This is a genomic window from Yoonia sp. (assembly GCF_017854565.1).
GTDB lineage: Bacteria > Pseudomonadota > Alphaproteobacteria > Rhodobacterales > Rhodobacteraceae > Yoonia.
The window spans coordinates 111,346-162,285 of the sequence record NZ_JAFMHJ010000003.1; the positions used below are offsets into that span (position 1 = coordinate 111,346).

Consider the following 50,940-nt stretch of genomic DNA (forward strand, 5'->3'; position numbering starts at 1 on the left):
GATCCGCGTGATTGCAGGTGCGGCCACACTTTGGGCGCTGGTTCTTGCGCGACAGGGTGCCCGCCCTGTGATCTGGAACCGCCAACGATTGGCGGGCGCGACCGCGTTGGCGGTCTATATGATTGGGTTCTCCTGGGCTTATATCAGCCTTGGGGCGGGTCTTGGGGCGCTGATCCTGTTTGGCGTGCTTCAGGTGGCCATCTTTGGCTGGGCTGTGTGGGAGCAGCAAAAAGTACCCGTTTTGCGCTGGCTGGGTGCGGTCATCGCGCTGATCGGGCTTTGCGTTCTGCTCTGGCCGACAGGTGCTGCGGCGGTGCCGCTTGGCGGTACAATCGCGATGATTGCCGCCGCCGTTGGCTGGGCTGTGTATACGCTGCTGGGCAGGGCCGAAACAGATGCATTGGGCGCAACGGCGGTTAATTTCCTGCTCTGTGTGCCATTTTGGTGGGCGGCGCGGTCGCGCTGGCGGGTGGTGGGGGCATCACGACAATGGGCACGCTGACGGCAATCGTTGCGGGTGCGGTTACATCAGGGCTGGGCTATGCGCTTTGGTATCGGGTGCTGCCCGGGCTTGCGTCCACCACCGCAGGTATTGCCCAGCTCAGCGTGCCGGTTATCGCCGTCGCCGCCGGGGTGCTGGCACTGGGCGAGCCGCTGAGCCTGCGGATGCTGACAGCCGGGGGGCTGGTTCTTGGGGGGATCGCCGTATCGCTTTTGGCCCGCCGCTGATTTTCTGCACGTCGGGGCTTTTGTTGCTGCCCGGCGGTGCTATATATGATCAATGAAAATTATTTATGCGACACTTTTTGCACTTTGGGGGACAGCTGGCATTGCACAGGACTGTATCGTGATGCTGCATGGCCTTGCGCGGACAGAAATATCGTTCACACCGATGCAACTGGTACTGGAAAACGCGGGCTATAAGGTCATTAATCGCGGGTATCCATCTACCGAGGCGACGATCCAGACGCTGGTTGATGACTATCTGGCCGAAGATGTTGCGGCCTGTGGCGATGCGCGCGTACATTTCGTCACCCATTCGATGGGCGGCATCCTTGCCCGCGCATGGCTGACCAATCACCGCCCCAAGGTCATGGGACGCGTCGTGATGTTGGGCCCACCCAACGGCGGGTCCGAATTGGTCGATATTTTCGGTGATTTTGAGCCGTTTCAATGGGTCAACGGCCCTGCCGGCCTGCAACTTGGCACCGGCGATGACAGCCTGCCCAACACACTTGGCCTGCCCGCCTATGAGGTTGGGATCATTGCCGGGACGCGGTCCCTGAACCCCGTCTATTCGGCCCTGATCGAGGGACCGGATGATGGCAAAGTGTCGGTAGAATCAACCCGGCTGGAGGGGATGCGCGACCACATCATGCTGCCTGTCACCCATACATTCATGGCGAACAATCCGCTGGTGATGGCAGAGGTCCAGGCATTTTTGCGAGACGGCCATTTCGATCCAAGCCTGAGCCTGACCGATGTGATATTCGGGACAGAGTAAAAATATTCTGGCCTCCGGCGGGGATATTTCCACTCGGAAGACGCTAGGGCGTTTTGATGATCCGGTTGATGTGACCCATTTTGCGACCCTGTTTCACCTCGGCCTTGCCGTAGAGGTGAATGGCTGCATTGGTCCTGGCAAGCTGTGGCAGCCGGTTCATGTCATCGCCGATCAGGTTTTCCATCACAACATCCGCATGGCGTGATCCGTCGCCCAAGGGCCAGCCGGCAATGGCACGGATATGCTGTTCGAACTGGCAGATCGTGCAGCCGTTTTGGGTCCAGTGGCCAGAATTATGCACACGCGGTGCGAATTCATTGACGATCAGCCCGCCGGCGGTCACGAACAGTTCGACCCCCATCACACCGACATAGTCCAGTGCATTCAGTATCCGCGCGGCGATGAGCACGGCGTCGGTCCGTTGTCCGGGCGTCAATTTCGCGGGAACAGTGGTGGTGCGCAATATTCCGTCATCGTGTACGTTTTCACCCGGGTCATAGCAGGCCACCGACCCATCAAGGCCACGCGCGCCGATCACCGACACCTCGTGACTGAAGTCGATAAAGCCTTCGATGATCGCAGGCGCCCCGGCCATGTCGGCAAATGCAGCGTGCGCATCATCTGGCGCCATGATCCGCGCCTGCCCCTTGCCGTCATAGCCCATACGGCGGGTTTTCATGATGGCCGGTGTGCCGATGGTCGCAATCGCCGCAGTCAGATCAGCCATGCTGCCGACGTCCGCAAAAGGCGCGGTTTGCAGGCCGAGGCCGCGCAGGAATGTCTTTTCGGCAAGTCGGTCCTGACTGGTTGCCAGAGCTTGTCTGCCGGGGTGGATCGGCGCAAGGGATTCCAACAAATCAAGGGCGCTGGTGGGGACGTTCTCAAATTCATAGGTGATCACATCAACCGACCGCCCAAAGGCGGCAAGGGCGGCGGCGTCATCATAGCGCGCCGTGGTCACGGCATGGGCGACATCGCCGGCGGGCGGGTGGGCACCCGGTTCAAAAATATGGGTTTTCAGACCCAGACGCGCCGCTGCGACAGACAGCATCCTGCCCAGTTGACCGCCACCAAGAATGCCGATTGTCGCACCTATGGGTAAGGGATTATTCATCGCTGGGTTCATCCGGAATTGAGGCCGACAGGGCAGCACGCCATTGATCCAGACGTTCGGCAAGACCCACGTCTTGCAGCGCCAGAATGCCCGCCGCCATCAGCCCTGCATTGGCCGCACCGGCAGCCCCGATGGCCATGGTCGCCACAGGAAATCCGCGCGGCATCTGCAAGATGGAATAGAGACTGTCAACGCCCGACAGCGCCTTGGTCTGGACCGGCACGCCGATCACCGGCACCCGGGTTTTCGACGCCATCATGCCCGGCAAATGCGCCGCCCCGCCAGCGCCTGCGATAATCACCTGCAAGCCGCGATCGACGGCCGTCTTGCCATAGGCCCACAACCGATCCGGCGTGCGGTGGGCCGAGACGATTTTCGTCTCATAGGTCACGCCAAGCTGATCAAGCATATCAGCTGCTTCACGCATGGTGGGCCAGTCCGACTGACTGCCCATAATAATGCCGACCAAAGGTTGGGTCATGTTAACGCCCTATATCAAAAGGAAGCGGCACTATAGCCAAGGGCACAGCACCTGCAACGCCCTATCAGGCGATAATATCGGGCAAAATCCGATCTTCGAGTGTGACGATCTGGTCTTTCAGTGCCAGCTTTTGCTTTTTCAGACGCTTGATCGTCAGCATATCCGCAGACCCGCGCGTCTGAAGGGCGTCAATCGCCTCGTCCAGATCACGGTGTTCGCGCTTGAGAACGGCAAGCTTGACACGCAGGACATCGACCTGTTCCATTTTTGCGGATGAATTCATCGGCAGCGACCCAATTTGTAGCACATTTCAGGGGTGTAGTTATCCGTTTATCACGAAACATCCTAATACTTCCTCTTGATCAATGACATATACAGCCCCATATTTTTTCCAAGGGTCGCCGCAATCGGGGCCACAACTGACAGTCGCTTATACGAAGGGCATGTCTTATGACGAAATTGGCGTTGGGAACGCATCCGTTCCTTTTGGGCTTTGAACAGCTGGAACGGCTGGTCGAACGTACCGCAAAAAGCGGGAATGACGGCTACCCGCCGTACAATATCGAACAGACATCGGAAAATACCTATCGCATCACGCTGGCCGTTGCCGGTTTTGCGCAAGGCGATCTGGCGATCACCGTCGAAGATAGCTCTTTGATCATTCGTGGCCGTCAAGGTGACGACAGCGACGGGCGTATCTATCTGCATCGGGGTATCGCGGCCCGACAGTTCCAGCGATCTTTTGTACTGGCAGACGGTGTCGATGTCGGCGAGGCGGTGATGGAAAACGGTTTGCTGCATGTGGATCTGACCCGTGCGGTCCCTGATCGCGTAGTGCAAACCATCAACATTCGGAAAGGGTAAGCCATGAATACGAAATTTGATCTCAAGGATCTCGACCGGGATATCGTCTATGTTAAACCAGTGCAGGTCGCTGATCTACCTGACGACATGAAGGAACAAGTGGGCGATCTTGTCACGTTGTTCGCCGTTCATAACGTGGATGGTGAACAGTTGGCGCTGGTCGCCAATCGCAAGCTGGCATTTCACCTTGCCCGTGAAAACGACATGCAGCCGTTCGCCGTTCACTGACCGACAAGGCAACGTAAGGTGGGTCTTGACCCACCCTACTGGTCACGTCAGCCTTTGATCAGGCCCAAGCTTTCGAGCTTCAAAATCACTTGATGGGCGCAGTTATCGACAGGGACACTTTCGGTTTCCAGCGACAGCTCGGGGTGCGTTGGCACATCATACGGGTCTGAAATTCCTGTGAATTCCTTGATTTTGCCTTCGCGGGCCAGCTTATACAGCCCCTTGCGGTCTCGCCGTTCACATTCTTCGATGGTCGTGGCCACATGCACCTCGAGGAAAGCGCCGAACTGTTCGACCTCTTCGCGCACGGCCCGCCGGGTTGACGCATAGGGCGCAATCGGCGCGCAAATCGCGATGCCACCGTTTTTCGTGATCTCGGACGCGACATAGCCGATCCGCCGAATATTCAGGTCACGGTGCTCTTTGCTGAAACCCAGCTCGGATGACAGGTTCTTGCGCACGATATCACCATCCAGCAGGGTCACCGGGCGGCCCCCCATTTCCATCAGCTTGACCATCAGCGCATTGGCGATTGTGGATTTCCCAGAACCGGAAAACCCCGTGAAGAACACTGTAAAACCTTGTTCGGCCCGTGGTGGGCGGGTCTTGCGCAGCTCATTGACGACTGCGGGGAAACTGAACCATTCGGGTATCTCAAGCCCCTCAGACAAGCGCCGCCGCAGTTCCGTCCCCGAAATATTCAGAATCGTCACATTTTCCTTGTCGTGGATTTCGTCGGCGGGTTCGTATTGGGCGCGGTCCTGCACATAGACCATGTGCTTGAAGTCAATCATTTCAATGCCCATCTCTTCCTGATGTTCGCGGAACAGATCCTGCGCATCATAGGGGCCGTAAAAATCCTCGCCTTTGGAATTATTGCCCGGGCCAGCATGGTCGCGGCCCACGATAAAGTGGGTGCAGCCGTGGTTTTTGCGGATCAGCCCATGCCATACCGCCTCGCGTGGGCCAGCCATGCGCATGGCAAGGTTCAGCAGGCTCATCGTGGTCGTAGCGGATGGGTATTGGTCCAGAACGGCTTCGTAGCAGCGTACGCGGGTGAAATGGTCGATGTCGCCGGGTTTGGTCATGCCGACGACCGGATGGATCAGCAGGTTGGCCTGGGCTTCGCGCGCGGCGCGGAACGTCAGCTCCTGATGCGCGCGGTGCAGCGGATTGCGGGTCTGGAAGGCGACAACCTTGCGCCAGCCCAATTTACGGAAATACGCGCGCAGTTCGTTGGGCGTGTCACGGCGACCACGGAAATCATAGTGCACGGGCTGCTGAATCCCGATAACGGGGCCGCCCAAATACACCTTGCCCGCCGTATTGTGCAGATAGTTCACGGCGGGATGCGCGCTGTCGTCGGCGCCAAAGACCATTTGCGCCTCGTGCGCCTTGTCGGGCACCCATTTGTCGGTGACGGTCATGGTGGCAAGGATCACGCCTTCCTGATCACGCAGCGCAATGTCCTGCCCGATGGTCACCGTTTCCGCGAATTTTTCAGAGACATCCAAGTTGATCGGCATCGGCCAAAGGGCGCCATCGGCCAGCCGCATATGATCGACAACGCTGTTATAGTCGGCCTCGGACAGGAACCCTTTGAGGGGGTTGAACCCGCCGTTCATCATCAGTTCCAGATCGCATATCTGACGTGGCGTCAGATCGTGACTGTTCAGGTCACCCGCCTCCAGTTTCATTTTCTGCGCGCTCTCGTGAGAGACGTAAAGTTCGGGGATCGGGGCCAAATCTTGGGGCATGTGCATTCTCTGACAATTATGGGGCGACGTTGCAGCGGGGCATAGACCCGCGCCACGGGCGATGTCTAGCGAGCGGCGACAAAAAAGACCGATATTCGCGGCCGCACCGGGCCAATGGAACCGGTCACCGCATTATCGCGGGATCAGGCGAACAGGCAGCCCGCCTTTTGGGGATGGGATGGGCATGCGTTTCCACACAACTGGGGTTCCTTGTGCCAGCTCCACGCGAAAACGGCGCAAAAGCAGCGCCATGAACACTTTGACCTGCATCGTGGCAAAGTGCAGGCCGATGCACTTGTGCGCGCCACCACCGAACGGCGCCCAGGCATAGCGGTGGCTTTGGTCCTCGGCGCGGTTGGGCGAAAAGCGGTCGGGGTCAAAGCTGTCGGGGTCGGTCCAGTGTACTGACGACATCATCACCATCCCTGCCATGGCGGTGACCCATGTGCCGCCCGGCACATCAACGCCGTTAAAAGTGAAATCGCGCGTGGCGCGGCGCGGGATGAACGGCACCGGGGGCAATAGCCGCAACGCCTCGCGCAAGACCCTGTCGGTGACGTCCATCGCAGCAAGAGCGGCGTCATCCAGTGGGGCATCGCCCAGCGCGTCTACCTCGGCGATCATGCGATCCTGCCATTCGGGAAAGGTGGCCATCGCCCAGATCATCTTGGTCAGGGTGGCCGCTGTGGTGTCATGCGCTGCCATCAGCAAAAAGTTGAAGTGGTCGATGATTTCGTCATCGCTCCAGCAGTTGCCATCATCATCGCGGGCCAGACACATTTGGCTGAAAAAATCGTCACCACCGGCCGCGCGGCGTTCTGGGATCAATGCGCGGAACGTGTCGCGCAGATACGCGCGCGCCTTGACCCCACGACGGATTTTCGTAAACGGCAACGCCGCCCGAACCACCCCCATCGACGCCGCGACCTCATCAATAAACGCTTGGTTCAACTTGGGCACCCGTGGATCATCGACGGGCAGACCCATGAACACAGCGGCCCCCATTTGCAGGGTCATCGTCTTGATTTCAGGGAAAAAAGCAAAGGGTTCATGCGCGGGCCACCGGGCAATCAACGGGTCCAGCGCTGCGGCCATTCGCGTGCGGTACAGGTCCAGCACCGGTTTGCGAAACGCTGCCTGCATGATGCGGCGATGCGCGCGGTGATCACCAAAGTCGCGCAACATCAGGCCGCCACCGAACAGCACATCCAGCATTTCCCAGCCACCCGCGCTGGAAAACAGATTGTCGGTATCGCCAAGGATGAATTCGAGCGCATCGGCGCCGCCAAGGGACACGCGCCACTTGCCCAACAGCTTGATCTTGTAGACCGGACCAAAGGCCGCCGCTGATCGCCGGTGCAGGCCGTAGCTGTCGTTGAGCACATCCAGCGTGTGCCCGACGATTGGTTTTGCAGGCAGGGCGGGGATATGCGCGAGCGGTGATGGCATGGTTGCCTCCTTGGCGGGTTTGGGGGGCGCTGCCACAGGTTGAGCAGGCCAGAGGACGCCGCCGCCCCCAAGGCATTTCCCGCGTTTAATCTTCCTGACCGGCCAGAAACTTTTCCGCGTCCAGTGCTGCCATGCAGCCCATTCCGGCGCTGGTCACGGCCTGCCGATAGACGTGATCGGTCAAATCGCCCGCCGCAAAAACGCCGGGAATGGCGGTGTGGGTCGTGCCGGGGGCAACTTTGACATAGCCGCCGTTGTGGGTTTCGAGCTGATCCTTAACCAGTTCAGACGCTGGCGCGTGGCCGATGGCAATGAACACGCCTTTGGCCGGAATGTCGGTGATTTCGCCGGTCTTGACGTGCTTCACCTTGATGCCTTCGACGCCCAGCGGGCTGTCGGTGCCATAGATTTCCTCAAGCTGGTGAAACCAGAGCGTTTCGATCTTGGGGTTCTTAAGCAACCGATCTTGCAGGATTTTTTCCGCCCGAAGTTCATCACGGCGATGGATCAGCGTGACCTTGGAGGCGAAGTTTGTCAAAAACAGCGCCTCTTCTACGGCCGTATTGCCGCCGCCCACGACGACGATTTCCTGACCACGGTAAAAGAACCCGTCGCAGGTTGCACAGGCGGATACGCCGAAGCCTTTGAACTTTTCCTCGGTGGGCAGGCCAAGCCATTTGGCGCGCGCGCCGGTACACAAGATCACGGCGTCTGCGGTATAGACCGTGCCGCTGTCCGATTGGGCCGTGAACGGGCGCTGGGACAGATCAAGGGATGTGATGATGTCGCCGACGATATCGCAGCCCATGGCGCGGGCGTGGGCCTCCATCCGGATCATCAGGTCGGGACCTTGCACTTCCGTGTCGCCGGGCCAGTTTTCGACCTCGGTTGTGGTGGTCAGCTGGCCGCCGGGTTCGATGCCTTGCACAAGCACGGGCTCCAGCATAGCACGCGCCGCATAAACACCGGCTGTGTAGCCAGCGGGGCCGGAGCCGATGATCAGAACTTTGGTATGGCGGGTCGCGGACATGTCAGGCCTCATTCACTGGTGTCCTGCTGATATAGCGGTGGTGGCGCTGGGTTGAAAGGCCGGGAAACGCTGTTTAACTTTGTACTTTTGTTGCCGAGACGTGAAATATTATTGCGCACGACACCGCAGTCACGTACTATTTGAAAAACTTATTGGAGTTGGGAATGGCCGGACCGAAACTTGATGACATCGACCGTATGATTCTTGCGGAATTGCAGGCCGATGGGCGGATGACCAATGTGGAACTGGCCAAGCGCGTCGGCATTTCCGCGCCCCCCTGTCTGCGCCGCGTGCGCACCTTGGAAGAGCAGGGATTTATTGAAGGATATCATGCAGTTGTCAACGCCCGTTCGCTAGGGTTCGAGGTGCAGGTGTTTGCCATGGTCGGCCTTGTCAGCCAAGCCGAAGCCGACCTGACGGCGTTTGAGAAGAAGTGCCTGGGCTGGCCGCTGGTCCGCGAGTGTCACATGTTGAATGGCGAGGTGGATTTCATCCTGAAATGCGTGGCGCCTGATTTGCGCACATTTCAGCGGTTCTTGACCGAGGAACTGACGAGTGCGCCGAATGTCGCCAGCGTGAAGACATCGCTGGTTATTCGCGGTGCCAAGGATGATCCCGGCGTGCCGTTTGACGTGCTTGAGGCGCGGCTGGCGCTGGAGGCGTAGGCAACGCGCGGTGAGGTCTGGCCACAGATTTCGGACCGGCCCCCCGCGAATTGCCATTAACGGTGGGTTTTGCTGCGAAATTCACGGGACAGATGGCGTGCAGACCCCGTACAGACGGCGTATGTACACGGTGGGCCGATCCGGCCCGCTAACGCGGCGTGCGGTGGATATCTTAACACGGTGTTCAGGATTTGGGCAGGCGGGGCAAAGCGCGCCATAAGACGGAAAAAGGCGCCCGACGATGCGGGCGCCCTTCCCTTCACTTTGGTCGGACCCATGCGCGAACAGGTCGGTCCGACCGCGTGATCCCTATTCGCCGCCACCAAGCTGGTGAACGTAGGCGGCCACCGCCTGCACCTCGGCGTCGGTCAGCCGTTCGCCCCATGGCGGCATCACACCAAACCGGGCGTAGCGCACAGTCTGTTCCAGCGTCGCGGCGTCCCCGCCGTAAAGCCAGATCGCGTCGGTCAGATCGGGCGCACCAAGATCGCGGTTGCCCATCGCGTCGTCACCGTGGCAGGCGGCGCAATTATCCATGAAAACGCTGGCCCCTTCGGCGGCAAGGGCCGCGTCGTGGTCCTGGTTCGAGAGGGCGCGCACATGTTGGACGACCGCGTCTATTTCTGCGTTGCTGAGAATCTCATCAAAGGCCGTCATCTGGGAATAACGGGCGTCGAAATCCTCTTCGTTGCGGATGCCGTGGCGGATCGTGTAGCTGATGTTTTCGAAATCACCGCCCCACAGCCAGTCGTCATCCAACAGGTTGGGATAGCCTTTGGCCCCCGCCGCCCCCGACCCGTGGCATTGCGAGCAGTTGTTGCGGAAAACGGCCCCGCCGGCAGAGGTGGCAAAGCGCATCAGCTCTTCGTTCTGGGACAGTGTGGTCAGATCAGCCGCCGCCAGTTGCGCCGAGATTTCGGCGTTCGCGGCTTCGAACTTGGCGATGTCAGCTGCGACTTCGCCACGGGTGGAATAGCCCAGAACGCCCGCGGACGCCTTGGAGATCATCGGCCATGCAGGATACATGATCGAATAGCCAACAGCCCAGATGATGCACAGATACAATGTGTACAACCACCAACGCGGCAGCGGGTTGTTCAGTTCCTTGATGCCGTCCCAGCTGTGACCGGTCGTGTCGGTGCCGGTGACTTCATCAATGTCTTTTTTACCGCCGCTCATAATTGCTGCTCCTTGAGTTTGGCGCAGGCGCAGTCGGGACAGTTTTTGGTGCAGGCCGGCTTGTCTTCGTTGCGAAAGGGGATGTTGGCGGTATCGGCGTGGGTTTTCCGGCTACCGGGGCGGAAGGCCCACCCGATGACGCCAAGAAAGAACAGCGCCATGGCCAACAGCACCCAGCTGTCGGCAATTTCGCGCATGAGGGAATAGGTGTCCATCTGGTGTCTCCTTAGCGGCTGGCGTCTGGGGTGAAGGTCGAGAAGTCGACCATCGTGCCCAGCACTTGCAAATAGGCGATGAGCGCGTCCATTTCCGACACCCCCGGCGCCCCGTCGAAATTGCGGATCTGCGCGCCGGGGTAACGTGCGAGCAGCGCATCGTAGTCATCGCTGTCGGGGTCAACCTGCGTGCGCACGTCCGCCGCCGCGACGGCGATCATTTCGTCGGTATAGGGCACCCCGACAAAGCGGTGGGTTGCGACCAGATCGGCGACATATTCGGCGTTCACGAAGCTTTCTGTCAGGTAGGCATAGCCCGGCATGATCGATTCCGGCACCACCGAGCGCGGCGCGCTGAGGTGATCAAGGTGCCATGCATCCGAGTATTTGCCCCCGACCCGCGCCACGTCAGGCCCGGTCCGTTTGGAGCCCCACTGGAACGGGTGGTCATACATCGATTCCGCCGCCAGCGAATAATGCCCGTAGCGTTCGACTTCGTCACGCATGGGGCGGATCATCTGGCTGTGGCAGACATAGCAACCTTCGCGGATGTAAATGTCGCGCCCCGCCAGTTCGAGTGGGCTGTAGGGGCGCACGCCTTCGACCTTTTCGATCGTGTTTTCAAGGTAGAAAAGCGGTGCGATTTCCACAATCCCGCCAATCGTCACCACCCCGAAAGAGCAAAGAAACAGCAAGGTCGGGCTGCGTTCCAGGATCGCATGGCGGGCCAGGAAACCTTTGGGTTTTTGTGTTGTGTCGGTCATTTTTCCTGATCCTTATTCTGCGGCGACGCCGACGGGGGCCGTTTGGCTTTCGCCAGCCCGGATTGTCATCCACATGTTCCAAACCATGATCACTGCGCCGCTCAGGTACATCACGCCTCCCAGGGCACGCACGACATACATCGGGAACTTGGCGCTGACGGTGTCGGCAAAGCTGTTGACGAGGAAGCCGTTGGCGTCAACTTCGCGCCACATCAGGCCTTCCATGATCCCGGTGACCCACATCGAGGCCGCGTAGAGGATGATGCCTATCGTGGCGAGCCAGAAGTGCCAGCTGATCGCGGACATGGAGTGCATCTGCGCCCGGCCCCAAAGCCGTGGTGTGAGAAAGTAAAGAGCCGAGAACGTGATCATGCCGTTCCAGCCCAGCGCGCCGGAGTGGACGTGACCGATGGTCCAGTCGGTGTAGTGGCTGAGGCTGTTGACCGCACGGATCGACATCATCGGGCCTTCGAATGTGGACATGCCGTAGAACGCGAGGCTGATCACCATCATCCGCAGGATCGGGTCGGTCCGCAGTTTGTCCCACGCCCCTTGCAGGGTCATCAGGCCGTTGATCATACCGCCCCAGCTGGGCATCCAAAGCACAATCGAGAACACCATGCCAAGCGTCGACGCCCAATCGGGCAGCGCGGTATAGTGCAGGTGGTGTGGACCCGCCCAGATATACAAGAAGATCAGTGCCCAGAAGTGAATGATCGACAGCTTATAGCTATAGATCGGGCGTCCGGCCTGTTTGGGAACGAAATAGTACATCATGCCCAGAAAGCCCGCCGTCAGGAAGAAGCCCACCGCGTTGTGGCCGTACCACCACTGGGTCATCGCATCCTGAACGCCGCTGAACACCTGCACGGATTTACTGCCCCAGATGCTGACCGGGATCGACAGGTTGTTGATGATATGCAGCATGGCCACGGTCACGATAAACGACAGCAGGAACCAGTTGGCGACGTAGATGTGTTTTTCCCGGCGCCGAAAGATCGTGCCAAGGAACACCACAAGGAACGCGACCCAGACGATAGTGAGCCAGATATCAATGTACCATTCAGGTTCGGCATATTCTTTGGATTGCGTGGCGCCCAGCAGATACCCGGTCGCGGCCAGCACGATAAACAGGTTGTAGCCCCAGAACACAAACCACGCCAGATTGCCGCCCCACAGCCGCGCGCCGGATGTCCGCTGCACGATATAGAACGACGACATGATCAAGGCGTTGCCGCCAAACGCAAAAATCACCGCACTTGTGTGCAGTGGCCGCAGACGCCCGAAATTGCCAAAGGGCTGCAGAAATTCGAAGTTCAGCGCCGGAAAGGCGAGCTGAAACGCGATAATCACCCCCACGAGGAAGCCGACAACGCCCCAGAACCCGGTGGCGATGACCCCCGCACGCACGACATCATCCATATAGCCATCGGCCTGCGCGCGGATCGGTTCATCTGTCTGGCGCAGCACGCGCAGAAACATGAAACCGGCAACCAGCAGGATGATGATCGCGTGGACGATATACGCAGCGTCGCGTCCCCAGTTGGCAGCCACGGCGGCAAAGAGCATGATCACCCCCAGCACCGCGAGCTTGATATAGTTCCCCATGAAGTATCCCCTTCTTGTGCCGGCCCAAAACAACGGGCCGGTGGCATCTTGTGATGCCGTTTTGATCACATTCACGCGATGGGTCCTTGATGTGGATCAAGACACCGTGCCGCAACTTTCGGCATCTTTCCCCCAAGGAGCGGTTTTGCGCGAACGACTGCACCCCAACGAGGTAAACCTATGAGGGGAAGGCCGGAGCGATGACGTACAAGATTATTGCCACCATTCTGACCGATATTGCTGCCGCAACCCAAGGGCTGGACGCGGCGATTGCGCTGGCCGGTCGGATGGATGCGCATCTGGATATCTATGTGGTGACAATCAGCCACACGGAAACGAATAATTACTACATCGGTGCAGAGGCGCTGATGATGGCCGAACAGACCCGCTCTGCCATGGCGCAGCGCGAAAAGCTGGACCGCTGGCTGACCGACCGGATGCAGGGCGAGGTGCTGAGCTGGGCGATGCAATCGGCCACGGTACAGGGTCCGGCCCTGACCGGGTATCTGGCACGCAAGCTGCGGTTTTCCGATCTGGTGGTGCTGCCACGCCCCTATCAGGACAACCCGGAGGCTGAATTGCTGGTCGAGGCCTGTCTGTTTGCCGCAGAACGCCCGGTGCTGATGATCCCCAAAGGCTGCACGGCACCCGACGCGGGGGGGCATGTGCTGATGGGGTGGAACGACGGCGCGGAGGCATTATCGGCCGTGCGTGCCGCCATGCCCCTGCTGCAAGAGGCGCAGACCGCCGACATCTGCATCATCGACCCGCCCGCGCATGGCGCCGAACGATCCGACCCCGGCGGTGCAATGGCACAATATCTGATGCGGCATGGCGCCAGACCGGACGTGGCCGTAATTGCCAAGACCGGGCCGCATGTGGGTGAAGTCCTGTTGGAGCGCGCGCGCGATTTGGGGGCGCAGTTGATCGTGTCGGGGGCCTATGGCCATTCGCGCCTGCGCGAGGCGGTCTTTGGCGGGGCGACCCGCAGCCTGCTGGAAATGGCGGACCGGCCGATCCTGATGTCGCGTTAGGGGCGATGTATCTTGTCGCTTTGGCCCCGTTTTTGGCCGTTGCATTCCCGGTTCGTCCCGCGTGGAAAAGGGGCGCGCGCGCCCCTTTTCATGATTTAGCTTGCCGCGAAATGGCTGATCTTCTGGCCACGGGTCAGTTCACTGACCGACTGGACCAGCGATTGCGCATCAATCCGGAAATGGCTGTACAGATCGGCAATCGTGCCGGTCTGGCCGAAATGTTCGACGCCGTGCGGCACGGTCTGGTGACCCTGCACCGCGCCAAGCCATGACAGCGTGGCCGGGTGGCCGTCGATCACTGTCACAATCACGCAATTGCGCGGCAGATCACCCAGCAGGGTTTCGACGTGCGACCGCGCGCCCGCCACGCCGCCGGACCGCATCCGCTGCGCCGCAGTCCAGCCCGCATTCAGCCGATCCGCCGATGTGACCGCCAGAACGCCGACACCACGGCGACCTTCGGCAATCAGGCCCGCCGCTTTGATCGCTTCGGGGGCGACGGCACCCTGATACGCAATCACGATTTCGCACGACGGGCCGGGCTTGCGCAGCCAATAGGCCCCATCAATCGCGCCTTGGCGAAAATCGTCATCGACACGCTTGCCGGGTTGTTCGATGGGATTGGTGGTCAGGCGCAGATAGACGGAACCGCCGGTTTCATCGCGCAGCCATGTGCGTTCGTCCGGGTCGCCTTCGCCATCTTTTTGCAAATAGGCAAAGGCCCATTGCATGATCACGGCCAATTCATCGGCAAAGGCGGGTTCAAACGCGGCCAGCCCGTCTTGCGACATGCCGATCAGCGGTGCGGCGATGGATTGATGGGCACCACCTTCGGGGGCCAGCGTGACGCCGGACGGGGTGCCCACGATCATAAAGCGCGCGTCCTGATAACAGGCATAGTTCAGCGCATCGAGACCGCGCGACACAAACGGATCGTAGACCGTGCCAATCGGGATCAGGCGTTTGCCAAACAGCGCATGCGACAGGCCGGCAGCGGCCAGCAGCAAGAACAGGTTCATTTCGGCGATGCCAAGTTCGATGTGCTGCCCGTCGGGGGTAAAGTCCCATTTCGCGGTCGAGGGGATGTTTTCGGCCTTGAACGTATCCGCGCGCGGCGTCCGCGCGAACAGTTTGCGCCGGTTGACCCATGGCCCAAGGTTCGTCGTGCCGGTTACATCCGGCGAGGTCGTCACGATGCGTTCGGCCAGCAGGCTGTCGCCTTTGGACAGATCATCGAGGATCTTGCCAAAGGCCATCTGCGTTGAAATTTCACGGTCCGTCGCGATGGATATCGCAGGCACCGCGATGTTGTCATCGTGATACCGGCGCGGGCCATTCGCAAAAAACGGCGTTTGCATCAGCTTTTCTTCGAAGGCGGCCGGGTCGGCGATGGTCGCGAACTTGTCCCATTCCTGGCCCGCAGGCACCCCCATGAATGTCTGCCATGCGGCCATCTGGGTCTTGTTCATCAGGCCGCCGTGGTTGTCCTTGTGACCGGCGATGGGTGTTCCCCACCCTTTGATCGTATAGGCCAGAAAGCACACCGGCCGGTCGTGGTCGATCGCCGCAAAGGTATCGGCCATGGTCTGCACGCAGTTTCCGCCAAGGTTTTCCATCAGCGCGGCAAGGTCATCGTCACTGCGCCGTGCGATCAGCGCGGTCACGTCACCCTGATCGCCCAAGGCATCCATCAGGCGCGACCGCCAGACCGCGCCGCCCATAAAGGTCAGCGCCGCGTAAAGCTGATTGGGGCAGTCATCAATCCACTGGCGCAGCTTGTCACCGCCGGGTTCATCGAACGCGGCCCGTTGCAAATGCCCGTATTTGACCCGCACCACATCCCAGCCAAAGGCGTCAAATATCTTTTCAACGCGCTGAAACAGCCCTTCGTGGACGACCCCGTCAAGCGATTGGCGGTTGTAGTCAATGATCCACCAGCAATTGCGCAGATCGTTTTTCCACCCCTCCTGGAGGGCCTCGTAGACGTTGCCTTCGTCCAGTTCGGCGTCACCGACCAGCGCAATCATACGGCCCAGTTTACGGTCGCCGCCCCACGTCTTGGCCTGAATATAGTCCTGCACCAGTGCCGCAAAGGATGTGATCGCCACCCCAAGCCCGACAGAGCCGGTCGAAAAATCGACGTCATCAATGTCCTTGGTGCGCGATGGATAGCTTTGCACGCCGCCAAAGCCGCGGAAGTTTTCCATTTTCTCGCGGGTTTGCTGGCCCATCAGGTACTGGATCGCGTGAAAGATCGGTGAGGCATGAGGTTTGACGGCAACCCGGTCTTCGGGCCGCAATGCCTGGAAATAAAGGGCCGTCATGATCGACACCATCGACGCCGATGACGCCTGATGCCCGCCCACCTTGATCCCGTCCGCCTTTGGCCGGATGTGGTTGGCGTTGTGGATCATCCAATGTGACAGCCACAGCAGACGCTGCTCGATTTTCTTGAGGTCGTTGGACATCGTGGATTACCTTATGCAGCGTTGCGAATGGGGGCGTTTGGCAGGGCCTGTTCCAGATCATAGAGCAGATCATCGACCCCTTCCAGGCCAATCGACAGGCGCACCAGACCTTCGCTGATCCCATGGGCCGCACGTTCTTCGGGGGTGTAGGTCGAATGGGTCATGCTGGCCGGATGCTGCACCAGCGTTTCGGAATCGCCCAGCGACACGGCGCGGGTGATCAGGTTCAGTTTGTTCATCATCATGCGCCCCGCGTCGATGCCGCCAGCCAGTTCAAACGCTATCATGCCGCCGGGAAGCGACATCTGGCGCTGTGCCAGATCGTATTGTTCAAAGCTGGTCAGACCGGGATACCAGACCTTTTGCACGCCGTGCGACTGTTCCAGAAAGGCGGCGATGGTCCGGGCGTTGGCGCAGTGGCGGTCCATGCGCAGTTCAAGGGTCTTGATGCCGCGCAGGATCAGCATGGCATTGAACGGCGCCATGACCGCCCCGGTCATGTCCTTCATGCCGTAAAGCCGAATTTGCGACACCAGTTCGTGCGACCCGACAAGCAACCCGGCCACGACATCACCGTGGCCACCCAGATATTTGGTCGCGGAATGCAGCGCGATATCGGCGCCCAATTTGACAGGCTGCGTGATATACGGTGTCGCATAGGTGTTATCGACAACGACATAGGCCCCCTGTGCATGGGCGATGGCCGCGATGGCCCTGATATCGACCAAACGCATGTTCGGGTTGGCCGGTGTTTCAAAGTAGACGACTTTGGTCTTGGCGCTGATTGCCGCGCTGAGGTTCGCAGGGTCGGTCAGATCGACGTGGGTGACGGTGACGCCGAATTTGCTCAGGCCGTGATGCATGAACGAAAAGGTGCAGCCGTAAAGCGTTTTGTCCAAGATCACCTCGTCGCCCGGCGCCAGAAGGGTCCACATCGTGGCAGTGATCGCGCCCATGCCAGATGACAATGCCAGCCCCGCCTCGGCCCCTTCGAGCACGGCGATGCGGCGTTCCAGCAAATCACAGGTCGGGTTCGATATCCGCGCATAAATGTGGCCCGGACGGTCACCGCTGAACATTTCGCCGCCCGCTTCGGCGGTTTCAAACGCGAAGGTGGATGTCAGGTGCAACGGCGGCGTCAGCGCGCCTTCGTTTTCCATCGGGTCATAGCCGTGGTGGATGGCCAGAGTGGCAAAGCTGTCGGGACGGTTGCGCATGACGGACTCCTTGAATGATGCAAGGCCCACGTTACCGCATTTGACCGCATGTATTATTGCCATGTTTGCCGTGAAATGTGTATATATTGGCATAATCTGCTATACGGGGCCGAAAATGGATCAAAAAGATCGCCAAATCATCCGCACGCTGCAACGCAATGGCCGGATCACAAATCAGGATCTTGCCGCCGAGGTGAACCTGTCGCCCTCGCCGTGCCTGCGGCGGGTAAAGCTGCTGGAACAAAGCGGGGCGATCAAAGGATATAGCGCGCAGATCGACGCCGAAAGCTATGGGTTGCCGGTGACAGTGTTTGTGCGGGTCAGTCTGGCAAACCACACCGAAGCCACGGTGCGCCAGTTCGAAGCAGACATTCGCAAGGTCGAGCAAGTGCTGGAGTGTTTTGTGATGACGGGCCCGTCGGATTACCTGCTGCGGGTCGTGGTCGCCGGTTTGTCAGACTACGAAAGCTTTGTGCGCAAGCGGCTGCATCCCATCGGCGGCATTGCGTCGCTGGACAGCAGTTTTGTCTACGGGGTGGTCAAGCAAACGCAGGTGTTTCCCGTGATTACCTGAAGCGTTCGCAGCACGTGGCCTAGGCGTCTTCGCCAGTTTCGGACAAAAGCGCGTCAAGATCAGGCACGGTAATATCGCGCCGGTCGGTAAATGCGATCAGCCCTTCGCGTTTGAGCGCGGACATCTGGCGGCTGACGGTTTCGATCGTCAACCCAAGGTAATTGGCCATGGTTTCGCGGGTGATGGGCAGCGTGAAGGACGCGGTGCCTTCACGCTGCAGTTCAAGGGTGGCCATCCGCGTGGCGATCATATGCAGCAGTGACGCGATCTTTTCGCGCGCGGTCTTGCGGCCCAGCACCAGCATCCATTCGCGCGCGGCGTCCAGTTCATCAAGCGTCATTTCCAACAGGCGGTGGCCGACATGGGGGGTTTCCTGGATCAGGTTTTCAAAGGGTTTGCGCCGGAAACAGCACAGCAGCACGTCGGTTTCGGCCATGACATCACAGTCAATCGTATCGCGGTTCGGGCGGCCCATAAAATCGGCAGGCAGCAACAGCCCGACCATCTGCACCCGCCCGTCCGGCATCGTGCGCGTCAGGCTGGCCACGCCAGACACGACAGACGCCACAAATTCCAGCGGGTCACCGGCAAAGAAAATCGGTTGCCCTGCGGAAAAGGACCGATAATATTTGATCTCTTCCAGATCGCGCAATTCATCCGGTTCGCATTTCGAACAGACCGCATTGTAACGAATTGGACAGTCCTGGCATGACTTCAGTTTAGGCACGGCAAGTGTCATATTGAAAATCCCCAATGCGATAGAACAGGGTGACTATCGCGCAGGTTGGCCCTCGAGGCCACCGGATTTTATGCGCGGATCAAATGACCGTAACGTGCCGGCCGGTCGGCCCTGCGCGCAAAGACCAATCGTTGATCAGGCAACGCGCCGTCGCGCCACGGGCGATGCGGCATCAACACGCTGATAACATGGAATAAAAGGCTTTGCAAAAAACCACAAAATGCGGCAATATCGGGGCGGGGAAATTGCAGCGGCAGGCAGCGCTCGTGCGAGCTTCCGGCTCGTTGATGTGCCCTATTTCCCCGCAGTCGATATTGTTGAAGGCGTTTTATCTCCGCAGCATCCGCAAAAGACCGGAACAAGGCGCTAGCCTCGCAAAATCGCAAGCGCCCGTGTCTACCCGGCCTGTGCCTCGGCTATAGCTAAACGCACTGCGGCCTCATTGGCATCGTTGCCCCACCCCATGGCTCCAACGTATCCGATACCTTCCGAAGTGCCGTCCAAAACAAAGGTGCCGGTCATCTTGGCACGCTGACGCCCAAGACTGTGGTCCCATTCCAACCCGTTGTCACAACTCATCACCATGTCGCCTGCTGACGTCGAAGACCCTTCACATTTTCCATAGGTCGGCCCTGTGAAGGAAAAGTTGGAATTCCCATTGGCATAGCCGCGCAGGTCGCCTGTCAGAAATTCCTCATTCCCATCAGCGGTCTGCACTAATAGCGCCGCCGGAAAGGTGATCTCGAACATGCCGGTCATCTGACCGCCATTGGCATCCGCAGCAATCATCACCGGGACCTCGCAGCCCGCAAGGCCAAACGCCATCGCCGCGCCCAAGGCGCATTTATTCAAGAAAAACATATCCCTATCCCAATCTTTTTATTATCAATGGAATACCGCTTGCCTGAATGGACGTGAAAGTCAAATCCTGAGGGTGCTTTTGCGGGTTCGGTTGCTGTTTTTACAGGCAGTCTAGGTATGACACGCCAGAAAGCGGCTGATCTCGCGGCCCAGATTGGGGTGGCAGTAAGACAAAATCTGGCGAATAAGTCGACGCATCTGATCGTCGGCGAACAATATCCCGATGTACTTGCCGACCACCTCAAAAGCAGCAAGCATCGCAAAGCTGAGAAAATGCAAGACGATGGGCATCTGATACGGATTATCAGTGAGACGGCGTTTCGGGGCCTTTTATCAAGCGGCGACTGACGGCTTCGGGCGTTGCCGGGACGTTTGCCATTTTCACCGGCCCGGCGTTATCGGAAATCAAAAACAGACATGATTTCGATGAGCCCCGAATACTCTCGTATCAAAGAAGGCTATTTGGACCCATAGGCGCTGACATCAGCCCTCCTTGGCCTGCTGATCGCAATCGGCACAGCACCCCGCCATCATTATCCCCGCCGCGTCGGCGTCGGCGAAGGCTTTGATCTTCTGGTCCAATTAAAACTGGTGCGATCAGGTCTGACCGCAGCTTTCTCAATGCGCCATGAAGACAGGGCGCATCCACTGGCCAGACACCCGCGCCCGGCACAGTTTCGCGCTTTGCGGGCATTTCCTCGGGCGGGCAAAGCGATCAGGCAGTGGGTCGTTGGCAGATATGAAATGTCTTTGGTCGGGGGCGATGATACTGAACAGGCGTCAAAGCTGAAAGACATCCGAACCCGGCGCATCATATACGGCCTTGTAGCGACCTGAACCCGTGCCAAGACCGGGCGGCGCGCTGTCGCCGCTGGACCGATCATCCAACCATCCGACAAGCGCGGGCCACCATGATCCATCCCGTTCGCCCACCGCAGCTTTCCATGCGTCAGGCGGTTGATAGGGCTCATCTTTGCCGGGGTCTTCGAAATCTGTCTGCGTGGCCAGCAAGGTCAGCGTCGCCAGCCGATCATCGCCGTCGCAGGCCATCTGCGCCGCTTTGGCCGCCCAGACAATACCCCAGCCCATGTATCCTGCGATTGGGTACAATCACCCGGACTGCGTCCATCGCCGCGTCTACCGCCTGCAGGTAATCGGCCATCCCCTTGTCACGATCCTGTGCCGAGGGGTTGCGCCATGACGCGACAAAGACCGTGTGTCCCTGTGCGACGAGGTAGCGCACCAAGCAGTTGCCGGGACTGAGATCAAGGATATAGTATTTCATGATCCACGCCGGGATGATCAGGATCGGCTCGGCCTTTACCGTCTGCGTTGTCGGCGCGTATTGGATCAGTGCCAACAGTCGGTTGCGGAACACCACCTTGCCAGGCGTCACTGCCACATCGCGCCCGGTAACGATAGTTTTCCGTCCCGACCGGCAGCTTGCCCGACACCGCGCGTTCCCAATCTTCAAGAAAATTCTGCCAGCCGTGCCGCAGGTTGGCACCGCCCCGGCGCAGCGTCTCTGCCCTGACTTCCGGGTTTGTCGCAATGAAGTTCGACGGTGACATCAGATCAAGCATCTGGCGGGTGACAAAAGACACGACCTGCTCTTCGCGCGCCGATACCCCGTCGATATCGCGGGCTGCATTGTATCACCATTGCTGGGTCAGCAGGAAACTCTGGTAGATCAGGTTGTTGGGCCAGTGCTGCCAGCTTGCGTCATCGAAGCGGCGATCATGGGCCAACGGCGCGATACAGGGCTGGCAGTCGGGGTTGCGCGCGGCGGTACCGGCATAGACGGCCAGCCGGGCCACCTTGCGGGCAACCTTTTCGATCAGTTGCATCTGCTTGCCCGGCGCGCCGATCAAGTGAACGCCCCAAGTAAAGAAAGTCGACGCCAGTCCGTAGGACGATACGCCCAATGTGAACCGGGCAAGATGTGCGTTCGCAGGCCGGTCCATGCTTTTCGTGCTGTAACGGTCCAGCGCCTCAAACGGGAATGTCTTGTTGAATTCGGGCGGTTCCGCGTCCAAACCGGCCCGGTCCCGCACATGTTCAATTTCGCCTGTATCCGACCCGTCGTCTTGCGCATTGGTTTTCGTCGTTGCCATGTTGTGGTCCCCGTCATTTGTGCAGATGTGCGTTTTCCACCGCGTTCAGCCCATGCGCATGCCGCCGTTCACCGCGAGCGTCGCGCCCGTGATGAACGCCGCCTCGTCCGACGCCAGAAACAGCACGCAGCGGGCAACCTCGCGGGGGTCGGCAAGCCGTGACAGAGGGACAAGATCGAGGATTTTCTGCATGACTTCATCAGGTACAGATGCCACCATGGCGGTGTCGGCATATCCCGGCACGATGGCATTGACGGTGATCCCCTTTGCAGGGCTTTCCGGGGCCAAGGCGCGCGTAAAGCCCTCTACGCCAGCCTTGGCGGCGCAGTAGTTGGTCTGCCCCGCCTGCCCGCGTGCCGCGTTCACCGAAGAGATATTGATGATGCGCCCAAAGCCACGGTCGCGCATCCTGTCGCGGTTCACACCAGCGTTGTTCACCAGAACGTCGACAGGGCCAATTTCAGCTTCAACGCGCGCAACACCGTCGACGCAGGCATCAAAGTCACCGACATCCCATTCAAAGGCCGGAATGCCCGTCTCTTTCGTAAAGTCCCGGGCGGTTTGGTCTGCGCCCAGATGCGCAGCGGCGACGATGTATTCCGCATCGGCCAGCGCCCTTGCCGGGGCGGCGCCAAGTCCCTGAACCCCTGCGCGGTTCGGTTCGAACTGTTCATGTTCGCCTCCTGTGATGTTGCTTTTCTTTCGAAAACCCTTAGTCGTCGCGCGCGATCAGCAGGGCGATTCCCTGCCCGCCGCCGATGCACAGCGTCACAAGGCCGCGCGCGATCCCGTCGCGTTTCATCGCATGCAGCAATCGGGTTGTCAGGATGGCTCCGGTGGCCCCGATCGGGTGGCCGTGGGCAATCGCACCGCCTTCGACGTTTGTGATATCTTCGGATAGCTCCAATTCGTTGGTCAGCGCGATTGCGATGGCGGCAAAGGCTTCGTTGATCTCGGCCCGACCGATATCGCGCACACTCCACCCTGCGCGCCCCAGCGCCTGATGGACCGCCGGGACCGGCCCCAGCCCAAACATCCCCGGCGCGACCGCCCCGACGCCTGTCGCTACCAGCCGCGCGGCCACCTCCAGCCCGTGCCGATCAGCGAAATCCCGTGACGCGACGATCATCGCAGATGCCGCACTGTTGAGCCCCGGCGCATTGCCCGCAGTGATCGTGCCATCCTCGCGAAAGGCCGGGGGCAGCTTTGCGAGACTTTCGATGGTGACGCCGGGACGGTTGGCTTCGTCCTTTGCAAACTGCGTCTCGCCATTGCGCCCCTTGACCGTCACCGGCACGATCTCGTCCGCAAACCGGCCCTCTGCCTGCGCTTGGGCGAACCGCTGCTGTGATCTTGCGGCCCAGGCATCCTGCGCATCCCGCGACACCTGCAACTTTTCGGCCAGATCCTCGGTGTGCCAGCCAGAATGCTGGCCAGAAAAGGCATCGTTCAAACCGTCGCGCAGCAGGGCATCGTCCACCTTGCCCGGGCCCATCCGATACCCCCATCGCGCGCGGTCAAGCAAATATGGGCTCTGGTCCATGTTTTCCATCCCACCGGCGATCACGCAATCGGCCTCGCCCAGACGGACCAGGCGCGCCGCCGCCGCAATCGCTTCGGCCCCCGAGCCACAAACCCTGTTGACCGTCATGGCCGGGACGGCTTGCGACAGCCCGCCGTTCAGCGCGGCTTGCCGGGCCGTGTTCATGCCTGCACCCGCTTGAAGAACATGACCGAAGATCACCGCATCGACCGCCGAGGCCGGCAGCCCGCTTTGGGCCAATACGGCGCTGACGACCGTCGCGCCAAGGGCCGTCGCCGGTGTTGATTTCAAAGTGCCTCCGAACTTTCCGATGGGCGTGCGGAGCGCATGGCAAAGAACTGTTTCAGACATCCAGATATCTCTTTCGCATCATTGGTTTCAAAGACCGAAAGTCGCGCGGCGGACCCGTTCGGGCATTAACGCACGTTAAGGAACACGGCGTTCACATGTGACTGAATGAGACCATGTGCGTAAACTGCGGGTAGGTGCCGAATGTCTGTCGTTGAAATTGATCTTGTGCAAAGACCGACCCGCAGGGACGCGCTGGGGTTTTGCAAAAACCGTGGCATCCACCTTGCGACGTTGCCCATGGCATCAGACCCACGATGCTGCGGGCGGCCCCCATGCTTTGACCATGCAGTCCCTTTATCATCTGGCAGTCGTGAAACACAGCGATCAGAGGTCCGGCAATGACCACATGTACCTTTGTCATGCGTGCGGCTTCGGTTGCCACGCCATCCACAGACGCACGCTATGAATATCGCGTCTGGCCGCGCAGGGCACCACCGATTGTTCCGGCGCTGCAACGCGGATGGCTGCCGACCGCAGCGGAGAGGCGGGCGGATATCTATCTGCTTTGTCCCAACAGCTCCAACGTCACGGTCAAGCTGCGTGACGGTTGCAAGCTGGAAATCAAACAGCGGGGGCACGATTACGGAGACCTTGCGCATTGGCGGGTCGCCCTGTCCGAGAATTTCCCGTTGTCGCCATCGGCTCTCGGACAGTTGGCCTCGGCGCTTTTGATGCCGCAAAGTCTGCCGCAGACGGCCTGTTTGTCGCCTGCACATCTTTTGGCTGCGCTGTCGCGACCCAGCGCCGGGCCCGAAATACTGATTGTGCGCAAGTCGCGTTTGTCGTTTCGGCGCCAAGGTTGCCGGGCCGAGATCACCCGCGTCGTCTGGGAAAATCATGTGTGCCTGACAATCGCACTGGAAGACGCCGACCCCGACCAAGCCAGACGCGCGGTCAACGCGCTGGGGCTTGGGCGCTGGCCGAACCGATCCTACGGCGATGCGTTGCGCACCCGGCCATTGCTGATCATGGCACCGATCCAGCCACACGACATTTAAGACGCAAAGGACGATAACATGACCCGACTGAAAGACCGGACCTGCATCGTGACCGTTGGCGCAAATGGCATTGGCAAGGCCACCTGCATCCGGCTGGCCGAGGAAAGCGCAAAAGTCGCGGTGACCGATCTTGACGACGATGCGGGGGCCGCCGCGCGCGATGCCATTGTGCGCAACCATGGCACGGCTGAATACTGGCATCCGGATGTGACCAACGAGGAGGAGGTCACCCGCGTCTTCAGCGCTGTCGCCGGGACGTTCGGACAAATTGATGTTCTTGTGAATAATGCGGGTATTTCCGGCGCGGACAAACCCACCCACGAGGTCAGTTCCGAGGAATGGCGTCAAGTCATGGATGTGATCGTGAATGGCGTGTTCTATTGCACCAAGGCTGCGATACCGCACATGCGCAAGGCGCGGTCCGCGCGATGAGCAAGACCGATGCGGTGCTGTATGCCAAGGAAGGTATTCGCGTGAACTCGGTGCATCCGGGCTTTGTCTGGACACCGCTTGTCGCAGCGATGCCCGAAGCGTCCGAGGCGGGAACCGATGCGTTCCGCGCGCAACTGGACGCATTGCACCCCGTGGGCCGCGTAGGTGAACCAGAAGATATCGCCGCAGGTATTGCCTATCTTGCATCAGACGACGCCAAATTCGTGATCGGCTCGGAACTGGTGATCGACGGCGGATACACGGCCCAATAGGGGGTTTCGCAGATGACCGATCTTGACGATCCGTGGCAGGTAAGGCCCGATTGCTTTCCCGCCAACCGCAACATCGCGGCACAATTACGTTTTTTGTTGAATTACGCAGTTCTGGCGCCATCCGGGCACAACACGCAGCCTTGGCTTTTTCGTTTGGACGCAGACCATGTGGATGTTCTGGCCGATAGAACGCGGGCGCTGAAAGTCGTCGATCCGCAAGACCGCGAATTGACGATGAGTTGTGCGGCCGCCGCCGAAACCCTTGCGCTTGCGGCCCGGCAATTTGGTTTTTCGCCCGAGGTCACGGCACTGCCGGAAGGGCCTGCCGCAGATACGATAGCCCGCGTGCGTCTGAAAAAGACGCAGGGTCACGCCACCTCTTGGGCCGTACTGGATGCCATCGCAAATCGCCGCACGACGCGGGTGTCTTATGCGCCAGACCCCTTGCCTTCGGATCTGCGCAAGGCCTGCGTGGCGCATGGGTCCGACAATTCCGCCTCGGTGCTTTTTGCCGCCGACAGCCCCGCGCGTGAAGCGATTTCCGATCTTGTGGCCCAAGGCGACAGGCAACAGTTCAGCGACCCGGCTTTCCGGCGCGAACTGGCCAATTGGATACGTTCACGTGCGTCCGGCGGGCATGATGGCATGTCCGGCGCGGCTTTTGGGATGCCTGACATGCTTAGTGGGCTTGGCGGTCTCGTGATCCGAACTTTCGACATCGGGGGATCAACCGCGAGCGGTGATGCGCGCAAGATCCGCGAGGGTTCTCCGGTGCTTGCGGCTATCGCCACACCGCAAGACGGCCCGCCCGATTGGGTCGCGGCGGGGCGCACGCTGGCGCGGATGCTGATCACCCTGTCTGCGGATGGATGGACGGCGTCGTACCTCAACCAGCCCATCGAAGTTGACGCATTGCGCCCGCAACTGCGCGACGTCATGGGGATTTCCGGTTATCCGCAGCTTTTGCTGCGCATCGGACGGGCCACGTTACCATCGGCGTCCGCGCGGCGGCCAGTTCAGGACGTCTGCGTGACGTGAGCGGCCCCGACCGCCTGAAAGACTACCGCACAAAGCGCGATTTCGCCCGAACCCCGGAACCGGAGGGAGACATGAGCAGGAGCGAGAAAGGCCCGCGTTTCGTGATCCAGAAACACGACGCCTCGACACTGCACTACGATTTTCGCATCGAGGTGGACGGCGTCCTGAAATCCTGGGCAGTGCCCAAGGGACCGTCTCTGGACCCCCGCGAAAAACGCCTTGCCGTGCCGACGGAAGATCATCCTCTGGATTATGCCGATTTCGAAGGCGTGATCCCCGAAGACGAATATGGCGGCGGCACCATCCTTGTCTGGGATAGTGGCTCCTATGAGAACATCACCGAAAAAGACGGCGGCGTGCAGCCGATTTCAGAGGCGCTTGGCACGGGACATGCGTTGATCCGTTTGAAGGGGCACAAGCTAACGGGCGGCTATGCGCTCCGGCGGGTCGCCACGGGCGATAACGCGCGCTGGCTTTTGATCAAGATGGATGATGCCGCCGCCGACGCCCGCCAAAGCCCGGTGTCGGTATGTTACTATCTCTTTGATCTTGTGCATTTCGAGGGCCGGGACTTGTCCGCCTTGCCGCTGCGCGATCGCAAGACGGTGCTAATGCACGCCTTCGATTTCAGTGACCCGCTGCGGTTCACGCCGCACCGCGACCGCGACGGCGAGGCGTTTCTGAAAGAGGCCTGCGAAAAGGGTTGGGAGGGCCTGATCGCAAAGCGGGCTGCGGCGCAATATCGCCATGCCCGCTCGACCGACTGGCTGAAGTTCAAATGCACGCAGGGTCAGGAGCTTGTGATCGCGGGTTCACGCAGCCGAAAGGCCGCCGGGTCGGCTTTGGTGCGCTGCTGATCGGCTATTACGACGATGACGGCGCGTTGCACTATGCCGGAAAGGTCGGCTCCGGGTTTCACGATGGCTTTCTGCGCAGTTTTCGCGAAACGCTGGACGGGCTTGCGCAAAAGACATCGCCATTCGTGGAAGACGTCGACGCGAAAGATGCCACTTTTGTCAGATCGGAGCTTGTCGGGAAAGTCGGTTTCACCGAATGGACGACCGGCGGAAAATTGCGGCACCCGCGATTTCTGGGGCTGCGCGACGACAAACCGGCAACCGAGGTCAAGCGCGAAGCGGGGGCGGTAAGATGACCGGATCGACCCGGTCCATGGACGGCCAGTGCATCGCGATTACCAATCGTGACAAGGTGCTATTCCCCGACGCTGGCCTGACCAAAGGCGACCTGATCGCGTATTACGCCAGAATAGCCCCCCGCGCCCTGCCGTATTATCGCGGACGCGCCTTGACGATGCACAGGTTTCCCGATGGCATTACAGATGACGGGTTCTATCAGAAAGCCATTCCCGACTACTTCCCCGACCGGATCGACCGGGCGACGTTCGCCAAGGCAGACGGCGAAATCACGCAAGTCGTCGCCAATACCGCAGCGACGTTTGTTTATATCGCCAATCGGGGCTGCATCTCGCGCTTGCGCAGGCCGATGCGCCGGACCGCCCGGATCGGCTTGTTTTCGACCTTGACCCTTCAGACGACGATTTTGGCAAGGTGCAAAGGGTCGCACACCGTTTGCGCCAGATGCTGGATGCGCGCGGCCCGGCGCGCCGATTGCGACGCCCGTGACATGGGACGAGGCGCTGGGGTCCGATCTGTCGCCCCGCAAATACACGATCCGCAATATCTTTCGCAAGCTTGGCCAGACAGACGACCCTTGGGTGGGGATCGCCGACGCCGCCGTTGCCGCCAGCCGACTGACGCAGGCACATGCGTGCAGGGCTGTTTTACCGGCAACGGTCCCTTTGACGATAGATGGGTTTGCGGGATGGGCCGCCTGCGACCCACCCGAAAACTGGCGACACCGATTTATCGAAGCTACGGTTTCGCACCATTGAATAACGGCAGTTCAAATGCCGGGGGCCAAGCGCAGGGCAAGCCTATTTTCTTGTTGTAAATAATTCATACGCGCTTTGCATGACTGACACACTCGCGCGGCATTCACTCGGACGATTGATCATTGGAGGTTGTCATGAGATTGAATTCTATCGTTTTGGGTCTGGGTTTGGCTGCAGTATCCGCGTTTGGCGCAGTGGCTGAAGAATGGAAAATTGCCGTCACGGATGTTGAGGGCATGGAACGTCTGCAACTGGAATGGGGTCCTTTCAAGGACGCGCTGGAAACCGCAACAGGTGATACTTTCGCATTCTTTCCCGTGAATTCGCGTACCGCTGCGGCAGAAGCCCTGCGCGGCGAAACAGTTGATTTTGTCATTTCCGGGCCTGCCGAGTACGTCGTCATCAACACGTTGACCAATGCCACCCCGCTGATCGGTCTGGGCCGCCCAGACTACCACTGTGCAATCATTGTGCGTGCTGACAGCGGCATCAACACACCATCGGATCTTGTTGGGCGGAAAGTCGCGTTTGGCGATATCGGCTCGACCTCGAATATGCTGTGCCCGATGCAATTGCTTGCGGACTACGGAATAGACCCCGTTAACGACATCGAAAAGATCCACACATCGCGCAACATTGCCCATGAAGCGCTAAAGAGTGGCGATATCGCTGCAATCGGGATGAACGCGGGCACCTTTATCGGCATCCGCAGCACCGAGACGGAGCTGCCTTACGGTTTCTTCAAGATGATCGCACGCTCAGGCGATCTTCCCAACGATATGATCATGGCTGGTGCCCATGTCCCACAAGACGCGGCGATGAATGTGCGCGACGCCATTCTTGCGAACAAGGCGCAGGTCATTGCAGGTATTACTGCGCACGAAGAGAACGACAAATACATCGGTATGGATCTCGTTGCGATCGACGATAGCGCCTATGATTACGTGCGGTCGATGTATACCAACGCCGGTTACCCACAGTTCGACAGCTTTATCGGTGATTGATCTGTCGCTTCAAAAGTCGGTCGCGCAACCTGCGCGGCCGAACCCTGTGGATACACCAAGCGTGGTCGTTTCTGCCGTGGATATCGAAGCCCGGAGCATTGCAAAAACCTACGGTGAGACGCCGGTTTTTGCGGATGTGAGCTTTCGATTGGCGCGGGGCGAAGCGGTGGCGCTTGTCGGTGCTAACGGGGCGGGTAAATCGACACTTTTGCGGTGTCTGATGGGCCTGATCCCGGTGAGTGACGGTCAGGTAAATCTGCTCGGCGTTGTGGCAAACACGGCCAAGGGGCGCGCATTGCGCACGCTGCGGGCGCGCGTGGGGCTGGTTTCGCAAAAGCACAATTTGGTTCCGAGACTGTCGGTGTTGTCAAATGTCGTGCATGGCCTGCTTGGCAAGGAACCGGGCATCCGGCACTGGAACCATGCGTTGGCGCCGAAAGCGTCGCGCGACGCAGCCATGTCCGCGCTCGAAAAGGTCGGGCTGGCAGATTATGCGATGCGCCGTGCAGACAGACTGTCTGGCGGGCAATCCCAACGTGTCGCCATTGCTCGGGCCATTGTAAGTGCGCCCGAGGTTCTTTTTGCGGATGAGCCTTGCGCGTCGCTTGACCCATCGGCGGGGGAAGACGTGATGGATCTGTTTTTCCGGCTGGTCAAGGACGAAGGCGTAACGGTCATCTTTACGTCGCACAATGTTGACCATGCCCTTCGGTATGGCGATCGGATTTTGGGCCTTGCAGGGGGCGCGTTGAAACTCGACGCCACTGCAGCATCACTGAACCCGACCGATCTACGGGAGCTTTATGGCTGATATTTCTCCGACGCGCTTTGAGCGCCCGACAGGGCTGGCCTTTCTGGGCTATGCATCTGGTATCATCATCATCTTTTGGTGCCTCGCTGGTGCGGGTTTTTCGGTCGACAAGGTCTTATCCTCGCCGCCTAGGTTCGCCGATTTCGCGTCGCGGGCGTTTCCCCCCAATCTTGATCCGCAGGTTCTTTCCCGACTTGGCACGAAAATGGTCGAGACCCTGCAAATAGCCGTCGCGGGTGCCGCGATCGGTGTGATCCTTTCGCTGCCCGTTGCCCTGTTGGCTGCGCGGGGTTTGATCGCCGGGCCGTGGATCAACCACATCACCCGTACCGCGCTCAGCTTTGTGCGTGCGGTCCCCGACATTGCATGGGCCTTGGTTTTTGTCGTGGCGGTGGGCCTTGGCCCCTTTGCGGGCATGCTTGCAATCGTTGTCGATACAATCGGTTTTTGCGGCAGGTTCTTTGCAGATGACATGGAGGGGGCCGAAAAGGGCCCTGCCGAAGCGCTGACCGCGACGGGTGCGCGCAAAATCGACGTGGTGGTCTGCGCGACCATTCCGGCCGCCACACCCGCCTTTATTTCAACATCGCTTTACGCACTGGAAAAGGCGGTGCGGTCGTCCACGATCCTCGGCCTCGTGGGGGCGGGCGGTATCGGCATCGAACTGAAGGTCGGGTTCGATCTGTTCGACTATCCAACAGCGATGACCGTCATCTTGATGATCGCGGTCGTGGTCATCGGCATCGAACAAGTCAGCGGCTGGGCCCGCACAAGAATTATCGGAGAAGAGCGTTGAAGACAGACACAGCAGACCAGCATTGGAACGACCAATGGGCTGGTATCGAACAAGGCAGCAAATGGTTGATCCCTGAACAAGACGTCACCGCATGGGCAAAGACGCTTCCATCTGGTGCGCGCATCCTTGATCTGGGGGCCGGTGTCGGGCGGCACGCGCTTTGGCTGGCCGCGCAAGGGTTCACCGTTACCGCGCTCGATAGCGCACCTGATGGTCTTGCCGAAATCGACAAGACAGGTGGTGTCGAGACCGTTCTGGCCCGTATGGACGCCCTGCCCTTCGAAGATCACGCATTTGACCATGTCCTGAGCTGGAACGTCATCTATCACGGCGACGAAGACGTGCTTTTGCGCACGATCAGCGAGATCCGGCGCGTCTTGGCGCCGGGCGGCACCTATCTTGGCACAATGTTGTCGAAACGGCGCTTGCCGCATGAGCGATCCGCCCATCCGGGGCGCGAGATCAGCCGCAACGCATGGGTGTTCGACGCGCCGGACACCGACAAGATGCACCCGCATTATTTCTGTTCTGCCGCTGAACTGATCGCGCTTTTTTCCGGCTTCGAGGTGCTTGGCCTGAAAGACCTCGAACATGAGACCCCGGGTTCGTTTCACTGGCACATGACCATGGAACGGCTTTGATGGCCGTCACATTCGAAGGGGCGAGGGTTTTTCTGCCGGGTGACATCGTTGAAACAAGCGTGACCGTCGACGACGGGGTGATCGCCGAGATCGGCGGCCCGTCGCAGGGTACGTTGATCGACGCGCGCGGGATGTTCCTTGCACCTGCCATGATCGACGTGCATGGCGATGCCTTCGAGCGGCAATTGATGCCCCGACCGGGGGTCTATTTCCCGACAGAGGCCGCCGTCATCGACACGGATCGCCAGCTTGCCAGCAACGGCATCGCCACGGCCTATCACGCAATCACGCTAAGCTGGGAACCGGGATTGCGCGATGTGGCACGTGGGCGTGCGGTGATGCAGGCGATGCGCGACCTTGCCCCGCGCCTGCTGGTCGAGAACCGGGTGCAGTTGCGCTGGGAGACTTTTGCCTTTGATGCGCTGGAGACGATTGAATGGGCGCTTGCCGGTCCGCTCTTGCCGTCGCTTGCGTTCAACGATCACACCTCAATGACGATGCGGGCCTATGACGTATCCATGCAGGATCGTGCGTTCGAGTTCAGCCCCGATTTCAGCATCGCGGCCCTGGATGACGCACGCATGAAAAAACGCACAGCGTCCAAAGCCCACCGCGCAGGTCTGAGCGATGACGATTACATCGCGGTTCTGGACAAGGTCTGGAACAGGCGATCCGCCGTCCCGGACATGATCGCACAGGTCGCGGCCATGGCACGCGCTGCAGGGGCGCCGATGCTGAGCCATGACGACACGAAAGCCGAAACCCGCATCTGGTTTCGAAGCCACGGTGCCTGTGTCGCGGAATTCCCCATGGTCATGGAGGCGGCAGAGGCGGCGCGGGCAAGCGGCGACGCAATCATTTTCGGCGCGCCGAACGCCGCCCGCGGCGGCAGTCACATCGGCTCTCTGGGGGCGGGCGACATGGTCGAGGCGGGGCTTTGCGATGCGCTGGCATCGGACTATTTCTATCCTGCGATGCTGGCCGCCGTCGCACGGCTCGACGCTGACCGGCGCGCCGACCGCAGCCGCCTTTGGTCTTTGGTGTCCGACGGACCCGCGCGGGCGATGAACCTGACCGACCGTGGTGAAATTGCCGTGGGCAAACGTGCCGATCTCGTGTTGGTGGACTGGCCAGAGGGTCACGCCCCCGCGATCGGTGGCACATGGGTTGCCGGGCGGGCGGCCTATCGCGGCCTGCCCGCAGGATGATGAACCGCGACTATCTGCCGGCGATTGGCCTCGGGATCACGCAGATCATGGGCTACGGGACGCTGATGTATGCCTATGCGATCCTGCTGCCGGTCATGGCTGTGGATCTTGGCCTGAACCTGTCTTCCATTTTCGGTATCTTCTCGCTCGGATTGTTCTTCGGCGGCCTCATCGCGCCTTTGGCCGGCAAGCTGGTGGACCGCATCGGTGGCCGCTGGGTGATGACCATCGGGACGATCCTGTCAGCGTGCGCCATCATGTCCCTGAGCATCGTGGAAACCCCGGCTGAACTGTTTGTGGCGATTTTTCTGGCCGAAGGCGCAGGCATGTTCGTGCTCTACAACGTGGCGTTCGCATCCATCACGCGGCTTGACCTGAGCATACCTGCACAAAGGTCCATTTCGATCATTACCCTGTTCGGTGGCGTGGCATCGACGATTTTCTGGCCTTTGACACTGGCACTCTACAATGGGTTGGGGTGGCAAATGACCTGGGTGGTTCTTGGGGTCGCTCTTTTGATCACATGCACCCCGATCCATTTTCTTTCCCTGCGCGGGGCCGAGATCAAACCGGACAGTCCGCCGCGCAACAGCGGCCGGGGTTGGCCGGAACTGACGGGCCCCGCGCGACGGCGCGGCATGCTTTGGATGGTGGTTTCCTTTGTATTCTCCGGCTACCTGATGGGCGCGGTCATGACACTTTGGGTCACCAATGTGCAGGATCTGGGCCATTCCGCTGGCATCGCCGCCTTGGCGGGCGCGGTCATCGGGCCGTTCAAGACGGTGGGCCGGTTCTTTGAAATGCTGGTCAGTCGGAACATGTATCCGCTGGTCACCTATGCGCTGAGCCTGGTGTTGATGCTGGCGGGGTTTGGCGTGCTGCTGGGCGTCGGCTTTACCCTGCCGGGCATCATGGTCGCAGCCGCGCTCTACGGGATGGGCGACGGGATCAAGACGATTGCACATGGTACACTGCCCCTCGCGCTTTTCGGGGCCGAAGGGTACGGCGCGCGGCTCGGCTGGATTTCCTTCGTCCAGATGAGCGTCAACGCCTCGGCCCCCTTCGCCTTTGCTTGGACGACACAAGCCTTTGGCGGATGGTGGTCCTTTGCGGCCATGACCGTTTGCCTGTGCGCTGCAATCGCAACCTATACCTACATCCCGGACCCAAGGCGAGATCGGGATGCTGCAGGAAAGGATCGACCGGCGGATGCCGCAAAAGACATGGCGCCCACGGCGCGTCGGGTAGATCAATAGACACAAGCGTTTGTGGACGATGGGGGCCGTGAAGGCGAACAATGTTTCGCAGTTTTCGCCAGATGGCAAAGACGACGGTAATCCGTACCTGAGGGCAGAAGTAGACATCGCGCTGGAATGATCACGTGCCAGGGTCAGGACACATAACCAGAATATGACGGTCGCGGCGAGGGCGATTGCCGAGAGGACGACATCGCGACATGTCGCACATGGGCGGACGCCCCCGAGATCGACGGGAACCTGTTCATTGACGAGGTGGCTGAGGGGTTATGCGTGGGGGATGTTTTGCAAGTTGAAGTTGAAGAGGCTGGGGAGTATGATTTGTGGGGAGCAATAACCAACTGGTTTTTCATCTCATCTAAGCTGATCGATCGTTTTTCTAAGCAAATCGATCAAGCTTCCGTTATCTTTTCCAGCTAGCCGGCTTTCACGAGAAGGCGTATCAGGTTTTTCTTCGAAGAACTCTCGTACCAGTTCGCTTCTTAGCTGGTGTCGTTGTTCTATCGGAGCGTTGGCAAGATAAGCATCAAAGGCTTTTATCCTTAAGCTCAACGAACGAAGTTTCACAGCAGATTTGCGATGTTTGTTTGCCAATGACGCCAAGTACAGACCGGGGACAAGAAACACCGCTGAAACCGGTAATCGCATGAGCATTTCAGCAAACGTAAAGTTGGCAGTCTTGCTCAGTGAGAACCACATGCAGGCGGAAATAATTGCAACTATCACGAAAATAATTGAAGCCAGCACGGAATAACGTGAGAATAGGAGAGACTCTTCCTTGGCTGAGCCAGCAAAGCCAGCAGCAAGAGCAGTTTGTCCAGCCGTATCGTAGAGGCCATTCAAGTTATCGAGAATGTCACTGGCTTTAGATTCATATTCCACCCTTGCTCGGTCCATGTCTTTTCCTAGAGCCATGCTTGTATCATTGACCGTCTGCTTGATTTGTTCCGCTTGAGATTTCATATGCGATATTGTTTCTTGCATAGAATTTTCATTAGCTTGGTATTCTGCGCTTCGTGTGTTTTGAGCTTCTGAGAACGCCCCGGCAAACTCGGTTAATTTTTCTGTAACCTTTGCATTCACTTTGGCCTCATAATTGCTGATCAGCGCCTCAATCCGATGCTCTAAGTCTCTTAGTGAGCTTTCCAACTTCTTGGCCGTTGTCAGCAGTGATGAGACTTGATGTTCGCTCTCCGAAAGCTTTCTTTGAGACGTTTCAACATGTTCAGTAAGATTTTGCTGAATTTCAAGAACCGTAGACCTAAACTCAACAATAATATCATTGGAATCTGAGCGAAAAATCTTTTTTACTCTAGGGTACGGAAGTCTGGAAAAAATTGTTGCGTAGAAATTCGATATTTGGTCGTAATGAACAAAATTTGTGGCGCTACTCCTCAAGTGATTGGAAACTTGCGTCAACTCACCCACGGTCTGCTGGAGTTCATTGGCTGAAAAGTATGAAGCTGAACTAGCTTCCAGTATCCAACGGACATATTCCGCTTTATCACAGAATTCCCTATATCTTGGGTCCTGTTTTGCTGTGTCGGCAAAGCTATCCAGTGTTGCTTCAATTGTGTCCAGAATCGTCCAAACACCGTGACCCTTAAAATCGCTTTCAATCATAACACTGACCCTATTCCACGAAATACAATCAATACATACAGTGGCCCAGCAAGGCCTTACAACTTCAATCAGCAGGGCACCGCCCATACTTCCCCCGTGGGGAGAGCGTCCCGCCCCCACCGAGCCGGTGCATTGCCCGCTTTTTGCGAACGCTGGCGGTATCGGCGGGGGTCAGAGGTAGTGGCTGGCCAGCACACAGATCCATGCGATGCCGACGCCGATGGCGGTGACGGCGACGGCGGCTGACCCGCAGTCTTTGGCCTGTTTGGCCGCGTCGCGCTTGTCCAATCCGATATCGTCCACGACACGCTCAATCGCGGTGTTCATGCATTCGGCGGCCAGCACCACGATCCCGCCCATCAGCAGCAGGCCCCGCTCTGCCCCTGATAACGGCAGCGCAAGGGCCAGCGCACCAAAGACCAGATTGGCCACGATCCACTGCGTCAGCGACCCTTCGGTGCGCCAGACATGGGCGAACCCATCCCAGGACCAGATAGCCCGCTGCCGGACGCGCATGATTTGTTGCCACATGATGTTATCCTTTTGGCGCTTTGGACGGGTTTTGTCGAAACTGCGCGATTGCAGGCCCGCTGCCAAGCCCCTGCGCCTCACGCTACGGCACAATTGATCAGGACTGTGGATCGCCTATATTTACATCAGACAAAGGAGCGTGACGACATGTACCCGGCCTATTCCAGAGCAGAGCGGATCGCCGATGGCGCGATGCATGCCGTCGGTGTGATCGGCGCGATGGGCGGCGCGGTCGTGCTGATGGTCTGGGCCATGGGCATGACAAGCGCGGGCCATGTCGCCGCCCTGTCGGTCTACGGCGCGACGCTGATCGCGACCTTCGTGGCCTCGGCCTTTTATCATATGACCCCTTGGGAAGACATCCGCCCGGTCCTGCGCCGTTTTGATCATGCGGCGATTTACCTAAAAATTGCGGGGACTTACACGCCGTTGGTGGTGACGATCGGCAGCGGCTTTGCCTATCTCGTTTTGGCAGTTGTCTGGGGTCTGGCGGTCATCGGCATGTTGCTCAAGCTTTTTTTCTGGCGCACGCCGGGGCGGTTCGGCCCCGCGCTTTATCTGATCATGGGCTGGCTGAGTGTCGCGCTGATCTGGTCGCTTTGGGCGATTGTGCCGGGGGCTGCGGTGGCCCTGATTGCGGTGGGCGGGCTGCTGTATACGACGGGTGTGATCTTTCATGTTGCGGAAAAGATGAAGTTTTCCAATGCGATCTGGCACGGGTTTGTCGTGGCCGCGTCGGCCTGTTTTTTTGCCGCTATCACATTGGCCACGGGGCCGTTGGCGTAGCCGCCGCGCGCCGCGACAAGGTATGGAATGCCCCACCTGACGCTGCGTCCCGATCCGTGTAAACCACTGACATATTGCGTCACGAGTAGCGCCCGCGCGTGTTCTTTGCGCCGGGTTGTAAATTTAAAATCTGCCATATTAGGCGGTGTAAAGAGTGCTTTGTTGTAAACATGCGCGTTTGGCGCCCGGTTGTGTGGGATTTACCCTCGGTCAGGCTGGGTGTCGGCGCGTCAAAAAAAGGCCTGAAACACTCTCCATTGACATAAAAACGTCCTATTTTTAGGCAATCACGGTTTCCACGGTTCGTGTGCGTAACCGCAGTCACAAGTTGGGAGTTAAAGATGTTCAAAGTACAATCGCGTCCGTCGGCCACAATGTTGGCCACCGCAGCCTGCGTCGTCTTGGCGGGCATGGCGTCGGCACAATCGTCCACACGGATCACCCTGCAGTCCATCAACGGCAGTGATACCATCACCGGCGAATTCATCGCCATGACGGATGATGGGTATCGCATCGACACGTTGGCAGGCGAGATGACAATCACCGTCCAAGGTGTGACCTGCACGGGCGCAGCCTGCCCTGCGATATTTGTCATGGGCGCGCAGATTACGCTGACATCGCTTGACGGCAGCGTCAACATCGACGGCGAAATCCGCGGCCTTGAAAACGGTCAATATGTCATCTTGTCCAAGACGATGGGCATGGTCCAGATCAATACAGATCTGGTCGATTGCACAGGCCCCGGCTGCCCGACGAACATGTGATCCGCAGACCGGCGCTACAGGCCTGCCGCGACCCGTTGCACCGTGCGCAACCGATCGGCATTGGCCGGGTGGGTGCCAAGGAACCGGTCGCCGGGATCGGGAATGCGAAAGAAGAATTCGGCGCCTTTAAGCGGGCTGAAACCCGCCGCCGCAGCGATCTGCGTGCCCAACGCATCTGCCTCCAGCTCGAACTCCTTGGAATAGGTGCGCGCGCCGACCGACGCGCCCATCTGCTGGGCGGACTGGATGGCCGCAACACTGCCATCGCCAAAAACCCCCGCGAGTTCGCCAAAGATCAATGCGCCAACGGTTGCATTGCGCTGCTGGCGTTCCAGATGGCCCTGAATGTGGTGCGCCGCCTCATGTGCCATCACGAAAGCCAGCTCATCCGCATTGCGGACCTCAGCGATCAGCGACAGGGTAAAGGCGATCATCGGGCGGCCCGATGAATCGACGCTTTGATAGGCGTTCGCCTGCTGTCCGGGGCGGTCGTCCACGACAATGCGGAAATCGCAGTTACGCTGCGGCGCCCGCTGGCGGCACATGTTTTCGGCAACCGGACCGACCGCGCCCACGACGGCCCCGAAATTACGCAGCGCGGCCCTGCCCGTTAGCGGTGGCTGGCTTTCGACAGGCTGGACCACGGCGGCATCGGGCAGCGGCACAGGCGCCGCCGCACAAGCCGCCAGAGCGAGGCAAAGCGCCAGTGGCAAAAACCGCATGGTGATCTTCTTGTGAGCCATGGCCGGAGTCTAGCATGTTGGGCGCCGCCGACCAGACCCTTGCATCATTTCGCGGTCCGGTTAGGCTGTGCGACATGTTTACCATTGAACACACCTATGATGCGACCGTTGTCACCCTTGTCGACGAAGGCGCCGCCCCCCTGCAAGAAGACGTGATCATCAACGGGTTTGATGATTGCATCACCGTGTCCCAGTTCGACGCGCGCACCGATCAGATGGTGAAAGTGACCCTGTCGCTGACACAGCTGCGCGATTTGCAGGCGGCGCTGAATTTACCCGAAGGGGTGTATCAGTTGCGCAAGGGCTAGCCGACGCCGATCACCTTGTCCCGGCTGGTCTGTCCGCGCAGCACAGACAGCCGTGATTTAGGCACGCCCAGCGCCTTGGCCAATAGTTTCAGCACCGCTGCATTGGCTTTACCGTCTTGTGGTACGCAGGTCACATTGACCCGCACCTGCCCGTCGCGCAGCGCAACGCTGTTGCGCTGCGCCTTTGGCGTGACCCGGATGGCAAACTGGCTGCCGGGGATAGCAAGATGGTGCAGGTCGGTCATGGGCTGTGGATGACATCGCGCAGGCCCGACCGTCAACGTCTCTTGCGGGCCAAGGAGCCTTCGGCGAGGATATTTAAAACGACAAAGAAGCAAAGGCAGCAGCATGACGACAGGGTTTTTCTGGGATGAGCGGTGTTTTTGGCACGGCGGCGGCAATTATGCCGGGATGTTGCCGGTGGGCGGCTTGGTGCAGCCGATGGATGGCGGCCTGCCCGAAAACCCCGAGACCAAGCGCCGCCTCAAGAACCTGATCGAGGTCACCGGGCTGGCCCGCGATCTGGACATGCGCGGGGCCGTACCCGCGACGCGCACGGATTTGCTGCGCGTGCATCCCGCGCATTATCTGGATGAATTCAAGGCGCTGTCGGATGCTGGCGGCGGCGAGTTGGGCCGCCGCACCCCCTTTGGCCCCGGCGGATACGCGGTTGCGGCCCTGTCGGCGGGGCTGGCACAGGCCGCGCTGGACGCAGTGTTGCGGGGCGAACTGGACAACGCCTATGCCCTGTCCCGCCCACCGGGCCACCATTGTCTGCCGGATTATCCCAACGGGTTTTGCCTTCTCAATAACATCGGGATCGCGATTGAAGCGGCCAAGGCCGCCGGGTTGGCGCAGCGTTTCGCCGTGCTGGATTGGGATGTTCATCATGGCAACGGGACCGAGGCCGTGTTTTACGACCGCGCCGATGTGTTGACCGTGTCGTTGCATCAGGACCGCAATTACCCGATGGATACCGGCGCGTTCGCTGATCGCGGGACCGGGGACGGCCTGGGTTGCAACCTGAATATCCCGCTGCCGGCGGGCACCGGGCATCGCGGTTATCTGGCCGCGATGGACCGTCTTGCCCTGCCCGCGATTCGCGCCTTTGCCCCTGATGTGCTGATCATCGCCTGCGGATATGACGCCGCCGCCAATGACCCGCTGGGGCGGATGCTGGCCACCGCCGACACCTTTGGGGCAATGACCGCGCGTGTCATGACGCTTGCTGCGGATGTCTGCGATAGGCGGCTGGTGATGGTCCACGAGGGGGGGTATTCAGAAACATATGTGCCGTTTTGCGGCCATAACGTGCTGCAGGAAATGTCCGGCAGCCCGATCAACGCGCCCGACCCCTTTGCCGCGGTATTCCCCCTGCGCCAGCCCGACGCCCGTTTCGATGCCTATCTGGACGGCGTGATTGCGGATATGGAGGCCGCGCTGCGACCCTCCGCGTGAGACATGGCACTTTCGCCATGATGCGATCAGATGGTTTTAATGCCATTGCGGACGAATATTGCGATCGTTTTGCCGATCAGGACGGTCTTGCCGTCGGCTGTGCCCGGTGATCGCAGGTTGCAGGAGGGCGCTGGCCCACATATCTGTGACGCAGCCATTACAGGACAAGCCATGCCCACGCCCAATTCTGCTGCACTCGACTTTCTGCTGACCCGCCGGTCGCGCCCGGCAAAGACACTGACGATGCCGGTGCCTGACCGCGCAGCGCTGCAAACCCTGCTGACCGCCGCCGCGCGCACGCCCGATCATGGCAAGCTGGAACCGTGGCGGTTTATCGTGCTGAGCAAACCCGCCCTGGCCCGTCTGGCCGCGATGATCCCCGCGCGCGGGGCGGCCCTTGGGATTGAGCCCGATAAAATCGCCAAGGCCGCGGCGCAGTTTGGCACCGCCGACCTTGCCGTCGCGGTGATCAGCGCGCCCAAAGCCTCTGACAATATCCCGCAGATTGAACAGATTTATTCTGCAGGGGCTGTCTGCCTTTCGCTTGTCAACGCCGCCCTTGCCGCAGGTTGGGGGGCCAATTGGCTGTCGGGCTGGGCCAGCCATGATCGGCCATTTGTCCGTGACGGGCTTGGGCTTGCGGATCATGAAACTGTCGCCGGGCTGATCCATTTGGGCACGGAAACCAGCACGCCCCCCGACCGGCCCCGCCCGGATTTGGGCGCGATTACAACATGGGTGGACGCATGATCCTGACCGATTTCGCCAAAGCGCTGGCACAGCTGACCGATAGCCGATTTCAAAGCGTGCTTTGGCGCGGCATTGGCCTGACGATCGCCCTGCTTGTGGGGATTTACGCCGCGCTTTTGTGGGTGATTGACCTGCTTACCGCCGATCCGATCACCATGCCCGGCGGCGGCGAAGTGACGTGGCTGGGTGATCTACTTGGCTGGGGCTCGCTTGGGCTGGTGATCTTTTTGTCGGTCTTTTTGATGATCCCGGTGGCGTCCGCTATCACCTCGCTTTTCCTTGACGAGGTTGCGCAAGCGGTTGAAGACAAACACTATCCCACGTTGCCCCCGGTGCCACATGTCGGCTTTTGGGAGGCACTGCGCGACACGGTTAACTTTTTGGGGGTCCTGATTGGGGCGAACCTGCTGGCGTTCATTGCCTATGCAATCTTTCCGTTCGCCGCGCTTTTCATCTTTTACGCGCTCAACGGTTTTTTGCTGGGGCGGGAATATTTCCAGTTGGCCGCGATGCGCCGTGAAGGCCGTGAAGGCGCCAAGGCGCTGCGCAAGCGGCATCAGGGCACGATTTGGGCGGCGGGCTGTTTGATGGCCGTGCCGCTGTCATTCCCGCTGATCAACCTGTTCATTCCGATTCTGGGTGCAGCGACGTTCACCCACCTTTATCATCGGCTTAGTCAGCGCTGATCGGGGTCATCCGGTTGAACCAGTCCAGATCACGCACGGAAATCGCTTCCGACAGGATCGTGCCCGCGATGATCGCCCAGATACCAACCGCCCAGATCGTCGTGATCTTGGCCTTGCGGCGCAACTGCGGGTCCGCCGGGGCAGATGATGGCGTGCCCGGCACGACATGGCCCGCCTCGCCTTGGGTCGTCATCCGCAGGGGCAGCACGACAAAGAAAACCATGGCCCATACCACAGCAAACAGAACAAAGGCAGAGACCGGGTTCATCAGATTTCCTTTTGCAAAGACCTACCCCGCTAGATACGCCGATTAGCCGGGCTGACAAGGCGTTAAACCTGTTCCAGTTCGATCAGACAGCCGTTAAAATCCTTGGGATGCAGGAACAGGACCGGCTTGCCATGCGCGCCGGTCTTGGGTGCGCCACCACCCAGCACCCGCGCGCCCTGCGCCAGCAGATGGTCGCGGGCGGCCAGGATATCATCCACCTCGTAGCAGATATGGTGGATGCCGCCGGATGGGTTCTTGTCCAGGAACCCCTGAATCGGGGATGCTGTGCCCAGCGGAAAAAGCAGCTCGATCTTGGTGTTGGGCAGCGTGATGAAAACAACCGTGACCCCATGATCGGGTTCATCTTGCGGCGGCCCGACCTCGGCACCCAGCATTGTGCGGTATTGCGCGCTTGCCGCCTCCAGGTCGGGGACAGCAATGGCGACGTGATTAAGACGACCAATCATCGGCGAAACTCCTCTTTTTGGGCAATATGACGCGGCGGCGGGGCGGGTGCAACGCGCGATCAGATTAAGGACCTGTTCACCTTGTGCTGCTTTGTATGTCGGTAACCGCAACCGAAGGGAAGAATCGCGATGGATGCCTTGAATGAAATGATGCTGATGCGCGCGCCGACCGCGCGCCGACCGCTTCTGGGGCTGACGGTTCTGGTTGTCGAAGACAGCCGTTTCGCCTGCGAGGCGCTGCGCCTTTTATGCCTCCGCTCGGGCGCGCGGATCCGACGGGCCGATAGCCTTGAAAATGCGCGGCGGCATCTGGCCATCTATCGCCCTTCGGTGCTGTTGGCGGATGTCGGGCTGCCCGATGGGTCCGGCCTTGGGTTGATACGGGCGCTGTCCTGCGCGGCGCCCCGTATTGATGTGATCTTAGGGATCAGCGGTGATCCCGCAGTCGCGGATTCGGTGATGGCGGCGGGCGCCGACGGTTTCATGGAAAAACCCATCGCCAGCCTTGCCGCGTTTCAATCCGCGATCCTGCGACACCTGCCCGCCGACCGGCAACCGCCCGGGCCGCGTTTGATGACGGACGAGACGGTGAACCCTGACCGGATCGCATATCAAGATGACCTGACGCATATCGCGCAGGTGCTGAACCGTGACGCAGATAGCGAAGACATTGATTACGTGACACAATTTCTGGGCGGCGTCGCACGATCGGCACAGGACCACGATCTTGACCGCGCGGTTTGCGATCTGGCCCGTCTGCGCGTGGCAGGGGCCAGCATCAAATCCGGTGTCGCCGCGCTGAGTGAACTGGTGCAACTGCGCCTTGACGCAAGCGGGCCATTATAGGCCCGCCGCGCGGCAACTTGGCTCAGCTTTCTGGCGGCAGTACCCGCAGCCGCAATTCACGCAACTGTTCGTTCATCGGCTCGCTTGGCGCGCCCATCATCAGATCTTCGGCGCGCTGGTTCATCGGAAACATGATGACCTCGCGGATATTTGACGCATCGGCCAGCAACATGACGATCCGGTCGATGCCCGCAGCACAGCCACCGTGCGGCGGCGCGCCATATTGGAACGCATTGACCATGCCGCCGAACCGCTTGCGCACTTCATCCTGACCATAGCCCGCAATTTCAAACGCCTTGAACATGATTTCCGGGCGGTGGTTCCGAATGGCCCCCGATACCAGTTCGTACCCGTTACAGGCAAGATCATACTGATAGCCCAGCACATCCAGCGGATCACCGTTCAGCGCGTCCATCCCACCCTGCGGCATCGAAAACGGGTTATGTTCAAAGTCGATCTTGCCAGTTTCGGCATCGCGGTCATAGATCGGGAAATCCACGATCCACGCAAAGGCAAAACGTTCCTTATCCGTCAAGCCCAGTTCATTCCCGATTTCAGTCCGGGCCTTGCCCGCAACCGTTTCAAACGCCGATGGCTTACCACCCAGAAAAAACGCCGCGTCACCAAGGCCAAGGCCCAGTTGCTGGCGGATCGCCTCTGTCCGCTCCGGCCCGATGTTCTTGGCCAATGGGCCGGCTGCTTCAAGGCCTTCGCCTTGGTCGCGCCAGAAAATATAGCCCATCCCCGGCAGCCCTTCTTTCTGGGCAAAGGCATTCATCCGGTCACAGAACTTGCGCGACCCGCCTTTTGGCGCTGGGATCGCGCGAATTTCGGTGCCGTCCTGCTCCAGCAATTTTGCGAAAATCGCAAAGCCTGAATCGCGGAAATGATCCGACACCACCTGCATCTTGATCGGGTTGCGCAGGTCGGGTTTGTCGGTGCCATACCACAACGCCGCGTCGCGGTATGAAATCTGCTCCCATGTCTGATCGACCTTGCGGCCCTTGCCGAACTCTTCGAAAATGCCGCCGATCACCGGCTGGATCGTGTCGAACACGTCCTGCTGTTCGACGAACGACATTTCCAGATCAAGCTGATAGAAATCCGTCGGCGACCGGTCAGCGCGCGGATCTTCGTCGCGGAAACACGGTGCGATCTGGAAATACTTGTCAAAGCCGCTGACCATGATCAGCTGCTTGAACTGCTGCGGGGCCTGCGGCAGGGCGTAGAATTTGCCCGGATGCAACCGTGACGGCACCAGAAAATCGCGCGCGCCCTCGGGCGAGGACGCCGTAATAATCGGTGTCTGATATTCGCGGAACCCCTTGTCCCACATGCGGCGACGCATCGACGCCACGACATCCGACCGCAGCTTCATGTTGTCCTGCATCGCCTCGCGGCGCAGGTCCAGATAGCGATACTTGAGACGGGTTTCTTCAGGATATTCCTGATCGCCAAACACCATCAGCGGCAATTCCTTGGACGCGCCCAACACTTCGACGCAGCGCACGAACACTTCGACTTCGCCGGTGGGCAGCTTGGGGTTGACCAGCTCTGGCGCGCGGGCCTTTACCTCGCCATCAATACGGATACACCATTCGCTACGCAGCTTTTCAACGTCGGCAAAGGCGGCCGAATCCGGGTCGCACAGCACCTGCGTGATGCCGTAGTGGTCGCGCAGATCAATGAACAAAATGCCGCCATGATCGCGCACCCGATTGACCCAACCGGACAGGCGCACGGTTTCGCCGACATTGGCGGCGGTCAGATCGGCACAGGTGTGGCTGCGGTAGGCATGCATGATAAGGTCCTCAAACGGGGTCAATCGGTCGGCCCGATACACCCCTTTGCGCCCGTGAAGTCAAGCAATCCTGCACCTATCCGTCATCTTGTCGAAAATACCGCAGCCCAAGGTGCCGATTTTCCCGCAAATTCGACCGGTGCCGCTTGCACATGGGCGCGCCATCCCTATAACCCACGACAATTTGCAAATAAGGGGGCACGGCAATGCCAAAGCGCACTGACATCAAGTCGATCATGATTATTGGCGCGGGTCCCATTATCATCGGACAAGCCTGCGAGTTTGACTACTCGGGCGCACAGGCCTGCAAGGCATTGCGCGAAGAAGGTTACCGGGTCATCCTCGTCAATTCCAACCCCGCGACGATCATGACCGATCCGGGGCTGGCCGATGCGACCTACATCGAACCCATCACCCCCGAAGTTGTCGCGAAAATCATCGAAAAAGAACGCCCCGACGCGCTGCTGCCGACGATGGGCGGCCAAACCGGGCTGAACACTTCGCTGGCGCTGGCCGACATGGGTGTGCTTGAAAAATTCGGGGTCGAGATGATCGGCGCGAAACGCGAAGCCATCGAAATGGCCGAAGATCGCAAACTTTTCCGCGAGGCGATGGACCGGCTGGGCATTGAAAACCCCAAGGCGACCATCATCACCGCCCCGAAAAAGGAAAACGGTAAATTTGATATCAAAGCGGGCCTGCAACTGGCAATCGACGCCATCGAATATGTCGGCCTGCCCGCCATCATCCGCCCGGCATTCACCCTTGGCGGCACCGGCGGCGGCGTGGCGTATAACCGCGAAGAATACGAACATTTCTGCCGGACCGGCATGGAAGCGTCGCCGATGGCGCAAATCCTTGTCGACGAATCCCTGCTCGGCTGGAAAGAATTCGAGATGGAAGTCGTGCGCGACAAGGCCGACAACGCCATTATCGTCTGCGCCATCGAAAACGTGGACCCGATGGGTGTGCATACCGGCGACAGCATCACCGTGGCCCCGGCCCTGACGCTGACCGACAAGGAATACCAGATCATGCGCAACGGCTCGATCGCGGTGCTGCGCGAAATCGGCGTGGAAACCGGCGGGTCCAACGTGCAATGGGCGATCAACCCCGAAGATGGGCGCATGGTCGTGATCGAAATGAACCCCCGCGTGTCGCGGTCATCTGCGCTGGCGTCCAAGGCGACCGGTTTCCCGATTGCCAAGATCGCCGCGAAACTGGCCGTCGGCTATACGCTTGATGAACTCGACAACGACATCACCGGCGTCACGCCTGCGTCGTTCGAGCCGACGATTGACTACGTCGTCACCAAAATCCCCCGTTTTGCGTTTGAGAAATTCGCAGGCTCCGAACCCCATCTGACCACGGCGATGAAATCGGTCGGCGAAGCCATGGCCATTGGCCGGACCTTCCACGAATCGATGCAAAAGGCGCTTGCGTCACTGGAAACCGGCCTGACCGGGTTTGACGAAATCGCGATCCCGGGTGCGCCCGACATCGCAGCCATCACCAAGGCGTTGGCCAAGCAAACCCCCGACCGGATCCGCGTGATTGCGCAGGCGATGCGGCATGGGCTGTCGGACTCCGACATCAATGCCGTCACCAAATTCGACCCATGGTTTCTGGCCCGCATCCGCGAGATCATCGAAGCCGAGGCCGAGATTCGCAAAAATGGCCTGCCCGTTACCGAAGCCGGATTGCGCGCGGTCAAAATGATGGGCTTTACCGATGCCCGCCTTGCCATCCTGACGGGCCGCGACGAAGATCAGGTGCGCCGTGCCCGCCAAAATCTGGGCGTTGTCGCTGTTTTCAAGCGGATCGACACCTGCGGCGCCGAGTTTGAGGCGCAGACGCCATACATGTATTCGACCTATGAAACCCCGGTCATGGGTGACGTCGAATGCGAGGCGCGACCGTCGGACCGCAAAAAGGTCGTCATCCTTGGCGGTGGCCCCAACCGGATCGGGCAGGGGATTGAATTCGACTATTGCTGCTGCCACGCGTGCTATGCCCTGACCGATCAGGGCTATGAAACGATCATGATCAACTGCAATCCTGAAACCGTGTCGACCGATTATGACACGTCGGATCGGCTGTATTTTGAACCGCTGACCTTTGAACACGTCATGGAAATCATGCGTGTCGAACAGGAAAACGGCACCCTTCACGGCGTCATCGTCCAATTCGGCGGCCAGACCCCGCTGAAACTCGCCAATGCCCTGCAGAATGCGGGTATCCCCATTCTTGGCACCACGCCCGACGCCATCGACCTGGCCGAAGACCGCGAGCGGTTTCAGCAGCTTGTCCAGTCGCTTGGCCTGAAGCAGCCGGTCAACGGCATTGCGCATTCCGACGAGGAAGCGTTTGAAATCGCCAAGGATATCGGGTTCCCGCTGGTCATTCGCCCGTCATATGTTCTGGGTGGCCGCGCGATGGAAATCGTGCGCGACCAATCCCAGTTGGAACGCTACATCGCCGAGGCCGTCGTTGTCTCGGGCGACAGTCCCGTCTTGCTTGACAGCTACCTGTCCGGCGCGGTCGAGGTTGACGTGGATTGCCTGTCCGACGGTCAAAACACCCACGTGGCTGGCATCATGCAGCATATCGAAGAAGCCGGCGTGCATTCGGGTGATAGCGCCTGTTCGCTGCCCCCCTATTCCATGTCCGCCGCGATGATCGCCGAAATTCGGGTCCAGACCGACAAGCTCGCTCGTGCGCTGAACGTCGTGGGCCTGATGAACATCCAGTTCGCCGTCAAAGACGAAGAGGTCTACCTGATCGAGGTGAACCCCCGCGCGTCGCGCACCGTGCCCTTCGTCGCAAAGGCCACCGACAGCGCCATCGCCTCCATCGCTGCACGTCTGATGGCGGGTGAACCGCTGTCAAACTTCCCGTTGCGCGCACCCTACCCCGCCGCCGCGAACCCGATGGACGTGCTGCCCTTGGGCGATGCCTTTACCCTCGCCGATCCGAACACCCCGTGGTTTTCCGTGAAAGAGGCCGTGCTGCCCTTCGCCCGCTTCCCCGGCGTCGATACGATCCTTGGCCCCGAAATGCGGTCAACCGGCGAAGTCATGGGCTGGGATCGGTCCTTCCCCCGCGCCTTCCTCAAGGCGCAGATGGGTGCGGGCACCAACCTGCCGACGGACGGCACCGTCTTTATCTCGATCCGGGATACCGACAAGACGGCAGACATGATCGAAGCGTCCCAAATCCTCCTGAATCTTGGTTTCACCATCGCGGCCACACGCGGCACCGCCGCTTGGCTATCGTCGCATGATGTTGCTTGCGAAATCGTGAACAAAGTCTACGAAGGCGGGCTGACCATCGTTGACCGCCTCAAGGACGGGCACATCGCACTGGTCTTCAACACCACCGAGGGCGCCGCCGCCGTGGACGACAGCCGGTCCATCCGCGCGGTCGCACTGTACGACAAAATCCCCTACTTCACGACCGCCGCCGCATCACACGCGGCCGTACTGGCCATGCAGGCACGCGAAGAGGGTGATGTCGGAGTGAGGTCGTTGCAGGGGTGAACATCGCATCAGTTCAATTCCGCGACACGCTGCAGCCGGAGCTAAAGTATCTTTACGAAAAATCGATTTCCGAGGTGGCGAGTTTCGAGGAGCACATCAGTGGCGTTGATCTTTGTCACCCGCCCCCCTCACGCCCCTTCTCGAAATCGCCCCACTTGGCCCGCGCTTCCTTCTCGGCGCGCAGCGTCTCTGGCCGCAGGACATAATCCGTCGTGTCCGGGCCTTCGATGATCCCTGCCAGCCGGTAGTGCATGAACATCCGCAGCACGCGGTTGATACGGTGCTGATACCCATCGCCCATCGCCTTGAAGAACCGCACCACGTCGGCGTCCATCCGCATCGTCACCGGCTGGCGTTTGCCGTCGCGGCGGTCTTTGTCCTGCCATATCTGATGCCATTCGGCGGGCAGGCTGCGGTGTTCCATCACGAATTCATGCAGGTCGTATTCGATCATCCGGTGGGCATCGACGCCATAGCTCCAGTTAACGCGCTGGGTTTTGGTCATATGTTTCGTGTCTGGCATTGCGGTCTCCTTTGGCACCACACTGGCGGCCAAAGGTAAACCGGGCGCTTGACCTGCGTACGTACGGTCTGCGCACGGGGCCTGTACGCGGTCCTTATGCCCGCTTCCCCTAGGTCATCCCGGACCGCACGCATGGGCTGTGGACATCCGCGCCATACGCGCAATAAGGTGTTTGCAGCACATTCCGAGGTTTTTACATGCATAACGTCGCCATTACCGGCACCGGGGTGTTTACGCCCTCGCAAACGATTTCGAACGACGAATTGGTCGCCTCTTTTAACGCCTACGCCGACCTGTGGAACGCCGAAAACGCCGCCAGCATCGAGGCTGGCGTGTATGCAGCCAAGGACCACTCTTCGCGCGAATTCATCGTCTCATCTTCGGGCATTGAAAGCCGCTATGTGCTTGATAGAAAAGGTGTCCTTGACCCGTCACGCATGTTTCCCAGCCTGCCTGCCCGCCCCGATGACGAGCCCGGCTATATGGCTGAAATTGGTGTGGATGCGGCGCAAAAGGCGTTGTCGGCTGCGCGCCGGTCTGCGGCGGACGTCGATCTGGTCATTTGTGCCGCGTCGAATATGGAACGCGCGTATCCTGCGATTGGTGTGGAAATTCAACAGCTTCTGGGTGCCGGTGGTTTCGCCTTCGACATGAACGTGGCCTGTTCCAGCGCCACCTTCGGCATCCAAACCGCCGCCGATATGATCCGCGCCGGGTCCATCCGCACCGCCCTTGTCGTGAACCCCGAAATTTGCAGTGCCCATCTGGAATGGCGTGACCGCGATTGCCATTTCATCTTTGGTGACGTGGCCACGGCAACGCTGCTTGAACGTGATGAAGGGCTGGAGCGGCGGCATTTCAAGGTGCTATCGACCCGCTGCGCCACACAGTTCAGCAATAATATCCGTAACAATAACGGATACTTACGCCGTACCCATGACCAAACGGAAGACCGCCGCGATATGCAATTCATGCAAAATGGGCGCAAGGTGTTCAAAGAGGTCTTGCCATTGGTGAGCCAGCACATCGCCGACCATCTCAATGATACCGGCGTTGCAGCGTCCGACCTGCGGCGTCTCTGGCTGCATCAAGCCAACAAGACAATGAACGACTACATCGGCAAAAAGGTGCTGGGTCGCACGCCTGAACCCATGGAGCAGCCCAACATCTTGCAGGACTATGCAAATACGTCATCGGCCGGGTCGATCATCGCTTTTTCAAAGTATTCCAATGACTTCCTAAAGGGCGACCGGGGGTTGATCTGTTCCTTTGGGGCGGGTTATTCCGTTGGTTCGGTGATTGTCGAGCGCGGCTAGCCGTCGCCTGTGCCACCCACAAAGGGAAATTCTATGAACCGGCCGATCATCATTGCTTTGCTTCTGACACTCACCGCCTGCGGCGTACCACTGGTGCCGCTCATCTAACCGCTGACCCGCTGGTGCACATCCTGCAGGCTTTCCACCCGTTCTGAATAGCGGTCGGTCAGCATCGCGCTGCGGCCGCGCGTCATCAAGGTGAAGCGTGCCAGTTCCTCCATCACATCGACGATCCGATTGTACATGGACGACGGTTTCATGCGACCGTCTTCGAACTGCTTCCAGGCCATCGGAACCGAAGATTGGTTCGGGATTGTGATCAGCCGCATCCAGCGCCCGAGGATGCGTAGTAACCACCCCATTGTTACCGCGTTGATTTAGCTTTGAGGCGTTCGACGAGATTG

55 protein-coding genes and 6 pseudogenes (1 of these 61 only partly in view) are annotated in these 50,940 nt (G+C 59.6%); 32 read left to right on the plus strand and 29 right to left on the minus strand.

Annotation, left to right across the window (positions count from 1 at the left end; all coding sequences use genetic code 11):
• The 3 genes in view from QZ196_RS02870 to QZ196_RS02875 are tightly spaced (at most 52 nt apart) and all read left to right on the plus strand, a layout consistent with a single transcriptional unit that may run on beyond the window.
• Positions 1-502 carry the 3' portion of a hypothetical protein gene (locus QZ196_RS02870; protein ID WP_366510941.1) on the plus strand. It extends 110 nt beyond the left edge of the window, so only the last 502 of its 612 coding nucleotides appear in the window; its start codon lies off the left edge, out of view; its stop codon occupies positions 500-502.
• The gene (locus tag QZ196_RS17550) at positions 490-729 is read left to right on the plus strand and encodes a DMT family transporter (protein WP_366510942.1); all 240 of its coding nucleotides are present in this window, start codon (positions 490-492) and stop codon (positions 727-729) included. Before QZ196_RS02870 ends, QZ196_RS17550 begins: the two co-directional genes overlap by 13 nt.
• A 52-nt stretch (positions 730-781) precedes the next feature.
• Positions 782-1,504 carry an alpha/beta fold hydrolase gene (locus QZ196_RS02875; RefSeq protein WP_296423698.1) on the plus strand — a complete coding sequence of 241 codons (723 nt, stop codon included), beginning with the start codon at positions 782-784 and terminating at the stop codon, positions 1,502-1,504.
• A gap of 43 nt (positions 1,505-1,547) precedes the next feature.
• Here the strand turns inward: QZ196_RS02875 and QZ196_RS02880 are convergent, their stop codons facing one another.
• The 3 genes from QZ196_RS02880 to QZ196_RS02890 all read right to left on the minus strand — a co-directional run bounded on the left by QZ196_RS02880 (position 1,548) and on the right by QZ196_RS02890 (position 3,382).
• Entirely contained in the window at positions 1,548-2,618 is a 1,071-nt protein-coding gene (locus QZ196_RS02880; RefSeq protein ID WP_296423700.1) for a 5-(carboxyamino)imidazole ribonucleotide synthase, read from the minus strand.
• On the minus strand, positions 2,611-3,099 hold the full coding sequence (purE, locus tag QZ196_RS02885) for a 5-(carboxyamino)imidazole ribonucleotide mutase (RefSeq protein WP_296423703.1): 489 nt from the start codon (positions 3,097-3,099) through the stop codon (positions 2,611-2,613). Before purE ends, QZ196_RS02880 begins: the two co-directional genes overlap by 8 nt.
• A 64-nt stretch (positions 3,100-3,163) precedes the next feature.
• On the minus strand, positions 3,164-3,382 hold the full coding sequence (locus QZ196_RS02890; protein WP_296423705.1) for a DUF465 domain-containing protein: 219 nt from the start codon (positions 3,380-3,382) through the stop codon (positions 3,164-3,166).
• A gap of 167 nt (positions 3,383-3,549) precedes the next feature.
• Here QZ196_RS02890 and QZ196_RS02895 point away from each other — a divergent pair, with 167 nt between their 5' ends.
• Together QZ196_RS02895 and QZ196_RS02900 are read left to right on the plus strand one after the other, a co-directional pair.
• Positions 3,550-3,963, plus strand: coding sequence for an Hsp20 family protein (locus QZ196_RS02895; RefSeq protein WP_296423707.1), 414 nt, complete (start codon positions 3,550-3,552; stop codon positions 3,961-3,963).
• A gap of 3 nt (positions 3,964-3,966) precedes the next feature.
• The gene (locus QZ196_RS02900; protein WP_296423709.1) at positions 3,967-4,191 is read left to right on the plus strand and encodes a DUF1150 family protein; all 225 of its coding nucleotides are present in this window, start codon (positions 3,967-3,969) and stop codon (positions 4,189-4,191) included.
• 47 nt (positions 4,192-4,238) lie between these two features.
• Here the strand turns inward: QZ196_RS02900 and QZ196_RS02905 are convergent, their stop codons facing one another.
• The 3 genes from QZ196_RS02905 to trxB all read right to left on the minus strand — a co-directional run bounded on the left by QZ196_RS02905 (position 4,239) and on the right by trxB (position 8,427).
• Positions 4,239-5,954 (minus strand): bifunctional sulfate adenylyltransferase/adenylylsulfate kinase, encoded by a 1,716-nt coding sequence (locus QZ196_RS02905; protein ID WP_296423711.1) that lies wholly within the window; start codon positions 5,952-5,954, stop codon positions 4,239-4,241.
• 126 nt (positions 5,955-6,080) lie between these two features.
• Positions 6,081-7,397, minus strand: coding sequence for a cytochrome P450 (locus QZ196_RS02910; RefSeq protein ID WP_296423713.1), 1,317 nt, complete (start codon positions 7,395-7,397; stop codon positions 6,081-6,083).
• Positions 7,398-7,482: 85 nt separating this feature from the next.
• Entirely contained in the window at positions 7,483-8,427 is a 945-nt protein-coding gene (gene trxB / locus QZ196_RS02915; RefSeq protein WP_296423714.1) for a thioredoxin-disulfide reductase, read from the minus strand.
• 164 nt (positions 8,428-8,591) lie between these two features.
• On the opposite strand from trxB, the gene QZ196_RS02920 reads away from it, so the two are divergent.
• Entirely contained in the window at positions 8,592-9,092 is a 501-nt protein-coding gene (locus QZ196_RS02920) for an Lrp/AsnC family transcriptional regulator (RefSeq protein ID WP_296423717.1), read from the plus strand.
• Positions 9,093-9,401: 309 nt separating this feature from the next.
• Here QZ196_RS02920 and ccoP read toward each other — a convergent pair whose 3' ends face one another.
• Genes ccoP through ccoN form a run of 4 tightly spaced genes read right to left on the minus strand, consistent with a single transcriptional unit; the run spans position 9,402 to position 12,858 of the window.
• The gene (gene ccoP / locus QZ196_RS02925) at positions 9,402-10,271 is read right to left on the minus strand and encodes a cytochrome-c oxidase, cbb3-type subunit III (protein WP_296423719.1); all 870 of its coding nucleotides are present in this window, start codon (positions 10,269-10,271) and stop codon (positions 9,402-9,404) included.
• A complete protein-coding gene (locus QZ196_RS02930; RefSeq protein ID WP_296423720.1) occupies positions 10,268-10,486 on the minus strand; it encodes a cbb3-type cytochrome c oxidase subunit 3 in 219 nt (72 codons plus the stop codon). Before QZ196_RS02930 ends, ccoP begins: the two co-directional genes overlap by 4 nt.
• An 11-nt stretch (positions 10,487-10,497) precedes the next feature.
• Entirely contained in the window at positions 10,498-11,250 is a 753-nt protein-coding gene (ccoO, locus tag QZ196_RS02935) for a cytochrome-c oxidase, cbb3-type subunit II (protein ID WP_296423722.1), read from the minus strand.
• A gap of 12 nt (positions 11,251-11,262) precedes the next feature.
• Positions 11,263-12,858, minus strand: coding sequence for a cytochrome-c oxidase, cbb3-type subunit I (ccoN, locus tag QZ196_RS02940; protein ID WP_296423725.1), 1,596 nt, complete (start codon positions 12,856-12,858; stop codon positions 11,263-11,265).
• A gap of 200 nt (positions 12,859-13,058) precedes the next feature.
• Between ccoN and QZ196_RS02945 the strand changes: the two genes are divergently transcribed.
• Entirely contained in the window at positions 13,059-13,892 is an 834-nt protein-coding gene (locus QZ196_RS02945; RefSeq protein WP_296423726.1) for a universal stress protein, read from the plus strand.
• Positions 13,893-13,987: 95 nt separating this feature from the next.
• Here the strand turns inward: QZ196_RS02945 and QZ196_RS02950 are convergent, their stop codons facing one another.
• Complete coding sequence (locus tag QZ196_RS02950) at positions 13,988-16,360, minus strand: 1-deoxy-D-xylulose-5-phosphate synthase N-terminal domain-containing protein (protein WP_296423728.1); 2,373 nt, start codon at positions 16,358-16,360, stop codon at positions 13,988-13,990.
• A gap of 11 nt (positions 16,361-16,371) precedes the next feature.
• Positions 16,372-17,577, minus strand: coding sequence for a methionine gamma-lyase (locus tag QZ196_RS02955; RefSeq protein ID WP_296423730.1), 1,206 nt, complete (start codon positions 17,575-17,577; stop codon positions 16,372-16,374).
• Between the two features lie 115 nt (positions 17,578-17,692).
• Between QZ196_RS02955 and QZ196_RS02960 the strand changes: the two genes are divergently transcribed.
• The gene (locus QZ196_RS02960) at positions 17,693-18,151 is read left to right on the plus strand and encodes an Lrp/AsnC family transcriptional regulator (protein WP_296423732.1); all 459 of its coding nucleotides are present in this window, start codon (positions 17,693-17,695) and stop codon (positions 18,149-18,151) included.
• Positions 18,152-18,170: 19 nt separating this feature from the next.
• On the opposite strand, the gene fnrL is transcribed toward QZ196_RS02960, so the two are convergent.
• Both fnrL and QZ196_RS02970 read right to left on the minus strand, forming a co-directional pair.
• Complete coding sequence (fnrL, locus tag QZ196_RS02965; RefSeq protein WP_296423734.1) at positions 18,171-18,890, minus strand: transcriptional regulator FnrL; 720 nt, start codon at positions 18,888-18,890, stop codon at positions 18,171-18,173.
• A 396-nt stretch (positions 18,891-19,286) separates the two neighbouring features.
• On the minus strand, positions 19,287-19,751 hold the full coding sequence (locus QZ196_RS02970; RefSeq protein ID WP_296423736.1) for a hypothetical protein: 465 nt from the start codon (positions 19,749-19,751) through the stop codon (positions 19,287-19,289).
• Positions 19,752-19,868: 117 nt separating this feature from the next.
• Between QZ196_RS02970 and QZ196_RS17555 the strand changes: the two genes are divergently transcribed.
• Positions 19,869-20,099: a hypothetical protein gene (locus tag QZ196_RS17555; protein WP_366510943.1), complete on the plus strand. Its 231-nt coding sequence runs from the start codon at positions 19,869-19,871 to the stop codon at positions 20,097-20,099.
• 432 nt (positions 20,100-20,531) lie between these two features.
• Here the strand turns inward: QZ196_RS17555 and QZ196_RS02980 are convergent, their stop codons facing one another.
• From QZ196_RS02980 to QZ196_RS03005, 6 genes and pseudogenes are all read right to left on the minus strand, one after another.
• Positions 20,532-20,801, minus strand: coding sequence for a hypothetical protein (locus tag QZ196_RS02980; protein ID WP_296423742.1), 270 nt, complete (start codon positions 20,799-20,801; stop codon positions 20,532-20,534).
• Entirely contained in the window at positions 20,782-21,153 is a 372-nt protein-coding gene (locus QZ196_RS02985; RefSeq protein ID WP_296423744.1) for a hypothetical protein, read from the minus strand. Before QZ196_RS02985 ends, QZ196_RS02980 begins: the two co-directional genes overlap by 20 nt.
• A 109-nt stretch (positions 21,154-21,262) precedes the next feature.
• A pseudogene (locus tag QZ196_RS02990) lies at positions 21,263-21,355 on the minus strand (hypothetical protein); the annotation flags it as partial.
• A gap of 51 nt (positions 21,356-21,406) precedes the next feature.
• Complete coding sequence (locus tag QZ196_RS02995; protein ID WP_296423748.1) at positions 21,407-21,865, minus strand: poly-beta-hydroxybutyrate polymerase N-terminal domain-containing protein; 459 nt, start codon at positions 21,863-21,865, stop codon at positions 21,407-21,409.
• A 45-nt stretch (positions 21,866-21,910) separates the two neighbouring features.
• Positions 21,911-22,555, minus strand: coding sequence for an SDR family oxidoreductase (locus QZ196_RS03000; RefSeq protein ID WP_296423812.1), 645 nt, complete (start codon positions 22,553-22,555; stop codon positions 21,911-21,913).
• Positions 22,556-22,577: 22 nt separating this feature from the next.
• Complete coding sequence (locus tag QZ196_RS03005) at positions 22,578-23,759, minus strand: acetyl-CoA C-acyltransferase (RefSeq protein WP_296423751.1); 1,182 nt, start codon at positions 23,757-23,759, stop codon at positions 22,578-22,580.
• Between the two features lie 338 nt (positions 23,760-24,097).
• On the opposite strand from QZ196_RS03005, the gene QZ196_RS03010 reads away from it, so the two are divergent.
• From QZ196_RS03010 to QZ196_RS03070, 14 genes and pseudogenes are all read left to right on the plus strand, one after another.
• On the plus strand, positions 24,098-24,757 hold the full coding sequence (locus QZ196_RS03010; RefSeq protein ID WP_296423753.1) for a hypothetical protein: 660 nt from the start codon (positions 24,098-24,100) through the stop codon (positions 24,755-24,757).
• Positions 24,758-24,775: 18 nt separating this feature from the next.
• Positions 24,776-25,461: pseudogene (locus QZ196_RS03015) on the plus strand (SDR family oxidoreductase).
• 12 nt (positions 25,462-25,473) lie between these two features.
• Positions 25,474-26,499: a hypothetical protein gene (locus tag QZ196_RS03020; protein WP_296423754.1), complete on the plus strand. Its 1,026-nt coding sequence runs from the start codon at positions 25,474-25,476 to the stop codon at positions 26,497-26,499.
• Complete coding sequence (locus QZ196_RS03025; RefSeq protein ID WP_296423756.1) at positions 26,496-27,356, plus strand: DNA polymerase ligase N-terminal domain-containing protein; 861 nt, start codon at positions 26,496-26,498, stop codon at positions 27,354-27,356. The genes QZ196_RS03020 and QZ196_RS03025 overlap by 4 nt, the downstream gene beginning before the upstream one ends.
• A gap of 26 nt (positions 27,357-27,382) precedes the next feature.
• Positions 27,383-27,652: a hypothetical protein gene (locus QZ196_RS03030; protein WP_296423758.1), complete on the plus strand. Its 270-nt coding sequence runs from the start codon at positions 27,383-27,385 to the stop codon at positions 27,650-27,652.
• 17 nt (positions 27,653-27,669) lie between these two features.
• Positions 27,670-28,142: pseudogene (locus tag QZ196_RS17560) on the plus strand (hypothetical protein).
• Positions 28,124-28,411, plus strand: a pseudogene (locus QZ196_RS17565) (hypothetical protein); the annotation flags it as partial. The pseudogenes QZ196_RS17560 and QZ196_RS17565, both read left to right, overlap by 19 nt.
• A 134-nt stretch (positions 28,412-28,545) precedes the next feature.
• Positions 28,546-29,415, plus strand: coding sequence for a PhnD/SsuA/transferrin family substrate-binding protein (locus tag QZ196_RS03040; protein ID WP_296423761.1), 870 nt, complete (start codon positions 28,546-28,548; stop codon positions 29,413-29,415).
• A gap of 46 nt (positions 29,416-29,461) precedes the next feature.
• Positions 29,462-30,226, plus strand: a complete 765-nt coding sequence (locus QZ196_RS03045) for an ATP-binding cassette domain-containing protein (protein ID WP_296423763.1) — start codon at positions 29,462-29,464, stop codon at positions 30,224-30,226.
• Positions 30,219-31,022 (plus strand): phosphonate ABC transporter, permease protein PhnE, encoded by an 804-nt coding sequence (gene phnE, locus QZ196_RS03050; RefSeq protein ID WP_296423768.1) that lies wholly within the window; start codon positions 30,219-30,221, stop codon positions 31,020-31,022. Before QZ196_RS03045 ends, phnE begins: the two co-directional genes overlap by 8 nt.
• Positions 31,019-31,663, plus strand: coding sequence for a class I SAM-dependent methyltransferase (locus QZ196_RS03055; RefSeq protein WP_296423770.1), 645 nt, complete (start codon positions 31,019-31,021; stop codon positions 31,661-31,663). The genes phnE and QZ196_RS03055 overlap by 4 nt, the downstream gene beginning before the upstream one ends.
• A complete protein-coding gene (locus QZ196_RS03060; RefSeq protein WP_296423772.1) occupies positions 31,663-32,871 on the plus strand; it encodes an alpha-D-ribose 1-methylphosphonate 5-triphosphate diphosphatase in 1,209 nt (402 codons plus the stop codon). The genes QZ196_RS03055 and QZ196_RS03060 overlap by 1 nt, the downstream gene beginning before the upstream one ends.
• Positions 32,871-34,127, plus strand: a complete 1,257-nt coding sequence (locus QZ196_RS03065) for an MFS transporter (protein WP_296423774.1) — start codon at positions 32,871-32,873, stop codon at positions 34,125-34,127. The genes QZ196_RS03060 and QZ196_RS03065 overlap by 1 nt, the downstream gene beginning before the upstream one ends.
• A 183-nt stretch (positions 34,128-34,310) precedes the next feature.
• A pseudogene (locus QZ196_RS03070) lies at positions 34,311-34,463 on the plus strand (30S ribosomal protein S12 methylthiotransferase RimO); the annotation flags it as partial.
• Between the two features lie 18 nt (positions 34,464-34,481).
• On the opposite strand, the gene QZ196_RS03075 reads toward QZ196_RS03070, so the two are convergent.
• Both QZ196_RS03075 and QZ196_RS03080 read right to left on the minus strand, forming a co-directional pair.
• Positions 34,482-35,750 (minus strand): hypothetical protein, encoded by a 1,269-nt coding sequence (locus QZ196_RS03075; protein ID WP_296423776.1) that lies wholly within the window; start codon positions 35,748-35,750, stop codon positions 34,482-34,484.
• Positions 35,751-35,921: 171 nt separating this feature from the next.
• Positions 35,922-36,281 (minus strand): diacylglycerol kinase, encoded by a 360-nt coding sequence (locus QZ196_RS03080; protein WP_296423778.1) that lies wholly within the window; start codon positions 36,279-36,281, stop codon positions 35,922-35,924.
• A gap of 147 nt (positions 36,282-36,428) precedes the next feature.
• Between QZ196_RS03080 and QZ196_RS03085 the strand changes: the two genes are divergently transcribed.
• Positions 36,429-37,067: a hemolysin III family protein gene (locus QZ196_RS03085; RefSeq protein ID WP_296423779.1), complete on the plus strand. Its 639-nt coding sequence runs from the start codon at positions 36,429-36,431 to the stop codon at positions 37,065-37,067.
• Positions 37,068-37,408: 341 nt separating this feature from the next.
• Positions 37,409-37,831, plus strand: a complete 423-nt coding sequence (locus QZ196_RS03090) for a hypothetical protein (RefSeq protein WP_296423781.1) — start codon at positions 37,409-37,411, stop codon at positions 37,829-37,831.
• A 14-nt stretch (positions 37,832-37,845) separates the two neighbouring features.
• Here QZ196_RS03090 and QZ196_RS03095 read toward each other — a convergent pair whose 3' ends face one another.
• Complete coding sequence (locus QZ196_RS03095; RefSeq protein ID WP_296423783.1) at positions 37,846-38,574, minus strand: M48 family metallopeptidase; 729 nt, start codon at positions 38,572-38,574, stop codon at positions 37,846-37,848.
• A gap of 74 nt (positions 38,575-38,648) precedes the next feature.
• On the opposite strand from QZ196_RS03095, the gene QZ196_RS03100 reads away from it, so the two are divergent.
• Positions 38,649-38,882, plus strand: a complete 234-nt coding sequence (locus QZ196_RS03100) for a hypothetical protein (protein WP_296423785.1) — start codon at positions 38,649-38,651, stop codon at positions 38,880-38,882.
• Here QZ196_RS03100 and QZ196_RS03105 read toward each other — a convergent pair.
• Positions 38,879-39,127 carry a DUF167 domain-containing protein gene (locus QZ196_RS03105; RefSeq protein ID WP_296423787.1) on the minus strand — a complete coding sequence of 83 codons (249 nt, stop codon included), beginning with the start codon at positions 39,125-39,127 and terminating at the stop codon, positions 38,879-38,881. The genes QZ196_RS03100 and QZ196_RS03105 overlap by 4 nt on opposite strands.
• 103 nt (positions 39,128-39,230) lie before the next feature.
• Here QZ196_RS03105 and QZ196_RS03110 point away from each other — a divergent pair, with 103 nt between their 5' ends.
• From QZ196_RS03110 to QZ196_RS03120, 3 genes are all read left to right on the plus strand, one after another.
• Complete coding sequence (locus tag QZ196_RS03110) at positions 39,231-40,340, plus strand: class II histone deacetylase (protein ID WP_296423789.1); 1,110 nt, start codon at positions 39,231-39,233, stop codon at positions 40,338-40,340.
• A 171-nt stretch (positions 40,341-40,511) separates the two neighbouring features.
• Positions 40,512-41,090, plus strand: coding sequence for a nitroreductase (locus QZ196_RS03115; RefSeq protein ID WP_296423813.1), 579 nt, complete (start codon positions 40,512-40,514; stop codon positions 41,088-41,090).
• Positions 41,087-41,776, plus strand: a complete 690-nt coding sequence (locus tag QZ196_RS03120) for an EI24 domain-containing protein (protein WP_296423791.1) — start codon at positions 41,087-41,089, stop codon at positions 41,774-41,776. Before QZ196_RS03115 ends, QZ196_RS03120 begins: the two co-directional genes overlap by 4 nt.
• Here QZ196_RS03120 and QZ196_RS03125 read toward each other — a convergent pair.
• Both QZ196_RS03125 and mce read right to left on the minus strand, forming a co-directional pair.
• Positions 41,763-42,044, minus strand: coding sequence for a DUF1467 family protein (locus QZ196_RS03125; protein WP_296423793.1), 282 nt, complete (start codon positions 42,042-42,044; stop codon positions 41,763-41,765). The two genes, QZ196_RS03120 and QZ196_RS03125, sit on opposite strands and share 14 nt — an antisense overlap.
• 62 nt (positions 42,045-42,106) lie before the next feature.
• The gene (gene mce / locus QZ196_RS03130; protein ID WP_296423797.1) at positions 42,107-42,511 is read right to left on the minus strand and encodes a methylmalonyl-CoA epimerase; all 405 of its coding nucleotides are present in this window, start codon (positions 42,509-42,511) and stop codon (positions 42,107-42,109) included.
• 129 nt (positions 42,512-42,640) lie between these two features.
• On the opposite strand from mce, the gene QZ196_RS03135 reads away from it, so the two are divergent.
• On the plus strand, positions 42,641-43,357 hold the full coding sequence (locus QZ196_RS03135; protein ID WP_296423799.1) for a response regulator: 717 nt from the start codon (positions 42,641-42,643) through the stop codon (positions 43,355-43,357).
• A 22-nt stretch (positions 43,358-43,379) separates the two neighbouring features.
• Here QZ196_RS03135 and aspS read toward each other — a convergent pair whose 3' ends face one another.
• Positions 43,380-45,158, minus strand: a complete 1,779-nt coding sequence (aspS, locus tag QZ196_RS03140) for an aspartate--tRNA ligase (protein ID WP_296423801.1) — start codon at positions 45,156-45,158, stop codon at positions 43,380-43,382.
• Positions 45,159-45,364: 206 nt separating this feature from the next.
• Here aspS and carB point away from each other — a divergent pair, with 206 nt between their 5' ends.
• Complete coding sequence (gene carB / locus QZ196_RS03145) at positions 45,365-48,697, plus strand: carbamoyl-phosphate synthase large subunit (RefSeq protein ID WP_296423803.1); 3,333 nt, start codon at positions 45,365-45,367, stop codon at positions 48,695-48,697.
• 115 nt (positions 48,698-48,812) lie between these two features.
• On the opposite strand, the gene QZ196_RS03150 is transcribed toward carB, so the two are convergent.
• Positions 48,813-49,220 (minus strand): BrnA antitoxin family protein, encoded by a 408-nt coding sequence (locus tag QZ196_RS03150; protein WP_296423805.1) that lies wholly within the window; start codon positions 49,218-49,220, stop codon positions 48,813-48,815.
• Between the two features lie 197 nt (positions 49,221-49,417).
• Here QZ196_RS03150 and QZ196_RS03155 point away from each other — a divergent pair, with 197 nt between their 5' ends.
• A complete protein-coding gene (locus QZ196_RS03155; protein WP_296423807.1) occupies positions 49,418-50,536 on the plus strand; it encodes a beta-ketoacyl-ACP synthase III in 1,119 nt (372 codons plus the stop codon).
• A 104-nt stretch (positions 50,537-50,640) separates the two neighbouring features.
• Here QZ196_RS03155 and QZ196_RS03160 read toward each other — a convergent pair.
• Positions 50,641-50,886 (minus strand): annotated as a pseudogene (locus QZ196_RS03160) (arsenical resistance protein ArsH); the annotation flags it as partial.
• Positions 50,887-50,940 lie beyond the last annotated feature (54 nt).

Coding starts and splice junctions, on each gene's coding strand:
- QZ196_RS02960 (WP_296423732.1), top strand. CDS start 17,693: ATGGATCAAAAAGATCGCCAAATCATCCGCACGCTGCAACGCAATGGC.
- phnE (WP_296423768.1), top strand. CDS start 30,219: ATGGCTGATATTTCTCCGACGCGCTTTGAGCGCCCGACAGGGCTGGCC.
- QZ196_RS02950 (WP_296423728.1), bottom strand. CDS start 16,360: ATGTCCAACGACCTCAAGAAAATCGAGCAGCGTCTGCTGTGGCTGTCA.
- QZ196_RS02910 (WP_296423713.1), bottom strand. CDS start 7,397: ATGCCATCACCGCTCGCGCATATCCCCGCCCTGCCTGCAAAACCAATC.
- QZ196_RS02970 (WP_296423736.1), bottom strand. CDS start 19,751: ATGTTTTTCTTGAATAAATGCGCCTTGGGCGCGGCGATGGCGTTTGGC.
- QZ196_RS02955 (WP_296423730.1), bottom strand. CDS start 17,577: ATGCGCAACCGTCCCGACAGCTTTGCCACTCTGGCCATCCACCACGGC.
- QZ196_RS03100 (WP_296423785.1), top strand. CDS start 38,649: ATGTTTACCATTGAACACACCTATGATGCGACCGTTGTCACCCTTGTC.
- QZ196_RS03150 (WP_296423805.1), bottom strand. CDS start 49,220: ATGCCAGACACGAAACATATGACCAAAACCCAGCGCGTTAACTGGAGC.
- QZ196_RS17555 (WP_366510943.1), top strand. CDS start 19,869: ATGACACGCCAGAAAGCGGCTGATCTCGCGGCCCAGATTGGGGTGGCA.
- mce (WP_296423797.1), bottom strand. CDS start 42,511: ATGATTGGTCGTCTTAATCACGTCGCCATTGCTGTCCCCGACCTGGAG.
- QZ196_RS03040 (WP_296423761.1), top strand. CDS start 28,546: ATGAGATTGAATTCTATCGTTTTGGGTCTGGGTTTGGCTGCAGTATCC.
- QZ196_RS03110 (WP_296423789.1), top strand. CDS start 39,231: ATGACGACAGGGTTTTTCTGGGATGAGCGGTGTTTTTGGCACGGCGGC.
- QZ196_RS02900 (WP_296423709.1), top strand. CDS start 3,967: ATGAATACGAAATTTGATCTCAAGGATCTCGACCGGGATATCGTCTAT.
- carB (WP_296423803.1), top strand. CDS start 45,365: ATGCCAAAGCGCACTGACATCAAGTCGATCATGATTATTGGCGCGGGT.
- QZ196_RS17550 (WP_366510942.1), top strand. CDS start 490: ATGGGCACGCTGACGGCAATCGTTGCGGGTGCGGTTACATCAGGGCTG.
- QZ196_RS03095 (WP_296423783.1), bottom strand. CDS start 38,574: ATGGCTCACAAGAAGATCACCATGCGGTTTTTGCCACTGGCGCTTTGC.
- QZ196_RS03090 (WP_296423781.1), top strand. CDS start 37,409: ATGTTCAAAGTACAATCGCGTCCGTCGGCCACAATGTTGGCCACCGCA.
- ccoN (WP_296423725.1), bottom strand. CDS start 12,858: ATGGGGAACTATATCAAGCTCGCGGTGCTGGGGGTGATCATGCTCTTT.
- QZ196_RS03075 (WP_296423776.1), bottom strand. CDS start 35,750: ATGATTGAAAGCGATTTTAAGGGTCACGGTGTTTGGACGATTCTGGAC.
- QZ196_RS03120 (WP_296423791.1), top strand. CDS start 41,087: ATGATCCTGACCGATTTCGCCAAAGCGCTGGCACAGCTGACCGATAGC.
- QZ196_RS02895 (WP_296423707.1), top strand. CDS start 3,550: ATGACGAAATTGGCGTTGGGAACGCATCCGTTCCTTTTGGGCTTTGAA.
- QZ196_RS02890 (WP_296423705.1), bottom strand. CDS start 3,382: ATGAATTCATCCGCAAAAATGGAACAGGTCGATGTCCTGCGTGTCAAG.
- QZ196_RS02930 (WP_296423720.1), bottom strand. CDS start 10,486: ATGGACACCTATTCCCTCATGCGCGAAATTGCCGACAGCTGGGTGCTG.
- QZ196_RS03105 (WP_296423787.1), bottom strand. CDS start 39,127: ATGACCGACCTGCACCATCTTGCTATCCCCGGCAGCCAGTTTGCCATC.
- QZ196_RS03085 (WP_296423779.1), top strand. CDS start 36,429: ATGTACCCGGCCTATTCCAGAGCAGAGCGGATCGCCGATGGCGCGATG.
- QZ196_RS03020 (WP_296423754.1), top strand. CDS start 25,474: ATGACCGATCTTGACGATCCGTGGCAGGTAAGGCCCGATTGCTTTCCC.
- QZ196_RS03155 (WP_296423807.1), top strand. CDS start 49,418: ATGCATAACGTCGCCATTACCGGCACCGGGGTGTTTACGCCCTCGCAA.
- QZ196_RS03010 (WP_296423753.1), top strand. CDS start 24,098: ATGACCACATGTACCTTTGTCATGCGTGCGGCTTCGGTTGCCACGCCA.
- QZ196_RS02920 (WP_296423717.1), top strand. CDS start 8,592: ATGGCCGGACCGAAACTTGATGACATCGACCGTATGATTCTTGCGGAA.
- QZ196_RS02875 (WP_296423698.1), top strand. CDS start 782: ATGAAAATTATTTATGCGACACTTTTTGCACTTTGGGGGACAGCTGGC.
- QZ196_RS02980 (WP_296423742.1), bottom strand. CDS start 20,801: ATGGCCTGCGACGGCGATGATCGGCTGGCGACGCTGACCTTGCTGGCC.
- QZ196_RS03135 (WP_296423799.1), top strand. CDS start 42,641: ATGGATGCCTTGAATGAAATGATGCTGATGCGCGCGCCGACCGCGCGC.
- QZ196_RS03115 (WP_296423813.1), top strand. CDS start 40,512: ATGCCCACGCCCAATTCTGCTGCACTCGACTTTCTGCTGACCCGCCGG.
- ccoP (WP_296423719.1), bottom strand. CDS start 10,271: ATGAGCGGCGGTAAAAAAGACATTGATGAAGTCACCGGCACCGACACG.
- QZ196_RS02880 (WP_296423700.1), bottom strand. CDS start 2,618: ATGAATAATCCCTTACCCATAGGTGCGACAATCGGCATTCTTGGTGGC.
- QZ196_RS03080 (WP_296423778.1), bottom strand. CDS start 36,281: ATGTGGCAACAAATCATGCGCGTCCGGCAGCGGGCTATCTGGTCCTGG.
- ccoO (WP_296423722.1), bottom strand. CDS start 11,250: ATGACCGACACAACACAAAAACCCAAAGGTTTCCTGGCCCGCCATGCG.
- QZ196_RS03065 (WP_296423774.1), top strand. CDS start 32,871: ATGAACCGCGACTATCTGCCGGCGATTGGCCTCGGGATCACGCAGATC.
- QZ196_RS02945 (WP_296423726.1), top strand. CDS start 13,059: ATGACGTACAAGATTATTGCCACCATTCTGACCGATATTGCTGCCGCA.
- aspS (WP_296423801.1), bottom strand. CDS start 45,158: ATGCATGCCTACCGCAGCCACACCTGTGCCGATCTGACCGCCGCCAAT.
- QZ196_RS03005 (WP_296423751.1), bottom strand. CDS start 23,759: ATGTCTGAAACAGTTCTTTGCCATGCGCTCCGCACGCCCATCGGAAAG.
- purE (WP_296423703.1), bottom strand. CDS start 3,099: ATGACCCAACCTTTGGTCGGCATTATTATGGGCAGTCAGTCGGACTGG.
- QZ196_RS02905 (WP_296423711.1), bottom strand. CDS start 5,954: ATGCACATGCCCCAAGATTTGGCCCCGATCCCCGAACTTTACGTCTCT.
- QZ196_RS03060 (WP_296423772.1), top strand. CDS start 31,663: ATGGCCGTCACATTCGAAGGGGCGAGGGTTTTTCTGCCGGGTGACATC.
- fnrL (WP_296423734.1), bottom strand. CDS start 18,890: ATGACACTTGCCGTGCCTAAACTGAAGTCATGCCAGGACTGTCCAATT.
- QZ196_RS02995 (WP_296423748.1), bottom strand. CDS start 21,865: ATGGCAACGACGAAAACCAATGCGCAAGACGACGGGTCGGATACAGGC.
- trxB (WP_296423714.1), bottom strand. CDS start 8,427: ATGTCCGCGACCCGCCATACCAAAGTTCTGATCATCGGCTCCGGCCCC.
- QZ196_RS03125 (WP_296423793.1), bottom strand. CDS start 42,044: ATGAACCCGGTCTCTGCCTTTGTTCTGTTTGCTGTGGTATGGGCCATG.